33 protein-coding genes and 2 pseudogenes (1 of these 35 only partly in view) are annotated in these 41,033 nt (G+C 64.5%); 25 read left to right on the top strand and 10 right to left on the bottom strand.

Annotation, left to right across the window (positions count from 1 at the left end):
• The 3 genes from chrA to C167_RS0115640 all read right to left on the bottom strand — a co-directional run.
• A protein-coding gene (chrA, locus tag C167_RS0115630; RefSeq protein WP_017519219.1) for a chromate efflux transporter crosses the window boundary here: on the bottom strand, positions 1-854 show its 5' portion. Its footprint begins 511 nt before the window's first position; 854 of the gene's 1,365 nt are visible here — the first part of the coding sequence; it begins with the start codon at positions 852-854; the stop codon falls past the left edge of the window.
• Positions 855-1,078: 224 nt separating this feature from the next.
• The gene (locus C167_RS0115635; RefSeq protein ID WP_017519220.1) at positions 1,079-2,371 is read right to left on the bottom strand and encodes a glycosyltransferase; all 1,293 of its coding nucleotides are present in this window, start codon (positions 2,369-2,371) and stop codon (positions 1,079-1,081) included.
• 229 nt (positions 2,372-2,600) lie between these two features.
• Positions 2,601-3,533: a GntR family transcriptional regulator gene (locus C167_RS0115640; RefSeq protein WP_017519221.1), complete on the bottom strand. Its 933-nt coding sequence runs from the start codon at positions 3,531-3,533 to the stop codon at positions 2,601-2,603.
• A gap of 202 nt (positions 3,534-3,735) precedes the next feature.
• Between C167_RS0115640 and C167_RS0115645 the strand changes: the two genes are divergently transcribed.
• The 9 genes from C167_RS0115645 (at position 3,736) to C167_RS0115685 (ending at position 12,363) form a co-directional block, all read left to right on the top strand.
• A complete protein-coding gene (locus C167_RS0115645) occupies positions 3,736-4,785 on the top strand; it encodes a polyamine ABC transporter substrate-binding protein (RefSeq protein WP_017519222.1) in 1,050 nt (349 codons plus the stop codon).
• Between the two features lie 89 nt (positions 4,786-4,874).
• Complete coding sequence (locus C167_RS0115650) at positions 4,875-5,747, top strand: ABC transporter permease (RefSeq protein WP_017519223.1); 873 nt, start codon at positions 4,875-4,877, stop codon at positions 5,745-5,747.
• On the top strand, positions 5,740-6,543 hold the full coding sequence (locus C167_RS0115655) for an ABC transporter permease (protein ID WP_017519224.1): 804 nt from the start codon (positions 5,740-5,742) through the stop codon (positions 6,541-6,543). The genes C167_RS0115650 and C167_RS0115655 overlap by 8 nt, the downstream gene beginning before the upstream one ends.
• Positions 6,536-7,615, top strand: coding sequence for an ABC transporter ATP-binding protein (locus tag C167_RS0115660; protein ID WP_017519225.1), 1,080 nt, complete (start codon positions 6,536-6,538; stop codon positions 7,613-7,615). Before C167_RS0115655 ends, C167_RS0115660 begins: the two co-directional genes overlap by 8 nt.
• Positions 7,616-7,648: 33 nt before the next feature.
• Positions 7,649-8,953, top strand: a complete 1,305-nt coding sequence (locus C167_RS0115665) for a nucleotide disphospho-sugar-binding domain-containing protein (protein WP_017519226.1) — start codon at positions 7,649-7,651, stop codon at positions 8,951-8,953.
• Positions 8,946-9,317, top strand: a complete 372-nt coding sequence (locus C167_RS0115670; protein ID WP_017519227.1) for a cupin domain-containing protein — start codon at positions 8,946-8,948, stop codon at positions 9,315-9,317. The genes C167_RS0115665 and C167_RS0115670 overlap by 8 nt, the downstream gene beginning before the upstream one ends.
• Before the next feature lie 145 nt (positions 9,318-9,462).
• Positions 9,463-9,807, top strand: a complete 345-nt coding sequence (locus tag C167_RS0115675) for a cupin domain-containing protein (protein WP_017519228.1) — start codon at positions 9,463-9,465, stop codon at positions 9,805-9,807.
• A 4-nt stretch (positions 9,808-9,811) separates the two neighbouring features.
• A complete protein-coding gene (locus C167_RS32625; RefSeq protein ID WP_017519229.1) occupies positions 9,812-10,864 on the top strand; it encodes an aminoglycoside phosphotransferase family protein in 1,053 nt (350 codons plus the stop codon).
• Positions 10,861-12,363, top strand: coding sequence for an aldehyde dehydrogenase family protein (locus C167_RS0115685; protein ID WP_017519230.1), 1,503 nt, complete (start codon positions 10,861-10,863; stop codon positions 12,361-12,363). The genes C167_RS32625 and C167_RS0115685 overlap by 4 nt, the downstream gene beginning before the upstream one ends.
• Before the next feature lie 17 nt (positions 12,364-12,380).
• Here C167_RS0115685 and C167_RS0115690 read toward each other — a convergent pair whose 3' ends face one another.
• The 3 genes from C167_RS0115690 to C167_RS0115700 form a co-directional block, all read right to left on the bottom strand.
• A complete protein-coding gene (locus C167_RS0115690; protein WP_017519231.1) occupies positions 12,381-12,977 on the bottom strand; it encodes a GNAT family N-acetyltransferase in 597 nt (198 codons plus the stop codon).
• Positions 12,978-13,367: 390 nt separating this feature from the next.
• Positions 13,368-14,042 carry a polysaccharide lyase family 7 protein gene (locus tag C167_RS0115695; protein WP_017519232.1) on the bottom strand — a complete coding sequence of 225 codons (675 nt, stop codon included), beginning with the start codon at positions 14,040-14,042 and terminating at the stop codon, positions 13,368-13,370.
• Positions 14,043-14,269: 227 nt separating this feature from the next.
• Positions 14,270-15,592: a CapA family protein gene (locus C167_RS0115700; RefSeq protein WP_017519233.1), complete on the bottom strand. Its 1,323-nt coding sequence runs from the start codon at positions 15,590-15,592 to the stop codon at positions 14,270-14,272.
• A gap of 273 nt (positions 15,593-15,865) precedes the next feature.
• On the opposite strand from C167_RS0115700, the gene C167_RS0115705 reads away from it, so the two are divergent.
• From C167_RS0115705 to C167_RS0115730, 6 genes are all read left to right on the top strand, one after another.
• The gene (locus C167_RS0115705; protein ID WP_051167975.1) at positions 15,866-17,719 is read left to right on the top strand and encodes a DUF1302 domain-containing protein; all 1,854 of its coding nucleotides are present in this window, start codon (positions 15,866-15,868) and stop codon (positions 17,717-17,719) included.
• A gap of 26 nt (positions 17,720-17,745) precedes the next feature.
• Positions 17,746-19,104 carry a DUF1329 domain-containing protein gene (locus C167_RS0115710; protein WP_017519236.1) on the top strand — a complete coding sequence of 453 codons (1,359 nt, stop codon included), beginning with the start codon at positions 17,746-17,748 and terminating at the stop codon, positions 19,102-19,104.
• A 389-nt stretch (positions 19,105-19,493) separates the two neighbouring features.
• Positions 19,494-20,399 (top strand): LysR family transcriptional regulator, encoded by a 906-nt coding sequence (locus C167_RS0115715; protein ID WP_017519237.1) that lies wholly within the window; start codon positions 19,494-19,496, stop codon positions 20,397-20,399.
• Between the two features lie 131 nt (positions 20,400-20,530).
• Positions 20,531-21,739: a M20 aminoacylase family protein gene (locus C167_RS0115720; protein WP_017519238.1), complete on the top strand. Its 1,209-nt coding sequence runs from the start codon at positions 20,531-20,533 to the stop codon at positions 21,737-21,739.
• Positions 21,736-23,010 carry an MFS transporter gene (locus tag C167_RS32630; RefSeq protein ID WP_017519239.1) on the top strand — a complete coding sequence of 425 codons (1,275 nt, stop codon included), beginning with the start codon at positions 21,736-21,738 and terminating at the stop codon, positions 23,008-23,010. Before C167_RS0115720 ends, C167_RS32630 begins: the two co-directional genes overlap by 4 nt.
• 58 nt (positions 23,011-23,068) lie before the next feature.
• On the top strand, positions 23,069-24,178 hold the full coding sequence (locus C167_RS0115730) for a M14 family metallopeptidase (protein ID WP_017519240.1): 1,110 nt from the start codon (positions 23,069-23,071) through the stop codon (positions 24,176-24,178).
• Positions 24,179-24,212: 34 nt separating this feature from the next.
• Here the strand turns inward: C167_RS0115730 and C167_RS0115735 are convergent, their stop codons facing one another.
• The 3 genes from C167_RS0115735 to C167_RS0115745 form a co-directional block, all read right to left on the bottom strand.
• A complete protein-coding gene (locus C167_RS0115735; RefSeq protein WP_024762799.1) occupies positions 24,213-24,392 on the bottom strand; it encodes a hypothetical protein in 180 nt (59 codons plus the stop codon).
• A gap of 165 nt (positions 24,393-24,557) precedes the next feature.
• On the bottom strand, positions 24,558-25,004 hold the full coding sequence (locus tag C167_RS0115740; RefSeq protein ID WP_017519242.1) for a hypothetical protein: 447 nt from the start codon (positions 25,002-25,004) through the stop codon (positions 24,558-24,560).
• Between the two features lie 566 nt (positions 25,005-25,570).
• On the bottom strand, positions 25,571-25,903 hold the full coding sequence (locus C167_RS0115745) for a hypothetical protein (protein WP_017519243.1): 333 nt from the start codon (positions 25,901-25,903) through the stop codon (positions 25,571-25,573).
• Between the two features lie 129 nt (positions 25,904-26,032).
• Between C167_RS0115745 and C167_RS0115750 the strand changes: the two genes are divergently transcribed.
• Positions 26,033-26,806, top strand: coding sequence for an ABC transporter ATP-binding protein (locus tag C167_RS0115750; protein ID WP_017519244.1), 774 nt, complete (start codon positions 26,033-26,035; stop codon positions 26,804-26,806).
• A 108-nt stretch (positions 26,807-26,914) separates the two neighbouring features.
• Here the strand turns inward: C167_RS0115750 and C167_RS0115755 are convergent, their stop codons facing one another.
• Positions 26,915-28,114: an MFS transporter gene (locus C167_RS0115755; RefSeq protein WP_017519245.1), complete on the bottom strand. Its 1,200-nt coding sequence runs from the start codon at positions 28,112-28,114 to the stop codon at positions 26,915-26,917.
• Between the two features lie 575 nt (positions 28,115-28,689).
• Here C167_RS0115755 and tssB point away from each other — a divergent pair.
• The 9 genes and pseudogenes from tssB to C167_RS35125 all read left to right on the top strand — a co-directional run.
• Positions 28,690-29,196: a type VI secretion system contractile sheath small subunit gene (gene tssB / locus C167_RS0115760; RefSeq protein ID WP_026079091.1), complete on the top strand. Its 507-nt coding sequence runs from the start codon at positions 28,690-28,692 to the stop codon at positions 29,194-29,196.
• Between the two features lie 11 nt (positions 29,197-29,207).
• Positions 29,208-30,746, top strand: coding sequence for a type VI secretion system contractile sheath large subunit (gene tssC, locus C167_RS0115765; RefSeq protein ID WP_017519247.1), 1,539 nt, complete (start codon positions 29,208-29,210; stop codon positions 30,744-30,746).
• 21 nt (positions 30,747-30,767) lie between these two features.
• On the top strand, positions 30,768-32,123 hold the full coding sequence (tssK, locus tag C167_RS0115770; RefSeq protein WP_026079092.1) for a type VI secretion system baseplate subunit TssK: 1,356 nt from the start codon (positions 30,768-30,770) through the stop codon (positions 32,121-32,123).
• Positions 32,120-32,791, top strand: a complete 672-nt coding sequence (tssL, locus tag C167_RS0115775; RefSeq protein WP_017519249.1) for a type VI secretion system protein TssL, short form — start codon at positions 32,120-32,122, stop codon at positions 32,789-32,791. Before tssK ends, tssL begins: the two co-directional genes overlap by 4 nt.
• A 2-nt stretch (positions 32,792-32,793) precedes the next feature.
• Entirely contained in the window at positions 32,794-34,554 is a 1,761-nt protein-coding gene (locus C167_RS0115780; protein ID WP_026079093.1) for an OmpA family protein, read from the top strand.
• Positions 34,555-34,567: 13 nt separating this feature from the next.
• Positions 34,568-35,059 (top strand): Hcp family type VI secretion system effector, encoded by a 492-nt coding sequence (locus C167_RS0115785; protein ID WP_017519252.1) that lies wholly within the window; start codon positions 34,568-34,570, stop codon positions 35,057-35,059.
• Positions 35,060-35,207: 148 nt separating this feature from the next.
• Positions 35,208-37,862 carry a type VI secretion system ATPase TssH gene (gene tssH, locus C167_RS0115790; protein ID WP_017519253.1) on the top strand — a complete coding sequence of 885 codons (2,655 nt, stop codon included), beginning with the start codon at positions 35,208-35,210 and terminating at the stop codon, positions 37,860-37,862.
• A pseudogene (locus tag C167_RS33760) lies at positions 37,852-40,005 on the top strand (type VI secretion system Vgr family protein); the annotation flags it as partial. The gene tssH and the pseudogene C167_RS33760, both read left to right, overlap by 11 nt.
• A 52-nt stretch (positions 40,006-40,057) precedes the next feature.
• A pseudogene (locus C167_RS35125) lies at positions 40,058-41,033 on the top strand (ImcF-related family protein); the annotation flags it as partial.

Raw genomic sequence — 41,033 nt, forward strand, 5'->3', positions numbered from 1 at the left:
ACGTAGGGCAGCACTGCATAGGCCCCGCCGAAGGTCAGTAGCGCGGCCTTGGTGAAGAACCAGCCCATCTGGGTCAGCGTGCCGTTCCAACCGAAAGAAGCGGTGAGCAGGGCCATGGGCAGAACCCATAGGGCGGCGCCGATCACCGCCAGCCGCAGCAGGCGTTGCCAGCGGAAGCGCGCATGCGCGGGCGTGGGCGTATCGTCGTCGATCACCGCCGGGCCATAACGGGTCCTGGCGGCGTCGTGTCCGCCGCCGATGACGAACTGGCCCGGCAGCCAGCGTCCGCCCAGGTAACCCAGCACGGCCGCCATCAGCACGATCAGCGGGAAGGGCACGTTGAGCGCGAAGATGGCCACGAAGGACGCCCCGGCTATGGCCCATAGCCAACCATTCTTCAGGGCCCGCGAGCCGATGCGATGGGCCGCGTGGAGCACGATGGCCGTCACCGCCGGCTTGATGCCGTAGAAGATGCCGGCAACCACCGGCACTTCGCCGAAGGCGATATAGACCCACGACAGGGCGATCAGGATGAACAGCGAGGGCAGCACGAACAGGGCCCCGGCGATGACTCCGCCCCAGGTCCGGTGCATCAGCCAGCCGATGTAGGTGGCCAGTTGCTGGGCTTCGGGGCCGGGCAGCAACATGCAGTAGTTGAGCGCGTGAAGAAAGCGTCGCTCGCTGATCCAGCGGCGGCGCTCCACCAACTCCTGGTGCATGATCGCGATCTGACCCGCGGGCCCGCCGAAGCTGATCAAGCCCAGTTTCAGCCAGAACAGGAAGGCCTCGAACAGGCCGACGGGACCGGGGGCTTGCGCCGTTTCCTCGCCGCCCTGCAGGGTCGATTCAGTCATGCATTTTCTCGTCGTTCGCGAAGGCGGCCGCTCGTCACCTGAGGCTTCGGCGGGTTGGACGACGCCGAAGTCGAGGGGGCGCAGTCGCTGGGGTATCCAGGCACTCTACAATTTTTGTCGTGCCGTGCAAATTGAAGGCGTTGCTGTCCTGCGTCCGCCATGAGGCGGCGAGGGCGGAGCGGCGGTGCATCCGCATGTGCACGGAACGAGCGGGATCGAAAGGCTCAGGCCTGGTCCGAACAGATGCCCAGAATTGCCCTTGCCGCCGCTTCGGTGCCGCGCGAGGCCTGCATCTGTTCGCGCGCGGCGCTCAGGCGTTGCGCCATGGCCTTGTCAGCGAGCAGTTCGGCAAGGGCGGCGGGCAGGACTGCCAGCGGGTCCTCGAAGCGCGGCAGGTAGCGCGCTACGCCCACTTCCTCGGCGCGCCGGGCGTTGTCGTGGCCGTCCCAGCAGTAGGGGATGATCACCGACGGCAGGCCGAAATACAGCGCCTCGCAGAAGCTGTTGTTGCCGCCGTGGTGGATGAACAGCTGGCACTCGCGCAGCACCGCTGGCTGCGGGTACCAGCTGTCGAGGTAGACGTTGTCCGGTACCGTGTCGTAGTGCTCGCGGTAGGCGCCGACGTTGATCAGGAAGCGGTAGGGCAGCTGCGCCACCGCGTCGATCAGCCGGCGCATCATCGCCACGTCGGCGGCGCCGAGGCTGCCGAAGCTGACGTAGATCAGCGGTGCGTCATCATGCCGGGGGAACTGCGGCGGGACGTACGGCGCCTCGCTGCGCACGCAGCCGTCCAGGTACAGGTAGCGCTCGGCGGGCAGCGGTTTTTCGCGCGCGTAGCGCACCGGCGTCGGCGACAGCAGCAGGTTGAGCCAGGGCGAATCCTCGAGGAACTGGCCGGCGGGCAAGGCGGGGTGGCCGCACTCGGCGAGGAAGCGGGCGAAGCGCTCGTGTGCCGCTTTCGTTGCTTGCAGGTAATGCTCGCGGTACGTCGCGCAGGCTGTTGCATCGCTGCTGCTGGCGCCGGACAGGTAGGGCGGCACGGCAGCGTCGGGCAGCTCGGTTTCCGCGCACGAGACCATGCGCACCCAGGGGCAGCCGGCGGCTGAGATGGCCGGGAAGCTGACCACGTTGTCCAGCACGATGGCGTCGGGCTTGAGCCGGGCGAGCAACTGCTGCAGCGGTTTTTCCGACTCGATGGCGGTGTCGATGATGGCTTCCCAGGCCGGCGCCACGTAACTGTCGATCTGCACCAGGGGCGGCTGGTCGAAATAGGGCACGTTGCGCTCGATGAAGCGCTCCCAGTAGTGCTGGTGGTCGGCGGCGGACAGCGGCGAGTCCAGTTGCAACGGGTACTCGGCGAAACCGTACTCGGCGAAGATGCCCTGGAAATGCGCATGGCAGATGAACACCGGGCGCGCGCCAAGGTCGCGCAGGGCCTGGGCGATGCCGATGCAGTTCAGCGCGGCGCCGAAGCTGGCCTCGGGGAAGAAGGCGATGGTTCTTGTTTTTTGCGTCATGGGCACATCCGGGTGTTGCTCAGAGCCTGTTTACGATCTGCTGCGCGTCGGCATAACTGCGTTAAAAACAGGCTCGGATTGCTCATTTACAGCTCGTAAACTCCGCATCCTCGCCTGTTTTTGCCTTGTTTTGCTCTAGCTCGCGAGATCGTAAACAGGCTCTCACGGGCACTGCGTGAAACTGATACTGCATTTTTTCGTTAAAAAAAACACCGTGAGTGAAAAATACTTAGCGGCGCGCTCCGGCGAGCGACTGCGGAATCCCGCGGTTGGCGGTCTGCGGACGCTGCGCGAAGGACAGTCGCAGGTGCAGGCGCATCAGGTCGGCGGCGATTTCCAGCTGGCCGCGCTCGATCTGCTCGATGATCCGCAGGTGTTCGCGCAGGGCTTCCTGCAGGCGGTGCACGCTGACCATCGGCAGCAGGTTGGGCAGGCGGCGCAGGCGCTGGTGCTGCAACAGGGCGTCGCCGACGAAGCGGTTGCCGCAGCCCTGGGCGATCAACTCGTGGAAGCCGATGTCCAGCTCGCGGAACTGCGCCACGTCGAAGCGCTCGATGGGCGCACCGAGCAGGTCCTGCATGGCGCCGCGCAGCAGCGCGAGACGGGCAAGGTCGGGGTCGAAACCGGGCGCCAGCAGCGCCTCTGGCTCCAGGATCAGGCGGTAGCGCAGGCTGTCTTCCAGCGCCGCGAGGTTGTTCAGCAGCGGACGGAATGACCAGCTCTGCCCGGCGCCGCGCTCCAGCACCTGGTCTTCGCTGAGCTGCGCCAGCACCTTCTGCGCGGCGGCACGGCCAATGTCATAGCGGCGCATCAGCTCGCTGGCACTGAGGCTGTTGCCCAACCGCCCGGCCATGCGGTCGCGCAGCACCGAGGCGGCCAGCGCCTGTTCTTCGGCCTGGGGCAGGGCGGGGCCCAGCACCTGGGCGGAAGGATCGGCCGCCAGGCGATAGCCCTTGCCCGGCTCATGGGCCACCAGTTGCTGTTCCAGCAGCAGGTCCAGCCCTGCGCGGATCAGCGTGCGCGACACACCGAAGGTGCGCGCCAGCTGCTGCTCGGACAGCCCGTCGCCATCTCCCAGCCCGCTGTCCTGGGCGTGCTCGATGATCCGCCGGGCCAGTTCCAGGTGGTTGGTGCGTGGTTTTTTCTCGGTGTCCTTGCTCAAGCGGCTTCTCTCCAGCAGGCCCGTCATAGAGGGCGACCCCTTATGCCATAGCGAGGATGGTCCAACAAGAATGTGAGAAATGGTTGTAGGAAATTGTTGACTTCGCCAGTCATTCGGTTTTTATTTTGAAAAAAAGACATGTAGTACGCTTTTCGTTCCGCTGCCGTCGACACACAAAAACAACCATCGTCAGGTGCGCAAGATGAAGCTGAAGACCATGCTCTACGCAGGGGCGACCCTCGCGCTCACGCTGTCCGCCACTACGGCCAGCGCCAAGGATCTGGTGATCTCCATCTGGGACGGCTACATGGCCCCGGACAACCTGGAGAAGTTCCAGAAGGCCACCGGCCTCGAAGCCGACAAATCCCTGCACGCCACCAACGAAGAGATCATGGGCAAGCTCATGGCCTCCGGCGGCGAAGGCTATGACGTGGTGTTCGTTTCCTCGCCCTTCGCCGAGATCCTGCACAAGCAGGGCCTGCTCGCCGAGATCGATCCGGCCAAGGTGCCGAACCTGAAGAATCTCTACCCCGAAGCGCAGAAGCTCGAGTACGACGTCGGCAACCATTTCTCCGTGCCGTACACCTGGGGCACCACCGGCATCTGCTACCGCTCGGACAAAGTCAGCCCGGCGCCTTCGAGCTGGAGCGACCTGCTCAAGCCTTCCGATGCCTTGAAAGGCAAGACCACCATGCTGGCCACCGACCGCTGGCTGCTGGGCGCGGGCTTCCTGGCCAACGGCTGGTCGGTGAACGATGGCAACCCGGACCAGATCAACGCGGTGCGCGACCAACTGATCGCCACCAAGAAGCGCCTGCTGTCCTTCGACGACACCACCTTCTACTCCAAGCTGGCCTCGGGCGAGGCGCTGATGGCCCACGCCTGGGACGGCTGGTGCAACTACGGCACCCAGGCCAACGAGTCGATCAAGTTCGTGGTGCCCAAGGAGGGCTCCGACCTCTGGGTGGACACCATGGTCGTGCTGAAGAGCTCGAAGAACCCCGACGCCGCCTACCGCTTCATCAACTACATGCTCGAACCGGCCAATCATGCCTGGGTCGCGGAGAACATCCTCTACAAGGTGCCCAACCAGGCGGCGATGGCCACCCTGAAGCCGGACCTGCTGGCCAAGTACCCGAACCTCACCACCACGCCGGCCGAACTGGTCAAGCAACAGCAGTTGCGTGATGTGGGTGGCTCGACGCAGAAGGCGTACACCCGCGCCGTAACGGAAATCATGGCCGCTCAGTAAGGCCGATGGGGTGTCGCACTGGCGCCCCGCAATTCTCTCCGGAATAACCCTGAAGCACCCCGCCTGGCGTGGGGTTGGGGGAACTACGCATGACCGCTTTATCCGCCGACCGCAAATTGTCGGCCTGGCTGCTCGCGCCCGGTCTGGGCTGGCTGGCCCTGTTCCTGCTGCTGCCGTGCTTGCTGGTGCTCGTCTACAGCTTCCTCGAACGCGGTGCCTATGGCGGCATCGACTACGTGTTCACCTGGGAAAACTATCGCCGCGCGGTGGACCCGCTGTACCTCGACATCCTCCTGCGCTCGGCAAAGATCGCCGGCCTTGCCATGCTGTTCGCGGTGCTCATCGGCTACCCGGCGGCCTACGCCATCACCCGCACCACGCCACGCCGGCAGGCGGTGTACCTGTTCCTGGTGATGCTGCCGTTCTGGAGCAACTACCTGATCCGCACCTACGCCTGGATCGTGCTGCTCAACCGCGAGGGCCTGCTCAACCGCCTGTTCAGCCTGCTGGGCTACAGCGGGGAGCCGTTCAGCCTGCTCTACACCGATGCCACCGTGGTGCTGGGGCTGGTCTACAACTACATCCCCTTCGTCATCCTCGCCATCTACAGCTCGCTGTCGCGCATCGACAACGAACTCTGGGAAGCCTCGCGGGACCTCGGCGCCTCCGGCTGGACCACCTTCCGCCGGGTGATCCTGCCGCTGTCGGTGCCGGGCGTGGCGGCCGGCGCGGTGTTCGTCTTCGTACTGTCGATCGGCAACTTCATCACCGCCGACCTGCTCGGCGGCAAGCAGGTGCAGATGGTCGGCAACCTGATCTACGCGCAGTTCCTCACCGCGCGGGACTGGCCGTTCGGCGCGGCGCTGAGCTTCTTCCTGATCGGCATCATGATGCTGCTGCTGTTCATCCAGGCCCTGGTCTCGCGCCGGGCCCAGGGCGCGGAGGGCGAGCGCCATGCGTAACCCGTCCGGACTCGCCCTGGGCACGCACCTCTGGCTGGTGTACGCCTTCCTCTATGTGCCGATCCTGGTGCTGATCCTGCTGTCGTTCAACGCCAGCGGCCTGCCCACCGCGTGGGGCGGCGCCTCGCTGAAGTGGTACGCCAAGCTGCTGGCCAATGCCTCGATCCAGCACGCGGCGCTGAACACCCTGATCGTCGCACTGACCTCCACCTTCATCGCCTGCGTGCTCGGCACCTTGCTAGCGCTGGGCGTGGAAATGCGCGCACGCAACAGCGGCAAGAAAGGCAGCAATATCGCCGACACCCTGCTGATGGCGCCGATGATCATCCCCGACATCGTCCTGGCCATCGCGCTGCTGAGCTTCTTCAACCTGCTGAAGATGAGCCTGGGGCTGCACTCGATCATCCTCAGCCACGTGGTGTTCAACATCGCCTTCGTCTGCGCGGTGGTTCGCACGCGGCTCAAGCACTTCGACTACTCGATCCTCGAAGCCAGCATCGACCTGGGCGCCGGCTGGTTCACCACCGCGCGCCGCGTACTGCTGCCGGCGATCTTCCCCGGCGTGCTGGCCGGCGGACTGCTGGCATTCACCCTGTCGGTGGACGAATTCATCATCGCCTTCTTCAACGCAGGCTCCGGCAGCGCCTCCACCACCTTGCCGATGCAGATCTACTCGATGATCCGCTTCGGCGTGACCCCGGAAATCAACGCCCTCGCCACCCTGGTGATGCTGGTCAGCTTCACCGCGCTGTTCGCCTCCCAACGTCTGAACAAGGTGCCCAAAGCCCATGACTAAGTCATCCGACCTGCTCGTGCTGGAGCAGGTGAGCAAATCCTACGGCGAGGGCCTGACGGCGGTGGACCAGGTGTCCCTGGCGATCCGCGAAAACGAGTTCTTCGCGCTGCTGGGCCCCTCCGGCTGCGGCAAGACCACCCTGATGCGCATGATCGCCGGCTTCGAGACGCCATCCTCCGGTGCCATCTATCTCAATGGCCAGGACATCTCGCCGCTGCCGCCGAACAAGCGACCGCTGAACCTGATGTTCCAGTCCTATGCGCTGTTCCCCAACATGACCGTGCGCGGCAACATTGCCTACGGCCTGGAAATGGAGAAGCTACCGGCCGGTGAAATCCGCCAGCGTGTGGATGCGGTGCTCGAGACCGCGCAACTCGGCCAGCTCGCCAACCGCCGCCCGGACCAGCTTTCCGGTGGCCAGCGTCAGCGCGTCGCCCTGGCACGCGCGCTGGTCAAGCGCCCGCGTGTGCTGCTGCTGGACGAACCCCTCGGTGCGCTGGACAAGAAGCTGCGCGAGAAGATGCAGCTGGAACTCAAGCGTCTGCAGCACGAGAGCGGCATCACGTTCATCATGGTCACCCACGACCAGGAAGAAGCCCTGGTCATGTCCGACCGCATGGCCGTGCTGCGCGACGGCAAGGTCTGCCAGTGCGGCAGCCCCAGCGAACTCTACGAGAACCCGGGCAGCCGCTTCGTCGCCGACTTCATCGGCGTCAGCAACCTGATCGAGGGCCGCCGCGTGGGCACAAATCGCCTGCAGGCGGGCGACCAAGTGCTGAACATCGAGACCACCGCCGAGTCGAGCCCGGAGAGCGTGACCCTGGCGCTGCGCCCGGAGCGCCTGCGCGTGCTCACCGATGCCACGCCGGCCACCGACAACCAGATCCAGGGCCAGGTGGCGGAAGTTGCCTACCACGGCCTGGACACCAACCTGCACGTGAATACGGCGCTGTCCAGCAAGCCGCTGATCGTCCGCGTGCCGTCGTCTGACTACGACTTCTTGCGCCTCGCCGCCGGCATGCCGGTGCGCCTGGGCTGGGATGCGCGGCACGGCCGCGTGCTGACTCACTGATTGCTTCAAGAACAAGATCGACAGGAGAGCACCATGAGTAGTGAACGCAAGGTCATCGCATTCTTCCCCGAGGCCGCCTATGGCCCGGCCCTCAATTCCGTCGGCATCGCCCAGGCCTGCGAGGCGCTGGGGCACAAGGCGGTGTTCCTCACCGACCCGGGGATGACCGGGGTGTACGCCGCCTATGGCTTCGAGGAGCATTACGTGAACATGTCCGAGCCGATGCCGGCCGAGGAGATGGCGCGCTACTGGACCGACTTCATCAACGGCCACATCCCCAACTTCCGCAAGGCGCCCATCGACCAGCTCGACAACTATGTGAAGGAGTGCTGGGAGGCCATCGTCTCCACCGCCAAGTGGGCGCAGAAGGAGCTGCCGGCGATCCTCGACAAGATCAAGCCGGACCTGATCTGCGTGGACAACGTGATTCTCTTCCCGGCCATCAAGCACTACGGCAAGCCCTGGGTGCGGATCATCTCCTGCTCGGAGAACGAGGTGCACGACCCGGACATCCCGCCGTACCTGTCGGGCATGAGCGTGGACGACAAGGACGGCCACGCGCGCTTCCAGAAGCGCTTCGAGGAAGTGATCGCGCCGATCCATGCCGACTTCAATGACTTCCTCGCCCAGTGCGGCGAGCGGCCGTATCCGCTGGGCGTGTTCTTCGAAGAGTCGCCCTACATGAACCTGCTGCTGTACCCGGACCCGGTGAAGTTCCAGCGCCGCCACCCGCTGCCGGCGCGGCAGTTCCACTACCTGCAGGGTTGCGTGCGCACCGACAAGCCGTATGAGATTCCGCAGTTCAAGGCACACAACGACAAGCCGCTGCTGTACGTCAGCTTCGGCAGCCTGGGCTCGGGCGACGTCGAGCTACTCAAGCGCCTGGTCAACACCATCGGCAAGCTGCCGTACCGCGCGCTGTTCAACGTCGGCGAGCACGTGGAGAAGTACACCGACCTGCCGGACAACGTGATCGTCTCCAACTGGTATCCGCAGCCCTCGGTGATCGCTCAGGTCGACGGGGTGATCCACCATGGCGGCAACAACAGCTTCACCGAGTGCCTGTTCTTCGGTAAGCCGGCCATCGTCATGCCCTACGTCTGGGACGGCCACGACAACGCCATGCGCGCCCAGGAAAGCGGCCACGGCCTGCGCATGGACCGCTACGACTGGAGCGAGGAAGACCTGGCGCGCAACATCGCCCAGCTGCTGGGCGATGAGCTGATGCAGGAGCGCCTGGCGCGCACCAGCGACTACATGCGCTCGCGCAAGGGGCCGGAAGACGCCGCGCGCATCCTCGACCAACTGATGGGCGGCAAGGCGGTGAACCATGCCTGAGTCCTTCTTTAATGGAGCGTCCAGCGCGCCGCACATTCGCGGTGCCCGCACGTACGACGACCTGGTGGACTGGGGCGTGCAGTCCGATGCGCTGGAAGGCGTGTCGCATTCCAGCGGCCGCCTGTTGTTCAAGGGACCGAACAACAGCCCCGAGACCGGCCTGTGGGTCTGCACCCCTGGCCGCTGGCGGCTGTCGATCCCGCGCGACGAGTTGTGCCACTTCGTATCCGGCCGCGCCACCTACCGCTCCGACGCGGGCGAGGTGGTCGAGGTCGAGCCCGACACCCTGGTGCTGTTCCCGGCTGGCTGGACTGGCGAATGCACCGTGCACACCACCATTCGCAACCTCTACATGTTGGCCTGACCTGGAGGACTCGTAGGGCGCATAACGCCCCAAGCGTTATCCGCCGTCGATCCTGCGCCGAACCCCTCGGCGGATAACCGCAAGCGGTTATTCGCCCTACGCCTTATCCGGCCGCCCGTGTGGGTGGCCATTGTTGGAGAAAGACATGAAGACCCCCGTTATCCACCGCCCGCTGCAAGTCACCGAACTCAAGGACTGGGGCGTGATCCCGACCATGCTGGAGGGCGAGTCCCACGTTAGTGGCGTGGTGCTGCACAAGGGGCCCGAAGGCCAGTCCGAATGCGGCATCTGGCACTGCACGCCAGGCAAGTGGTTCTGCCACGTGACCAGCGACGAGTTCTGCCACTTCCTCGAAGGCCGCTGCACCTACGTCCACGAGTCCGGCGAGGTGATCGAGATCGAGCCGGACACCGCGGCCTTCTTTCCCAAGGATTGGAAGGGCGTGTGCACCGTGCACGAGACCATCAAGAAGGTCTACATGATCCGGTGATGCCATGAACCTGCCCTGCGAAACCACCCGCGCTGCCGCCCGCGAGACTTTCCTCGCGAGCGGCGGCCTGGCCGGCGCGGCCATCACTGCGCTACCGGCGGATGCCTCGGCGAGGCGCTACTTCCGCGTCGATGGCAGGGGCCTGCTGCTGATGGACTCGCCACCCGGCGCCGAGCCGCTGGCACCCTACCTGCGGGTGGCGCAATTGCTGCGCGACTGCGGGCTGTCGGCGCCCGGCGTGCTGGCGGCCGACCGCGAGCTGGGCCTGGCGCTGATCGAGGACTTCGGCGACGCCACCTACACTCGGTTGCTCGCCGCCGGCCACAGTGAGATGGAGCTATACCGTCTCGCCGTGGACTCCCTGGTACGCCTGCACCGTGCCGGCCCGCAAGCGGCCGAAGGCGTGCCGGCCTACGACGGGCAGAAGCTGGCGGACGAGGCGGCGTTGTTCATCGACTGGTACGCGCCATTGCTGGTGGGCGAAAAGGCTGCCGCGCTGGTTCGCGAGCGCTACCTGGCAGAGTTCGCGGTGCTCTGGCGCGACGTCTCGATGCGCCGCGAAGTGCTGGTGCTGCGCGACTACCACGTTGACAACCTGATGCTGCTGGAGGGCAGGGCAGGGGTGGCGGCGTGCGGCCTGCTGGACTTCCAGGACGCACTGTTCGGCGCGCCGGCCTACGACCTCATGTCCCTGCTTGAAGACGCGCGCCGCGATATTCCCGAAACGCTGCGCGTGACCCTGCTCACCCATTACCTCAGCCAGCGCCCGGAAGTGGACGGCCGGCGCTTCATGGCCGATCTCCAGGTGCTCGCCGCGCAGCGCCACGCCAAGGTGCTGGGCATCTTCGTGCGCCTGGCCAAACGCGATGGCAAGCACGGTTACCTCAAACACCTGCCGCGCGTGCTGCGCCTGTTCCAGCGCGCGCTCGACAACGAGCACCTGCGTTCGCTGGCGGCACTGCTCGATTCCCATCTGCCGAACTGGCGGCAGCCGCTGGAGAGCGACGTGATCGCCCAGCGTCTGGCCTCATCCGAGTCCCTGCGGAGTATTCCATGACCGGCTTTCACGTTGATCTGCCCCTGCGTTTCATCGGCCCGCATTACCAGGGCGTGGCGACGCAGCGCGTGCGCGACATCATCAACCCCGCCGACCTGACCATGGTCGGCCGCATTGCCCTGTGCGATGCGCAGGACGTAGACGCTGCCATCGACGCGGCCAATGCCGCCCAGCGCGAGTGGAAACGCGTGGACGCGAAGTCCCGCGCGGCGATCCTTCATCAACTGGCGAATACCATCGAGACCGACCAGGCCACCCAGCGCGAAGTGGCACGGCTGATGACCCTGGAAATGGGCAAACCCTTCCCCGAGGCCATGGGCGAGCTGGCCAACTGCGCGCCGATCTTCCGCTACTACGCCGAAATGGCCCGCGACGAGGCCGGCAAGGTGGCCGGGACCACGCAGCTCGGTTCGTTCCAGCATGTGCGCTACGAACCCTATGGCGTGAGCGTGCACATCATGCCGTTCAACTTCCCCATCCTGCTGATGTGCTGGACCCTGGCGGCCTCGCTGGCCGCCGGCAACGCCTGCATCGTCAAGCCGGCGGAAAGCACCACCTTGTGCACGCTGAAATTCATGGAGCACTTCAAGGTGCTGCCGACGGGCATGGTCAGTTGCGTGCCGGGCGATGCCAGCACCGCGCAGCGACTGGTGCAGTCCGAGCGTACCCACGCCGTGGCCTTCACCGGCAGCGTGGCAGCGGGCAAGGCGGTGGCCGTAGCCTGCGCCGAGCGGATGAAGCCGGCGGTGATCGAGGCCGGCGGCAGCGACCCGATGATCATCTCCCGCCACGCGCCGCTGGAAGTGGCGGCGGCCGGCGCGGTGACCGCGGCCTTCCATCTGACGGGGCAGATCTGCACCTCGGCGGAGCGCTTCTTCGTGGTTGACGAGATTCACGATGAGTTCGTCGCGCGCTTCGCCGAGCGCACCCGCGCACTGCGCATCGGCCATGGGCTGGAACGCTCGGAGATCGGCCCGCTGGTCAGCGAAGCGGCCCGCGCCAAGGTGATTCGCCTGGTGGACGACGCCGTGGCCAAGGGCGCCACGCTGGTCTGCGGCGGGCGTATTCCGCCGCAATTCCCGGTGGGCTGGTACTTTGAGCCGACCATCCTCACCGACGTCACCCCGGCCATGGCGATCTTCCACGAGGAGTGCTTCGGTCCGGTGGCGGCAATCTGCAAGGTAAAGGATTTCGACGAGGCCGTGCGGCTGGCCAACGATTCACCCTTCGGCCTGGGCGCCTCGCTGTTCTCCACCGACCTGGCCGAGGCCATGGAAGCGGCGGACCGCCTGGAAGCGGGTATGGTCTGGGTGAACAACCCGCTGATCGATAACGATGCGCTGCCGTTCGGTGGCTGGAAAATGTCCGGCATGGGCCGCGAACTGGGCCGCCAGGGCCTGGATGCGTTCCGCCGCTCGAAGATGGTGATCATCGACCACCAGCCGCAGATTCATTCCTGGTGGTATCCCTATAGCGACGAAGTGTTCTACCCGGGCTGATCTGATCCTCAATGAGATCAGGCCGTGGCGCGGCCGAGCCTTTGCAGCAGCCGCGCCTTCACCTCGGGCCATTCGCTGTCGATGATGCTGAAGCGCACCGAGTTGCGCTTGCGGCCATCGGGCATGATGCGTTCATGCCGGACGATGCCTTCCTGCACTGCGCCCAGGCGCAGGATGGCGGCGCGGGACTTCTCGTTCAGCTCGTCGGTGGTGAACTGCACGCGCACGCAGTCGAGTGCCTCGAAGGCGTAGGTGAGCAGCAGGAGCTTGGCCTCGGTGTTGATCGGCGTGCGCTGCGCCGATAGCGCAAGCCAGGTGTGGCCGATCTCCAGCTTGCGGTTGGCGCGGTCGACCTTCCAGAAGCGGGTGCTGCCGACGATTTTGCCTGTGCGCCGGTCGAGGATGGCAAAGGGCAGGACAGTGCCGTCCTCCTGGCCCTTTTCGGCCTTGGCGATGTAGCTGTCGACGGTATCCGGGCCGGGCACCACGGTGACCTTGAGGTTCCACAGCTCGCCGTCGGCGGCGGCATCGAGGAGGGCCTGAGCGTGTTCGGCGCGCAGGGGCAGGAGTTCGACGTGCTGGCCGGTCAGGTGCGGGCAGGTGAGGGCGGGCATGCTCTTGGGCTCTGGTGGAGTGCGATCACAGGCTACCGGATGCCGTCGTATTTCTGTAGGAGCGGGCCATGAGCGCGATCGCGCGCATCAGCAGGTGGTGTTTGCCGGAGGGATGGATAGCATCGCTTGGATTTCGCGCACAAGGTCCTCTACTACTGGGATAGTCCTGTGCTGGGCCCAGCCCTCTCCCCCCGCCCTGGCTACGCGCCCCGCTCCGAAGGGAGAAGGAGCTGTCCGTGCCGGCTGATGCCATGGATTCCTCCTGCACCGACCGGTCCCCTCTCCCTTCAGGGAGAGGGTTAGGGAGAGGGAAGTGCAAGGCACTTACTACCTGCGTAGGAGCGGACTTCGTCCGCGATCGGGTCGGACGTGCGCCGGGGTTACCTGTTCTCACGCATGCCTGATCTGCAGGTCCTTGATCACGCACACGGAAGCATCGGTGGCGAGCGTCGTCGCACTGAAGTCGATCTGGTTGTAGACCCCGCCATGGAAATCGAAGATCCGTGCCGCCCAACTGGCATCCAGGGTCATGGGCGCCACGTTGGAGGTGCGTCCGTTGCAGCTGGCCTGGACCGTCAGCGTCAGGTTGGACGTGGCGCGGACCAGAATGTCGAAATCCGCCCCCAGGGGCACGCTGTCCAGCACCGTGCTGTTCACCGGCGTCTCCTGGTTGAAGCTCTGGCGAAAGCCCATGGTCAGCTTGCCTTTCTGCCAGAACACCTTGAGCAATGGGCTGTCATCGTCCTTCACATGCATCTGTGCGATCACCACCTTTTGCGCCGAGTTGACCTGGGTGACGGCCATCCGCTGGCGGTTGACGTGCTCGGTGGCGCTGCTCAGCGCCCAGTAGATGGGCTCCTTCCACTCGCAGCGGGTGCGGTGCACGCTCTTGCTGGCTGCGCCCAGGGTCGGTGCGGTGAGGCGCAGGCTGCCGTCGGGCAAGCGCGTCACCAGTTCGGGGTATTGCTCCAGCGCTTGCGGGCCGGGCAGCTCGATGGCCAGGGTGTCGGTGGGCGTCTTGCCAACGGGCAGGGCGATGTTCAGGTTGTCGATGTTCACGGTCATACCAGGCACTCCTGCTGCGGTGGGGGTGCTGGTTTTGACCGGGCAGGGTTTCACCGCCATCGAAATTTCGGCTGAGCGGTCATGGTCGCCGCACTTGCAGGGAGCATCGTTGCAGGAGCGAGGGGACGCCCAGTCTTGCTCGCGAACAGTTTTCCCCGCACCAGCGCTGCCAGGCGGTTCGCGAGCAAGCTCGCTCCTACAAAGGTGTGGCAGCGCTTGGCGCCTGATCAGAGGCGGACGCGCGCCACCGGGCCGTCCATGGACAGTTGCGTCCCGTAGGGCTCGGAGAGCGCGGCGAAGCGCTGCAGGATCGCCTGTGCATGCTCGCCCTCGGCCAGGCGCGGGCGGCCACGGCGGTGCACCGCTTCGCCCAGGCCCAGGCTCACCGGGTGCAGTTCGATTCCGGTGAGGCGGCGGCCGTCGAACTGGCAGACCGGCACCAGGCTCTCCCAGAAGCGCGCATCGGAGGGGAAGCTGCGGGTGTCGTTCTGGGTGCGCTGCAGGAACACCTTCGACGGCGTCTGGTTGCGGTCCACGCGAAATTGCTCATAGCTGTCCACCGGCAGGCGTTCCACCAGCTCGTTCTGGCCGATGAAGTTGCCCAGGCTGTAGAAGATCGGTTTGCCGTTGTAGATCTCCATGCCGCGCAGCAGGTGCGGGCCGTGGCCGACCACGATGTCGACGCCGGCATCGATCATGCGCCGCGCCACCGGCTGGATGAATTCGGCGGCCACTTCCAGGTTCCATTCCCCGGTCGCATCGTGGCCCAGCTCATGGGCATGGATGCTCAGCACCACCACGTCGGACAGCGTCCGCGCTTCCTCGACCCAGCGCAGGATGTCGTCCATGTCCTTCTTGCGCGGCAGGGTGCGCAGGCGCGAGGACTCGCCCTGGCGGAACAGCAGCGGGGTGAAGGGGCCGAACACCGCCAGCGACGGGTCGGGGATCGGATGGGCGAAGCCCAGGTCGACCGCGCCCTGGTAGAGGCGGTCCAAGCCGAGGCTGGCGATGATGCCGCGCATGGCTTCCATCTGTGCGCCGTCGAGCTGGTGCACGGTGTCGTAGCGCAGCGGATTCAGGCCGGGGCGGCCGGGCATGTCGCGGGTCTGCTCGCTGGCTTCCTGACCCTTGCCGAAGGTGGAGGTGCAGGCCAGCAGCGAGACGGTGCCCGCGGGCTTGGTGCAGTACACCGGGCGGCGGGCTTCCTCGAGGTTGCGGCCGGTGCCGGCGTACAGCAGTTCGCGTTTGTCCAGTTGGGCGTGGGCAGCATGCAGGCCGGAGATGCCGTAGTCGAGGCTGTGGTTGTTGGCCGTGGAGAACAGGTCGAAGCCGCCGTCCACCAGTTCGTCGAGCACCCAGGACGGCGCGCCGAAGTGCGAGCCGCCGCTTTCCAGCACGGCGTCGCCCTGGAAGTCGTTGGGCAGCACTTCCAGGTTGGTGAAGCTGACGTCGGCGCCGCGCAGCAGGTCGAACAGCGGGCGCAGGGTTTCGTCTTCGCGGCTGTTCAGGCGGCGCTGCAGGATGCTGTCGCCGGTCAACGCAATCTTCATGGTCCACCTCATCGTTGGGGAGTCGCTGATGGCGGCGGACTTTAGGGCAATGCGCGGCGGCGGTCGGCTGAATCCTGGGTATTGCAATAGCCGTCGGTTATCACCCACGGGCAGTACCCCGGTGGCGCTTCCATTCTGGCTATGGGCATCACTTTTTTTCAGAAGTCAGCGTTGTGACAGCGCTCTTACCATGCCACCGCCTCCCGGCCCTCGAGCCGCGGAGCAGGGGTGGCACGGCTTGCCGTGACCAGCACGATCCAGGCGGAGAGCAGCATGAGAAAAACAATAACCGGCGCCGCAGGCTTCAGGCCGCACGCGCTGGCGCTGGCGACCAGCATGGCCCTTGGCGGGGCATCTTCGGCTCAGGCAGTGAGCTTCAACGTGGGGGAAATCGAGGGTCGCTTCGACTCGACCCTGTCCATCGGCGCGAGCTGGGCAATGGACAGCCCGGACAAGAAGTTCATCGGCACCCGCAACGGCGGCACGGCGTCCAGCCAGACCTCCGATGACGGCCGACTGAACTTCAAGAAGGGCGAGACCTTCTCCAAGATCTTCAAGGGGCTGCATGACCTGGAGCTGAAATATGGCGACAGCGGCCTGTTCCTGCGTGGCAAGTACTGGTACGACTTCGAACTGAAGGACGAGCACCGCCCCCTCTACGACATCGACGACAGCGGTCGCGATACCGCTGCCCAGTCCTCCGGTGCCGAGCTGCTCGATGCGTTCCTCTACCACAATTACAACATCCGCGACCTGCCGGGCACCGTGCGCCTGGGGCGCCAGGTGGTGAGCTGGGGCGAGAGCACCTTCATCCAGAACGGCATCAACTCGATCAACCCGGCGGACGTTGCCGCGCTGCGCCGCCCCGGTTCCGAGGTGAAGGAAGCGCTGATCCCGGTGAGCATGCTGTATTTCAACCAGGGGCTCACCGATACCCTGTCCATGGAAGCCTTCTACCAGCTGGAGTGGGAGAAGACCGTGCCGGACAACTGCGGCACCTTCTTCGGCAGCGACGTGGCCGCCAAGGGCTGCGACATCAACATGGCGGTGAACGGCAGCGACTTCGACCGCGACATCGACGGCACCGGCATCAAGGGCGGCTACGGCTACGTGCCACGCACCAAGGACCACGACGCCCGCGACGGCGGCCAGTTCGGCGTGGCGCTGCGCTGGATGGTTAACGACACCGAGTTCTCCGCCTACGCGATGAACTACCACAGCCGCACGCCGACCAGTAACTGGGTGGTGGGCAAGGGCGCGCTTGCCGACCCGGTGGGCGGCCTGATCGGGCAGGGCGGTGTGAGCACCGCGCGCTGGTACCTGGACTACCCCGAGGACATCCGCCTCTACGGCCTGGGCTTCAACACCACCTGGGGCAGCACCGCGGTGCAGGGCGAGATCAGCTACCGGCCGAACATGCCCCTGGGCATCAACTCCAGCGACGTTTCCGGCGCCGCTACGCTCGGCTCCGCAGCGACCAGCCCGCTGGTCAACGGCGGCCTGCCGATCTTCTCCAGCGGCTGGGCGGATTCGAGCTACGGCTCGCTGATCCAGGGCTACAAGCGCATGCCCTATACCCAGGCGCAGATGACCTTCACCAACACTTTCGACCAGATTCCGGTGATCGCCGCCGAACGCCTGACCCTGGTCGGCGAGATCGGCTTCGGCCATATCGGCGACCTGGGTTCCACCGATGGCTCGGACCTGCGCTTCGGCCGCAGCAGCGTGTACGGCAACGGCGAGCTGGCCAGCGCTGGCAGCTCGGCGCTGCTGGGGCTGTCGGGCAACGCAATCTGCCAGAAGGTGGTCAACACCGCCAACCCTGGCCAGTGCGACGACAAGGGCTTCTACACCCAGAACTCCTGGGGTTACCGGGTACGCGCGGGGCTGGAATACAACGACCTGATCGGCGGTGTCTCGCTGCGCCCGAACCTGGCCTTCTCCCACGACGTGGAAGGCTACGGCCCGACCTTCAACGAGGGCGACAAGTCGGTCAGCGTCGGCGTCGATGCCGAGTACCTGAGCCGCTACACCGCCAGTATCAGTTACACCGATTACTTCGGCGGCGATTACAACGTCAACACCGACCGCGACTTCCTCGCCGTCAGCCTGGGCGTCAGCTTCTGATGCCTATCCGTCCCAGAGGTACAAGCATGAACAACACGCAATGGTTGCAGGCGGGCTGCCTGACGCTCAGCCTGCTCGCCGGGCAGGTCATGGCCGCGGTCGGTGCCGACCAGGCCGCGCGCCTGGGCAATGAACTCACGCCCATCGGCGCGGAAAAGGCAGGCAACGCCGACGGCAGCATCCCGGCCTGGACCGGTGGCCTGGCGCCGAACGCCGGCAAGGTCGATGCCGGTGGTTTCCTCGCCGATCCGTACGCGGCCGACAAACCGCTGTTCACCATCACCGCGCAGAATGCCAGCCAGTACCAGGACAAGCTGACGCCGGGCCAGCTGGCAATGTTCCAGCGCTTCCCCGAGACGTACCGCATCCCCGTCTACCCGAGCCACCGCAGCGCCAGCTACCCGCAGGCGGTGATCGACGCGGCGAAGAAGAATGCCACCGCCACCTCGCTGGCCGAGGGCGGCAACGGGCTGAACAATTTCAGCATGACCGTGCCGTTCCCGATCCCGCAGAACGGCCTGGAAGTCATCTGGAACCATGTCACCCGCTACCGTGGCAACGCGATGCTGCGCACCACCGCGCAAATGAACCCCCAAGCCAACGGTGCCTACACCATCAGCTACATGAAGGAGCAGTTCGCCTTCCCGTTCGGGCTCAAGGACTACGACCCGGCGAAAATGGACAACATCCTCTACTACTTCCGCCAGGAGATTCTTTCGCCGCCGCGCCGGGCGGGCAGCGTGATGCTCGTGCTGGAGACCATCGACCAGGTCAAGGAACCGCGCATGGCATGGATGTACAACGCCGGCCAGCGCCGCGTGCGCCGCGCCCCGCAGGTGGGCTACGACAGCCCCGGCGCGGAAGGCATGCGTACCTACGACGACTTCGACATGTTCAACGGCGCGCCGGATCGCTACGACTGGAAACTGGTGGGCAAGCAGGAGCTGTACATCCCGTACAACAGCTTCGCGCTCGACTCGCCAACGTTGAAATACGACGACATCGTCAAGCCTGGCCACCTGAATCCGGATCACACCCGCTACGAGCTGCACCGGGTGTGGCACGTAGTGGCGACCCTGAAGCCGGGCCAGCGCCACATCTACAGCAAGCGTGACCTGTACATCGACGAGGACAGCTGGCAGATCGCCGAGGCCGACGCCTACGACGGTCGCGGCAACCTCTGGCGCGTGTCCGAGGGCCATGCACGGCCGTTCTACGACCAGCAGTTCACCTGGCTGACGGCGGAGACGCACTATGACGTGCTGTCCGGCCGCTACACGGTATCCGGCCTGCGCAACGAGGAGAAGAGCAGCTACGACTTCGCCGTGCAGTCGAGCAGCAATGACTTCACCCCCAACGCCTTGCGCGCCACGGGCATCCGCTGACGGCGGGCTCTATTGGCACTCCCCGGCGCTCCTTGTGTTCATTCAGCGGCCTTCGGGCCGCTTTTTTCGCCTTTTACACCTTCTCTCCAGCCATGGCTGCGCGCCCCGCTCCGAAGGGAGTGGGAGCCATTCGGCGTGCTCTGATGCTCCGAGCTGACCAGCCGGCTTTGAAGTCGGCCCAGGCTGAGGACAGCTCCCTCTCCCTTCAGGGAGAGGGTTAGGGAGAGGGCGGGCCAGCGTTCTTCCAGATCATTCGCGAGCTCGCTCCCACAAAATAACGTTCGATGCGACCGGACAGTCCGCTCCCGTTTACCAACCGTTACTCACGCCGGCCCCGATTTTGCTTTATGGTCCGAGCTGTTACCGATCCCCGAGCCGACGACCACTCCATGAAGTTGCATCAACTGCGCGCCATCGTCGCGATCTGCGAGAGCGGAAGCATCCAGGAAGCTTCACGCCTGCTGCACATCTCCCAGCCCGCCCTGTCCAAGAGCATCAAGGAGCTGGAGGCCGAGTTGGGCGTGCCGCTGCTGGTGCGCTCCAACCGTGGCATCACCGCGACCGAATACGGCGAGCGCCTGGTGCGCCGTGCCCGTCTGGTGGTGGAAGAAGTGCGCCGCGCGCGGGACGAGATCGAGACACTGAAGGGCGCCATGGATGGACGAGTGGCCATCGGCGTGTCACCGGTAACGCCCAGCCAGCAATTCGCCGCCAGCCTGCTGCGTTACCGCAAGCGCTACCCCAAGGTGCAGTTGCAGATCAGTGAGCTGCGCCCGGCCAAGTTGCTCGAAGGTCTGCGCGAAGGCCAGCTGGACCTCGTGCTGACCTCGCAGCCGGCCTCGCGCAACGTCGACGGCTTTCACTGGCAGGAGCTCTACGCCCAGCCCACCACACTGGCGGTGCGCAAGGGCCACCCGCTGCGCCACGCGCGCTCGTTGCACGAGTTGCTCGATGAGGAATGGCTGGTGCCCGATTCGCTGGATGTCTCCCTCGCCGGGCAGATGTTCGAGCAGTACCAGGTACGCCACCCCGAGCGCGTCATCGAGTGCGCCTCGGTGGTGCTCTACGCGGAACTGGCAGCCAATACCGATGCGGTGAGCTTCTGGTCGCGGCGAGTGTTCGACCTGCCGATCATCTCCGGAACCCTCGATGCGCTGGACATCGCCGAAACCGTGCCGGGCACCGACATCTCGCTGGTCTGCCGCCCGCCGGAACTGATGACGCGAGAGGCGCAGACCCTGGTGGATGAGCTGGTCTACGCCTTCAAGGGCCCGCACCTGCGCAAGGCCGACTGATCCGGGAGCAGTCCCACATGGCGAGCAGGCGTCGATAACCAGCCTTGATAAGCATGCGCGAAGGTCATTATTCAGCGTATCGCGCGTGGGGCATCCTGCCGGCCACAACAGAACAATGAGCAGGATGCGGCATGAGTCAGCAGCCCCTTTCGCAGCACCCGACAGTCGAAAGACTATTCGCTTCCCAGGAAGCTTTCGCCCGGATTCGCCGGGACCTTCACCAGCATCCCGAGCTGGGCTTCGAGGAAGCTCGCACCGCCTCCATCGTCGCCGGTTACCTGCGCGAGTGGGGTTATGAAGTCCATGAAGGTGTGGGCGGCACCGGTGTGGTCGGCGTCCTGCGCCAGGGCAGCAGCGCGCGCAGCATCGGCATCCGCGCCGACATGGATGCACTGCCCATCGACGAAGCCAGCGGCGTGCCCTACGCCAGCCAGCACGCCGGCCGCATGCACGCCTGCGGGCACGACGGCCACACCGCCATCCTGCTCTGCGCCGCCCGCGACCTGGCTGAGCAGCGCAACTTCGACGGCACGCTCAACCTGATCTTCCAGCCTGCCGAGGAAACCCTGGGCGGCGCCGTGGCGATGATGGACGACGGCTTGTTCGAGCGCTTCCCCTGCGATGCGGTGTACGCGCTGCACAACGCGCCGGGCCTGCCGGTGGGCTGCTTCCTGACTCGCGAAGGCGCGCTGACCGCATCGTCGGACCGCGTATCGATCCGCCTGACCGGGGTCGGCGGCCATGGTGCCATGCCACACCTGACCCGTGACCCGATAGTTGCTGCCGCCGAACTGGTGCTGGCGCTGCAGAGCATCGTCGCGCGCAACGTGCCGTCTACCGAAGTGGGGGTGGTGACCGTGGGCATGCTCAAGGCGGGGGAGGCGGCCAACGTCATTCCCGACCATGCCGACCTGCGCCTGAGCGTGCGTGCTACCAAGCCTGAGGTGCGTGAGCTGCTCAAGCGGCGTATCGGCGAAATCAGCCGTGGCGTCGCCGCTGCGCACGGCATGGAGCTGCAGTACGAATACGAGGAACTGGTGCCGGTGCTGGTCAATACGCCGGAAGAAACCCGCCTCGCACGTCAGGTGCTGAGCGAGCTGGTCGGCCCGCAGCGGCTGCTCTCCGAGATCCCCTCGGGCTTCCTTGGCAGCGAGGATTTCGCCTGGATGCTGGAGCGCCGCCCTGGCTGTTACATCGCCCTGGGCAACGGCAACAGCGGCCCCAGCGGCTGCATGGTCCACAACCCCGGCTACGACTTCAACGACGGCGCCATTCCCTTCGGCGCCGCGCTCTGGGTGCGACTGGTGGAGACTTCGCTGTCGAAAGGAGGGCAGGCATGAAACAGCGCACCGTAGTCCTCATTCTGCTGATGCTGGTGATGGTCATCAGCGTGCTGGACAAGACCATCTTCGCCTTCGCTGGCGCGCAGATCATTGACGAGCTGAAGCTCTCGCCGACCGAGTTCGGCTTCATCGGCAGTGCGTTCTTCTTCCTCTACTCGATCTCCGGCGTGCTGGTGGGCTTCCTCGCCAACCGCTTCCCGACACGCTGGATTCTCGCCGGCATGTCAGTGGTGTGGATGGCCTCGCAACTGCTGGTAGCGCTGTCCAGCGGCTTCGCCGCACTCGTCGCCGGGCGCCTGTTGCTGGGAGCCGGCACCGGACCGGGCACGGCGGTGACGCAACACGCCTGCTTCAAGTGGTTCGGCCCGAAGGAGCGCGTGCTGCCCTCGGCGCTGATCCAGGTATCGATCATGCTCGGCGCGGTGCTCGGCGCGCTGAGCCTGCCGCTGGCGATCCAGCACTTCGGCTGGCGCACGGCGTATTTCCTGCTGGCGGTACTCGGGCTGGGCTGGCTCGTCGTATGGCTGATCCTTGGCCGCGAAGGGCATCAGACCGAGGAGGAGGGGCCAGGTTCGTCGCTGCGCCTGCCATACAGCCGCCTGCTGCTCAACCGCAGTTTCGTCTGGATCACCCTCATGGGCTTCCTCAGCTACCTGCCCACCGCGCTGGTGTACAGCTGGGTGCCGGTCTACCTGCAGAAAGGCCAGGGCATGACGCCCATGCAGTCGGGCTATACCGTGATGGTGGTAACGGTTGGGGTGATCCTCGCCAACCTCCTGCTGTCCACGCTGTCGCAACGGGCAATGAAACGTGGCGCCTCGGTGCAGCGCGCCATGGTGCTGCCGCCGATGGCCTGCGCGGCGGTCGCTGGTGTTGCCTTCTGCGCGCTGACCCTGCTGCACGGCGAGCGCCTGGCGATCCTGGTGCTCTACGCCCTGGGTGCGATCCTGGTAAACGTCCTGCCCACCTTCTGCAACACCCTGGTCGCCTACATCGCCCCGAGTGCGCAACGCGGCTCGATGCTGGCGATCCATATCGGCGGCATGACCAGCGCCGGCATGCTTGCGCCCTGGATTGTCGGCCAACTGGTCGAGTTGCGCGGCGGCGACATCGCCCATGGCTTCGAGACGGCGCTCGGCCTGTTCGGCGTGCTCACCGTGGTCGGCGCCGTACTCGGCTGCCGGATCATTGCCCCCGAGCGAACCCGCCAGGCCCTGCAGGGCGAGTACAGCGAAGCCCCGCTGCCCGGCGCTGTCGGCCACGCCTGATATCCCCCGAAGGGCCCGCACTGCGGGCCCCGCAAAAACCTGATCATCCGGAGTGGTGATGAACCCGTCTGCCTGCTTTTCCCAGAGCTACGCCGAAGCGCGTGGCAAGTTCCTCGCTGCCTGCCTGTCCGCCGGGCTGGCCGTCGAATCCCACCGTCATCCATTGACCGGCCGGGATGGCGAACCGCTCGCCCTGGACGTGGCACGCAGTGGACCGCGCGATGCGCAGAACCTGCTGATCATCAGTAGCGGCTGCCACGGCGTGGAAGGCTTCTGCGGTTCGGCGGTGCAGGTCGCGCTGCTCAGTGACCCCGATTGGCTGGAGCAATGTGCCCAGGCGGATTGCGCGGTGCTCTACCTGCATGCGGCAAATCCCTACGGTTTTTCCTGGTGGCGGCGCTGGACCCATGAGAACGTCGACCTCAACCGCAACTTCATCGATTTCTCCCAGCCGCGCCAGCGCAACCAGGCCTACGGGGCGCTCGACCCGATCCTTGTTCCGCGCCGCTGGCCCTCCCTTGCCAGCCACTTGCGCCTGCTGCGCTACGCCATGCGCCACGGCCGTAAACAGCTGCAGGCGGCGATTGCCAGCGGTCAGGACAGTCATCCCAAGGGCCTGTTCTATATCGGTGATCAACCGACCTGGAGCAACCGGGCGGTGCGCCAGGTGTTGCGCCAGCATGGCCGGAACTGTTCGCGGATCGGCTGGATCGACCTGCATACCGGCCTTGGCCCCAAGGGCCACGGAGAACGCATCTACGTGGGCGCGAACGATGCACAATCGCTGGCGCGCACCCGCCGCTGGTGGGGCGATGAAGTAACGTCGTCGTACAAGGGCGAGTCGGTGTCGGTCCCGCTCAAGGGGCTGATGGTCCTTGCCGCGGCCAGCGAATGCCCGCAGGCGGAGTTGACCGCCATTACGCTGGAGTACGGCACGCTGTCCGGGCTGCGGGTGCTCAAGGCGCTACGCGCGGACCAGTGGCTGGCAAACAACCCAGGGGTATCGAAGCAGAAAGTCCTGCGTATCCGCCGCCAGTTGCGCGACGCCTTCTACGTGGATGAGGACGGCTGGAAACGTCGGGTGCTGGAGCAGGCCGGGGAAGCTGCGCGACAAGCCCTCGCCGGGTTGGGCGAGGCTCAGGCGGCGCCGGCTCGCGCATCCAGGTAGCAGATCGTGTTGCGCGGCTGCCCGATGAGCCGGATCAGCGGCCGGGCAGCATCGGCGTCAGGTGGAGGATGTTCAGCAGGTGCGGAACGCGCAGCGGGTAGCAGGCCTGCAGGCGCACGCGCGCCTCGGAGAGGGTCATCTGGCGGGAAAACGAGCGCAGCACGGTCTTGCCCAGGCAGTGACCGTCCTGAAAATGCACGAGGAATTCATTCATGGCGAAGCGACAACGAGGAAACACGCACGAGATGGCGCACAGGGCGCGAATAATAGCGACTTCGATGCGTTCATCGTTGCCATAAGTCATCCTTTGCAGGAACTGTCCGACGGAACGCTCGTTCCGCCACCGGCCGTACCGACGACCGGCGGCGTCGGAAAAAGCCTATAGCCCGGAAGCATGCTCGTAAGAGTAGTCCAGGCGCAGCACGTTGTAGTCCAGTCGCATGCCGAAGGCGTGCATGAAGAAGGCTTCCAGCTGCAGCTCCAGCGAGCGCGAGGTCAGCGTCGCCAGACGTGCGCCCTGGCGGCGCGTGCGGCGGTTCACTGCGGTGAACTCTTCGTGGACTATGCCCTGGGAGGACGGGTCGGCAATCAGACGATAGCAACTGTCCGGCAGGTCATCGCGCTGGGTAGCGCTAAGGCTGAGCTCGGGGTGGCCGTCAGCGTTGGTGATCAGCTCCACGCTGCAGCGCAGGCCTCTGTCGCGGGCGAAGCGCGAGGCCTCTTCAAAGGCGGGCAGGGCCTTTTGCAGGACCTGGATCTCGAAGGCGAGGAGGAATTGCTCGTCGAATTCGACGTCCTGGGTATTCCGGGGTGCCTGGTTCAACATCGCCGGCATCTCCTGTGTCGATGAAACGAGATAACTTTCGAAAGCGACCGTCGGGATCGCCAAAGCTTCGTCATCGCGACATTGCGGAGACAACGCACACAGTCAACCGGCAATGCCATTTGCCTGAACGAAAGGCCATCACACTGAAGCGCCGTCAGCCTGTCAATGATCATTCCGGCATAACGTGCGTCGATTTAAATAGCCAAGCCTCCGTTTTCTGGCAGCAGGCTTGGCAGGCGGCGAGCGGCAAGCCTGGGGCGGGGTGTAATGAACTCTTTACGCTAAGGGCGTCGGCCTAGGGGTTTCAGATGAGTGGAGCCGGGGTAAGCACGGGACGATGTCGCTGTGGCCGCCGACTTCGATGCGGGTGCCTTGCGGCGCCGCCTTGATGGCTCCGGCCGCGCGCTGAGGGATATCGAGGCTGCCGCCGGTGATGTGATCGGAGTTGCTGCAGGGTGTTCCTGCAATTGCTCGACTGAGCCGTTAGTGCTCATGGCGCAAACAGACAGGGAATGTATGACCGTCACTCCGCACACCAGCCGGAATACCTCCGGCTGGTGTGCAGCTCATGTGGTGGTTACGGCCCAGGTGATGGCACCAGCGTTGATCGCCGTGAACGCCAGGGCGATGAGGAAGACCGTGTCGGCGATGTGCATCATTACCCGGCCGCGCCGCGTGCGGTGAGCACGCAGGCTCCAGTAGGAACAGAACGCGGATGTCAGATAGAACATCAGGTTGACCGCGACCAGATCGTCGATGATCAGGTCCTCCTGACGCAGTGTGATGACTACACGGATGATCCCGATGACCGTCAGACAGACGCCGACCATGGTGGCCGAGACGGAGAAGATGTGGACACAGATGTCATCGTCCAGCGAGGGTGTTTCCGGGTCGATCATGGCAGGGTACCCCTGGATGCGAGGCAAGCGGGCGTTACGCTAGCCATTTCATGTTAGGGCGCACTTAAGACAGCGTGGCACAGCTCATGGTAGAACTGACGCCCCGCTGTCCGTCGATGAATGACCCGCATGATCGAATTCAACAACGTCACCGCCTACCAGCAGCAGACCCGCGTGCTGGATGGTTTTTCCCTGCACATTGGCGAAGGCGAGAAAGTCGCCATCCTCGGCCCCAACGGCGCTGGCAAGAGCACTCTGCTCAAGCTGATCAGCCGTGAACTCTATCCGGTGGACCGGCCCGACAGCTCGTTGAACCTGTTCGGCCTGCAGAACGTCACCCTTTGGGATCTGCGCAGCCGCATCGGCTTCGTGTCACAGGACCTGCAGGAGGACTACACGCCCTTCACCCGGGCGCTGGATGTGGTGATCTCCGGTTTCTTCGGCGCCATCGGCAGCCATGGCCATCTGCAACCCACCCCGGAACAGGTCGCGAAGGCGCGCGAACTGCTCGCTACCGTTGAAATGGACGATTATGCGGATTGCATGTTCCAGCGTTTGTCCACCGGGCAGAAACGCCGCCTGCTACTGGCCCGGGCGCTGATTCACGAGCCCCGCGCGCTGATCCTCGACGAGCCGGCCAACGGCCTAGACATGGGCGCCAGCCTGCAGATGCTCAAGCTGCTGCGGCGGTTCTGCGGCCCTGACCACGCGATGATCATCACTACCCACCATCTCGACGAGATCATTCCTGAGATCGAGCGCGTGGTGCTGATCGCCAACGGCAAGGTGGTGGCGGACGGACCCAAGGCCGAGATTCTCACCAGCGAGCATCTGTCGGCGCTGTACCACGCACCGCTGAAAGTGACCGAGCAGGAAGGTTGGTATCGCTGCTGGCACGCCTGATCCACAGCTCGCAAGCCTGGCCTTCTCCTGCCGCAGCCGTCCCCCTGAACGTGCGCCTACGCGGAGTTCTATCTGGCGATAGCTGCCAGCAGCGCTGGGTTCGCCAGTTCACATGCCGTTCAGCCTCTTGCGCGGTAGCACTGCCCAGGCGACTGCGAGCAGTAGCAATGCGGCGACCAGCAGATAAGGGGCGCGGCTGTCGACCTGATGCAGCAGGGTGCCCAGCAGCGGGCCGCTGATCATGCCCATGCCGTGCACTGCCACCAGGCTGCCGGCCGCGGCGCCTTGCTCGTCGGCTTCCACCGCGTTGGCATTGAGCGCCGAAACGGCGGGGAAGACCCAACCCATGCCGGCGGCAGCAACGAAGCAGGAGGCGTAGAGCATCCACGGAACCATGGCGAAGCACACTGTGGCGAAGCCCAGCGCAGAGACGCTGCCACCTACGACAATCAGGCGCAGCGGTGCCCAGTTCAGCTTGCGTACCAGCATCTGCGCGCAGATCAGCGCCACACCCACCGAGGTCAGCGCGATGCCAGCGACGCGGGCCGCATCGGCCGGGGGTAACCGCAGGCGGTCAAGGGCGAAGAAGCCCACGGTCATTTGCGCCACTGTCACGCAAACCATGGCGATGAAGCCCAGGGTCAGCGAGCGGCGCAGGCGCCTGTCGCTGATCGCCAGCGCTGGCCCCTTGCGTTCGTTCGCGCGTTCGTGATGTGGCAGCCACTTCCACAGCATGCACAGCGCCAGTAGCGGTAGCAGGCAGGTGAGCAGCAGTGGCAGGGCCAACCCAAGCATGGCCAGCAGCCCGGCGAAACTTGGCCCGACCACCATGCCCACGGCACTGGCCGCCCCCAGCCCGGCCATGGCTGCAGCGCGCTTTTCCGCACTCACGTGGTCTGCCACCAGCGCCGCCGAACAGGCCGGCACGGCGGCATAGAAGCCGCCTGCCAGTCCGCGAAGCGCGACTATGCCGATGAAGGCAGGCAGCGGCGGCATCGACGTATTGAGCGCCAGCGCCATGAACGCGCAGAGCAAGGCGTAGGTCACTGCAAAGCCGGCCAGACCGCTGAGCAGCACGCGACGGCGGCCGAGGCGGTCACTGGCGATGCCCCAGACCCGCGCCATCAGCATCCAGGCAATGCCACCGACGGTCACCGTCATTCCCGCCTGCCAGGGAGCCAGGCCCAGGGTGCGAGCCACCGGACCGATCAGCGCGACGAATGACATCACCGCCACCGTGCAGACGAAGGTCTCGAACATCAACGGGCGCAGGTCGAGGATGGGCGCCTGGGGGGGCATCGCAGTCATGCTTTGGCGTGTTCCTTAGGGACGACGGGACATTCTTTCCTTACAAGGACGAACGGCGGCAACAGAACACCAGCAATTCCTTGACTTCGTCTCGACCCTGCTCTGCCCGGCAGCGTAGCGAACGATCCGCGGGTCGCAGGTAAGAACGATGGAGGGGTGATCGAGAGGTGGCGGTCGAGAATCCTTCAAAAAAGCACAGGGCCGCCTGTTGATTGGAAAATGAACAGTGTTGATTTTTCTTGCGGCAACTTGTTTCTCTGAAGTTTGAAATTTGAGTTATTTAAGTCGAATTCTGACTGAAGTGTGTAGGGCGTTTCCTGAATTTAGTCAGACCTATTGGTTGGGGTTGAATTACGAAAAGTACGTGGCAGGCTTGAGCGGTTTTCGCCACGAACGATTGCCTGTATGAATTTCGAAAAACCAGGTACGTCAGAAAACTCATATACAAACATCGGGTTAGATGGATCAGGCAGTTGGCGTAAATAATATTTCCAACTCGTCGCATGCTTTGGGCGCGTTTCAGTGCGTTCGCGGTATGTGCTTGCATTAACAAAGGGATTGTAAGGCAGGTAATCATGGGGTCCGATAGTTTTCAGAATGAAGTTCCAAAAGCTCGCGTCAATATAAAACTGGACCTGCACACGGGTGGGGCCCAGAAGAAAGTCGAGTTGCCGCTGAAACTGCTGATGATGGGCGACTACAGCAATGGGCGCGAGAACCGGCCGTTGTCGGAACGCAGCAAGGTCAACATCAACAAGAACAACTTCAATAGCGTACTGAGCGAATTCCACCCCAGCCTGAAACTGGCGGTACCCAATACGCTGGTGGAAGACGGTGCCGATACCAGTGTCGAGCTCACCTTCCGCAATATGAAGGACTTCGAACCGGAGCAGGTAGCCCGCCAACTTCCGGAGCTGCGTGCGCTGCTGGCCATGCGCAACCTCCTGCGCGATCTCAAGTCGAACCTCCTGGACAACGTCACTTTCCGGCGCGAGCTGGAGCGCATCCTCAAGAACGATGTACTCAGCGATGAATTGCGTGCCGAGCTGGCCGCATTGGCTCCGCACGACGCAGCACACTAAGGAGAGACGACATGTCCGTGGAAACCAATACCGCCCCCGGCGCCGGAAATACCGTACTGACTCGTGAGGGACAGGGCGTCTATGCCGCACTGTTCGACAAGATCAACCTCAACCCGGTTTCGTCGCTGACCGGCATCGAGGTCTACCAGAGCACCGACGCGCTTTCGGATGTCTCCGCCGATGAGCGCGTCACCGCTGCCGTCAGCGTTTTCCTCGATCTGCTCAAACGCTCCTCGCAGAAGGTTGAGCGCCTCGACAAGACGCTGCTGGACGAACCTATCGCCCAACTGGACGAGCAGATCAGCCGCCAGCTGGATGCGATCATGCATCACCCTGATTTCCAACGAGTCGAATCCACCTGGCGCGGCGTGAAGTCGCTGATCGACCAGACCGACTTCCGGCGGAACGTACGCATCGAACTGCTGGACATCAGCAAGGACCACCTGGTGCAGGATTTCGAGGACGCTCCCGAGATCGCCCAGAGTGGCCTGTACACCCAGACCTATACCCAGGAATACGACACGCCGGGCGGCGAGCCCATCGCAGCGGCTATTTCCAATTATGAGTTCGATCGCGGACCGCGGGACATTTCCCTGCTGCGCAATATCTCAAAGGTGGCCGCGGCAGCCCACATGCCCTTCATCGGTGCTGTCGGGCCGGCTTTCTTCGGCAAGGAAACGATGGAGGAGGTGGCCGCGATCAAGGATATCGGTAACTACTTCGACCGTGCCGAATACCTGAAGTGGAAGTCCTTCCGCGACTCCGACGACGCCCGCTACATCGGCCTGACCATGCCGCGGGTGCTGGGTCGCCTGCCGTATGGGCCTGACACCGTGCCGGTACGCAGCTTCAACTACATCGAAAGCGTCAAGGGCCCGGACCACGAGAAGTACCTCTGGACCAATGCCTCCTTCGCCTTCGCCGCCAACATGGTGAAGAGCTTCATCAACAACGGCTGGTGCGTTCAGATCCGCGGTCCGCAGGCGGGCGGGGCGGTCACCGACCTGCCGATCCATTTGTATGACCTGGGCACCGGCAACCAGGTGAAGATCCCGTCGGAAGTGATGATTCCGGAAACCCGCGAATTCGAATTCGCCAATCTGGGCTTCATTCCACTCTCGTACTACAAGAACCGCGATTACGCCTGTTTCTTCTCTGCCAACTCGGCGCAGAAACCCGCGTTGTACGAGACAGCCGATGCGACTGCGAACAGCCGCATCAATGCGCGTCTGCCCTACATCTTCCTGCTTTCGCGCATCGCTCATTACCTCAAGCTGATCCAGCGCGAAAACATCGGAACCACCAAGGATCGCCGTGTCCTGGAGTTGGAACTGAACAACTGGATCCGTGGCCTGGTCACCGAGATGACGGACCCCAGTGACGACCTTCAGGCCTCGCACCCGCTGCGCGATGCCAAGGTGACGGTGGAGGACATCGAGGACAACCCTGGCTTCTTCCGCGTGAAGCTCTATGCCATCCCGCATTTCCAGGTGGAAGGCATGGACGTCAACCTGTCTCTGGTCTCGCAGATGCCCAAGGCGAAAGCCTAAGCATCGTCACGGAAGCCATTCATGAAGATCGACCGCCCCTTATGGGCTGCGGGGGCTTTGCTTTCCCCGCAGCAATTCCAGCAACAGGCACGCTGGGAGGCCTGGACCAACGAATGCGTTGCGAGAATGTCGTGGGTCCACCCCTGGGGGGTTCTGGCTGCGCAGTTCGACCAGGACGCACTACGGCTGGGCAAGCTTAAAGCTGTCCTGCTGCGGGTGCGGCTTCCGGATGGAACCCTGATCGACAGCGACAAAGCCGACCGACTGCCGCCGGCCATGGATCTCGGCCGGCTGGCAGACGAGTCGGTTGCCGTTGCCACCGTGTTACTGGCCTTGCCGCTGGAGCAGGCCAATGGCGGCAATTGCCTGATGAACGAAGGCAAACCGTCTCAGCCCATCCGTTATCGCCAGGACTGGCGGGACGTCCAGGACCTGTACGGGGATGACACCCAGTCCATGGCGGTACTCGAGAACGTCCTGTCGCTGCGTCTGGACAGTGACGAGAACGCCGAATACCTGACTTGTCCGGTAGCTCGTGTCATACGTGACGGGCAGGGAGTCTGGACACTGGATGTCAAGTTCATCCCGCCATTGCTGAGCTTTGATGCGCAGCCGCAACTGGTCGAGCAACTGGACAATCTCATGACTCAGCTGGCCGCCAAGCGCAGCCGTCTGATGGGCATGCGCCGAGAAAGCAATCAACGCATGGCTGACTTTGCCGTCGCCGACGTGTCTCTGTTCTGGCTGCTCAATGCCCTGAACAGTTATCAGCCTGTTCTGGCGGACCTGCTGGCACATCCAGGCCGGCACCCGGAGCTGGTCTACCAGGAGTTGATCAAGCTGGCAGGCGGCCTGCTGACCTTCTCACTCGAGCACGACATCGCTGCCATTCCAGGGTACCGCCATGAGCAGCTGGAAATGGTCTTCCCGCCACTGTTCCGTCTGATTTCCACATTGCTGGAAGCCAGTTTGCCGTCGCGTGTCATCGCCCTGGATCTTGAAAAGCCAAGTTCGCACCGCTGGCAAGTGGCGCTGCATGACGGACGATTGCGCGAGGTCGACGGTGCGGACTTCTACCTGTCTGTGCGCTCCAGCCTGCCGGCCGCGCAAATACAGAGCCAATTCCCCCGGCTGTGCAAGGCAGGGGCCCCGGACGACGTCGATCATCTGATCAACGTGGCGCTCGACGGTGTTCCGCTGCTGCCGCTGAGCCACGTCCCTGCAGCCGTTCCGGTACGCCTGGGCAACCAGTACTTCGCGCTCGACCTGGGCCACGCCAAGGGGCGGGCAATGTTGTCCTCGGGGTTCTGCGCGTTCTATGTCCCGGGCACGCTCGGGGATGTTCAACTTGACCTGTTCGCGGTGCTGCGCTCATGACGAAGATGCTCGGCAAGGCCAGCGGCGTCGATATCGACGCGCTGCTCCAGGATACCTACCTGCTGGTGGTGGAGTTGCAGCAGGGCGCCATGACGCTGGACGGCGATGCACTCTGGAAGCATTGCACAACGCAGATCGAAGACTGCCGCAACGGCCTCATCGAGGCCGGAATGAGCCAGCGCGGGATCAACCAGATCTGCTATGCGCAATGCGCGTTGCTTGACGAGATGGTGATGCGCAGGGCCAGCCGTCCATCGTATGACGTCTGGTCCGCCAGACCCCTGCAGGCGCATTTCTTCAATCGTCACCAGGCCGGCGAACAGCTCTACGAGGACATGCGCGAAGCCCTGGCCGAACCTGCGCCGGATCTGCGGGTGCTGACCTGCTACCAGCGCGTGTTGATGCTGGGATTCCTGGGGCGCTACCCGCAGCAGGATGACCCCGAGCGCGAGCGCCTGCTGAGTGCACTTAACGAACAGGTGAAGCCTTTTGGGGCGGCTGCAAAGGCTCCGCTGCTAATCCGCGCGAGCGGCGGCGGATGGCGTCGCTGGCTCGGCGAGCCCTGGCTGCACATCGCGGCGGCTGCGGTGCTGTTGGTGGGCTTGTGGTTGGTATTGCAGCGCCTGCTGGTCGATACCGTCGCCACCCTGCTACCCGGCCAGGTGTAAGCATGCCCGTGCAGTTCAAATGGACGCGTGCCTTGTGGCTATGGGCCGGGGTGCTGGGGCTGGTGCTCACTCTGGCGATCCTGCCGTTATCGCCCTTGCAGCGGAGCCTTGCGGCATCGTTCGTCATCCTGTCGGCTGGGCTTGGCTGGTTCTTCGCAGGGCGTCTCGCTTCACGCCAGCGGCAGACGGTGGTGCTGGCCAAGGATTCCGTGTTGCCTGCCGCTGAATTTCGCCAGCCCGTCGTCGTTGTCTGCGGAGATGGATTGCCGGCCTTGTTCGGCGACGCGCCGGCCAGTCAACTTGTCGTGCGGGTATCGGATCAGGGCTGCTACCTGCGTGCCGCAGGGCAGGATCGTCTGCCTGTAGTCATCGACTACCTGCTGGCGAACAGACCGCATTGGGCTGGACAGATCAGCGCCTTCTACATCGTCAATCCCGCTGAACAACTGGATCAATCCTTGTTGGCGGGACGCATCCAATCATTCCGCCATCAGGTTTCCCGTGTTCGCCATGCTGGGGTGCCGCTGCCGATTCTGCTGGGAAGCTACCTGCCCGCGGCGCGAAACCAGAGCTCCTGGTTCTCCAGCGAGTCGGACCATGAAGAGCTGGCGGTTCTCGAGGGCACCAGGAGCGCTTCGCTGGATCACTGGCAACAGAGCGCCGCAGATACGCCTTCGCGTGCTCTGCGTATGCGCTTGTGCGTAGAAGCCGAAAGCCTGGCCAGCTGGCTGGCGAGCGCGGTGTTGCCGCACTTGTCGTCAAGAGATATCCGGGCTGTCGCTTGTCCTCCTGTCGCCTGCGCGCTTGCATTGGTTCCCGGTGCGTCGGCGGCTCCTACCGGCAATCTCTGGTCAACCTGGCTGCATGAGCGGACCTCACTGGACGCGAATTCGCTGGCTGATCCCGGCGGCAATGCCACGCTGCCATTCCCTGATCCATTCCTGGCATTGTTGCCTCGACATCCAGGCCTTGCACCAAGGCGGCGGGCCATGCTGTGGGCGCTGTGGTTGTTCGTGCTCGCTGGTGTCGTTGCGCTGTGCAGTTCCGCTTGGCAGAACGTGCTGTTACTGCGCCAGGTGAGCGATGACCTGCGCCGCTACCAGGCAATCCCCGCGCCTGCCACGCCGAGCCAGCCTGAACACGGTCTGCGGGAACAGGCGGTCGCCGTTCTTCGCAAGGATGCCGCCAGGCTGGATCGCTTCTATCGCGAAGGCGAACCGCTGTCTATCGGGCTCGGTTTGTATACCGCCGAACGGATTCGTCCTCCGTTGCTGGCTGCAATCGCGGCCTATCGGCCACCGCTTGCCATCGTCCAGCCTGCCACGAAGATCCCCGATCCCGTCCGGCTTGACAGCCTCTCGCTGTTCACCAGCGGCAGCGCCGAGCTCAAACCGGGCTCGACCAAGGTACTGATCAACGCGCTTGTGGGAATCAAGGCGCAACCGGGCTGGCTGATCGTCATCGCCGGGCACACCGATTCCACCGGCGACGACGCCCGCAACCTGGCGCTGTCGCGCAACCGCGCCAGCGCCGTCCGCGATTGGATGCAGAAGATGGGCGACCTGCCTGACAGCTGTTTCGCGGTGCAAGGCCATGGCGCCTCGCAACCCATCGCCAGCAATGACACACCGGCGGGCCGAGCGGCCAACCGCCGGGTCGATATCCGTCTGGTGCCGGAAACGGGAGCTTGTGTGGTCCCGGCGCAGGCACCGGAAGGACAACCCCAGTCGCCCCATTACCAGGCGACGCTCTCCTCCCAATAGAAGGAACTTCCCCATGGCAATTCCCGTTTACCTGTGGCTGAAAGACGACGGCGGCGCGGACATCAAGGGTTCGGTCAACGTCCAGAGCCGCGAAGGCAGTGTCGAAGTCGTGGCCCAGGATCACAGCCTGTATATCCCCACCGACAACAACACCGGCAAGCTCACCGGCACCCGCATTCATACACCGTTCAAGTTCACCAAGGAAATCGATGCGTCCAGCCCGTATTTCTACAAGGCAGTGAGCTCCGGCCAGACCCTCAAGAGCGCCGAGTTCAAGTGGTACCGCATCGATGACGCCGGTCAGGAGGTCGAGTACTTCAACACCCTTCTGGAGAACGTCAAGGTGGTGAAAGTCGCGCCGAAAATGCACGACATCAAGGACCCCTCCAAGGAGAAGCACAACCACCTCGAAGAGGTGGAGCTGCGCTACGAGAAGATCACCTGGACCTACAAGGACGGCAACATCATCCACGCCGATGCCTGGAACGAGCGCCAGACCGCCTGACGCCGACCGGTCGGCAGTCGGGTTGGCCCGACTGCCGTGATCGGGCCTGCCGCCGGGGTTCCGGCGGCAGGCCACTTCCCAAGACACCACCAGTGACGGGTCTCCTCCGGTTTCCGGCAGCGCTACCGTCACGAGCAAGGAACGCATCATGGGACAGCAGCCCGCCCACCTGCTTCGCCGCCTCAACCCTTACTGCGCCCAGGCACTGAGCGCTGCAGCCTCCCTGTGCCAGACACGCGCCCATCCAGCGATTGGCATCGAACATTGGCTGCTCAAGCTGCTGGAGGAGGGCGAGGGCGACCTGACCCTGATCGCGCGACGCTACGAATGGGACCTGGACAGTATTTGGCAAGGCCTGCTGGACCATCTCGACAGCCTGCCGCGCCAGGTACGCGGCAAACCGCAACTGAGCGAAAAGCTCCAACAACTCATCAAGAGCGCCTGGCTGCGCGCCTCGCTGAATGACGACAACCAGAGCCTGCGTTCGATCCATCTGCTCGGAGCCCTGATCGAGACCCCGACATTATTGGAATGCGAAGCCGCGTGGCCCCTGCTCAGCCTCGGCGAAGTGCAGCTGGAACGCCTGTTGCCGTGGCTTGACGAGCAGTCGGAGGAGCGGCCGCAACAGCAGCGAGAGGCAGCCCTGGCCGTGGCTCCGCGCACTGAACTGACCGCGCCCAGGGACAAGCCGGATGCGCTGCTCGCCGTCCTCGAAAAGTTCACCCAGGACATCACCGCCAAGGCGCGGGAAGGGCGCATCGACCCGGTCTACGGCCGGGATAACGAAATCCGCCAGGTGATCGATATTCTCGGTCGTCGACGCAAGAACAACCCGATACTGGTCGGCGAGCCCGGTGTGGGCAAGACCGCGCTGGTCGAGGGGCTGGCCTTGCGCATCGCCGAAGGCAACGTACCGGACAGCCTCAAACCCGTCAGCGTGCGCACCCTCGACCTCGGCCTGCTGCAGGCTGGCGCTGGCGTTAAGGGCGAGTTCGAACAGCGCCTGAAGAACGTCATCGACGCCGTCCAGCAGTCGCCGACGCCGATCCTGCTGTTCATCGATGAAGCCCACACCCTGATCGGCGCCGGCAACCAGGCCGGCGGCGCCGATGCCGCAAACCTGCTCAAGCCCGCCCTGGCCCGTGGCGAGTTGCGCACCATCGCCGCGACCACCTGGTCCGAGTACAAGCAGTACTTCGAGCGTGATGCCGCCCTGGAACGGCGCTTCCAGATGGTCAAGGTCGACGAGCCCGACGACGCCGGCACCTGCCTGATGCTGCGTGGCTTGAAGGCCCGCTATGCCAGCTACCACGGCGTGCATATCCAGGATGAAGCGGTGCAGGCCGCCGTCACCCTGTCGCGCCGATTCCTCACCGGGCGGCATCTGCCCGACAAGGCCGTCGACCTGCTCGACACCGCCAGCGCGCGGGTGCGCATGGGCCTGGATTGCGAACCCCAGGTGCTGGTCCAGGTCAAGGCTGAACGTGCTGCCCTGGAGCTGGAGCGCCAGGCCCTCGAGCAGGACGCGCAACTGGCCGGCACCTGCGCCGGTGAGCGCCTGGAAGCGATCGCCGTGAGCGAAGCCGACCTGCGGCAACGCCAGGAAGGTCTCGAACGGCAATATCAGCGCGAGAGCGAGCTGACCCGGCAACTGCTTCGGGCCCGCCAGGCCGAGTCGCCTGATCCCGGCGATATTGAATCGCTCAAGGCGCAACTGGCCGACGCCCAGCAGGAACAGCCCCTGCTGACGCTGGACGTGGAAGCTCGCAGCGTCGCTGAAGTCATTGCCGACTGGACCGGCGTTCCCCTCGGCAGCCTGTTGAAGGACGAGCAAGCCAGCCTGCTGGACCTGGAAAAGCGGCTGGGCGAGCGGGTGATAGGGCAGGACAGCGCCCTGTCCGCCCTGGCCCAGCGCCTGCGTGCCGCCAAGACCGGCCTGACCCCCGAAAACGCGCCACTGGGCGTGTTCCTGCTGGTGGGCACCAGCGGCGTGGGCAAGACCGAGACGGCCCTGGCCCTGGCCGACTGCCTGTTCGCCGGCGAGAAATCGCTGATCACCCTCAACCTCTCCGAGTACCAGGAAGCCCATACCGTCAGCCAGCTCAAGGGCTCACCTCCGGGCTACGTCGGCTATGGGCAGGGCGGCGTGCTCACCGAAGCGGTCCGCCAACGTCCTTACAGCGTTGTGCTGCTCGATGAAGTAGAGAAGGCCCACCGCGACGTCCTCAACCTGTTCTATCAGGTCTTCGACCGCGGCTTCATGCGCGACGGCGAAGGGCGCGAGATCGACTTCCGCAACACCGTCATCCTGATGACTTCCAACCTGGGCAGCGATTGGTTGCAGCAGATGGTCGAAGAACGTCCCGACGTTCCCGACAGCGACTTGCAGGAACTCCTGCGCCCGGTATTGCGCGATCACTTCCAGCCCGCGTTGCTGGCGCGCTTCCAGACCCTGATCTACCGGCCGCTGGATGCCGACGCCCTCAAGCGCATCGTTGCCATCAAGCTGGGCCAGGTCGCCAGGCGCCTGCAACGTCACTACGGCATCACCTGCCAGATCGACGATGTATTGGCGGATGCCCTGGTCGCCGCCTGCCTGCTGCCCGACAGTGGCGCTCGAAACATCGACAGCCTGCTCAACCAGCAGATCCTCCCGGTGCTCAGTCAGCAGCTTCTGCAGCGCCAGGCTCAGCAGCTCTCCAGTCGTGGGCTGCGCCTGGGCTACGACGAGGAGGAGGGCGTCGTCATCGCCTTCGACGACGACGCCAACCCAGCAAAAGAGGAAGTGACCGATGCTCAATGAACTGCGCACCTTCTTCGACCACAGTCGCCATTCTCTCGGCGTACAGGGGCTTGATATACCTCTCGATGTACTGGCGTTCAGCGGTGACGAAGCGCTGAGCGAGCCTTTCGTCTACCGCATCGAATTCACCAGCACCGATCGCGACCTCACGGCAGACCGCTTCCTGTGCCGGGACGCCAGCTTCAGCCTGCGCGCGCCGCCTGAACAACTCGGCATTCCCGGCTATACGCCGCCCCTGGCGGCGCCGCTGCGCACGCTGCACGGCACGATTACCCATTTCGGTCTGTTGTCCGTCTCGCGGGACGAAGCCCGTTACGAAGTGACGTTCGCGCCGCGGCTGCAATTGCTGGATCGCGCGCGCCAGTTTCGCCTCTACCAGAACCAGAGCGTGCCGGAGATCATCGAGCAGGTGCTGCGGCGTAACGACTTCCAAGGGCAGGACTTCCTCTTCGAACTGACCCGCGAGTACCCGCAACGCGAACAGGTGATGCAGTACGGCGAGGACGACCTGGCCTTCATCCAGCGCCTGGCTGCCGAGGTCGGCATCTGGTACTGCTTCAGCATGGACGCGCGGTTGCGCATCGAAGTCGTCGAGTTCCACGATGATCAGCGCCATTACGCTGTCGCACCGCACTTGCCGCTTCGCCCGCTGTCGTCGCTGGAATCCAGCGGGCAGGACGCCGTCTGGGACTTGCAGTTCCGGCACAAGGTGGTCCAGCAGCAGGTCGACAACCGCGCCTACTACTACCGCGATGCTGCAGCACAGCTGGACGCCGGCGTCGATCTGCTCCAGTCGTCTCCCACCACCTACGGCGAGGCCTACCACTACGGCGACCCGCACAGCGTCCTGGGCGATGCCTACGCCCAGGACGAGGACCTGGAAAGCGAGAGCGGCTACTTCTATGCACGCCTGGCCCACGAGCGTTATCTCAACGCCCGTACCCGCCTGACCGGCAGCACCAGCAGCCCGGCCGTCGTGCCCGGACAGGTACTGAAAACCGAGGGCGCATCGCAAGACTTCGCCTCCGGCGCCGTCATTGTCCGGCTGCACACCAGCGCTGCCCGTGATCGCAGCTTCGAAGTGCAGTTCGAGGCGATTCCCTACGCCGAAACCATCTGCTTCCGCCCGGAAGTACCAGCCCGGCCAGTAATCGCCGGCACCATCCCTGCCCGCGTCACCAGTCCGGAACCGCACGACCTGTACGCCCACATCGACAAGGAAGGCCGCTACAAATGCCACTTCCTTTTCGATAGAGACACTTGGCCGGCCGGCCGTGAGAGCCTCTGGCTCCGCTTGGCGCGCCCCTACGCCGGGGACACTTACGGCCTGCACCTGCCGCTGATCCAGGGCACCGAAGTGCGCATTGCCTTCGAAAACGGCGACCCCGACCGGCCCTACATCGCCCACGCCATCCACGACTCGCAGCACCCCGACCACGTCACTCTGCAGAACTACAAGCGCAACGTTCTGCGCACGCCCGCCAACAACAAGCTGCGCATGGATGACTCGCGGGGCAAGGAGCACATTAAGCTCAGCACCGAATACAGCGGCAAGAGCCAGCTCAACCTGGGGCATCTGGTGGATGCGCAGCGGCAGAAGCGCGGCGAAGGGTTCGAGTTGCGCACCGATGGCTGGGGGGCGATCCGAAGCGGCAAGGGCCTATTCATCAGTGCCGACGAGCAGCCCCGCGCACAGGGCGAGGTACTCGCCATGCGAGAGGCGGTGTCTCGCCTTGAACAGGCCGGCGACGAGATGCAGAAGCTGTCCGGCGACGCCGAGACCGCCAAGGCCGAACCGGCCCAGGTCCAGGCACAGATCGACCTGCTCAAGCAGGATCTGCAAGAGCTGAAAACCTCCGTCCTGCTGCTCAGCGCGCCCAATGGCATCGCCTTGACCAGCGGCCAGCACTTGCAGGTTGCCGCACAACGAAATCTGATGCTTAACGCGGGCAGCCACGCTGACATGAGCGTGATGAAGCGCCTGTTCATCGGCGTGGGCGAGGGCGTCAGCCTGTTCGTGCGCAAGCTCGGGCTGAAGCTCATTGCCAACCAGGGCGCCGTGCAGGTCCAGGCGCAGAACGACTGCATGGAGCTGATCGCTCGGAAGGGGTTGGAGATCACCAGCACCGAGGACGAAATCCGTATCACGGCGAGCAAGAAGATCACCCTCAATGCCGGCGGTACCTACATCACCCTTGACCGAGCGTTACTTCCAGGACTTCAGCAACGCCTGGCTCGCCTTCCTCAACAGCATCCGCTGGCGCAAGGCGGACAGCCTGTCGGACTCCATCAGCCAGTTGACCCTGCTCAGCGACGTGCGCCAGTCGCCGCTGATCGCGCTGATGAACACCCTGGCCTACCAGGGCAAGACCGAGGTCAAGGGCGAGGCGCTCTCCGACTCGCTGATGAAGTCGGCGCAGCAGCTCCTCGACAAGGACAAGCAGCCGGTGACCGACCAGAAGGCCTCCGGCCCACAGGGCCCGTTGGACAGCACCTTTGGTCCGCTCCTCGCCTTGCTCGGCAAGGAAAAATTCTCTGCTACAACCGGCGGAGACAATTTGAGCCTGCAGGCCTTCCTCACCCGCGCCACGCGGGTGCGCCTGAAGCTGCAGCAGATCACCACCGCCACCGACCCGCAGGCCATGACCCAGGCGCTGGCACAGACGGTGTTCCAAGGCAAGAGCGTGGACCTCACCGACACACTCGACTACGGCAGCCTGATCGCCGCCAGCCTGGGCGCGGAATGGAGCGGCTTCGGCCAGAACCTCTTCGTGCAGCCGCTCAACCAGGCCTGGGACGGCGTACTGCAGCCCTCGGCGGCCAGCCTGAATCGCCAGTGGCAGCGGGCAATCGTCGGCAACTGGGAACGTTCCTTCGACGGCCGCTATCCCTTCTCCGCCACCGGCAGCGATGCCTCCCTGCCCATGCTGGGCCAGATGATCCGCGCAGGCAGCGGGCGTATCGATCAGTTCCTCAAGACGCAACTGGGCGGTGTGTTGCACAAAGAAGGCAACCGTTGGATGCCCGACAGCGGCAATAGACAGGGCCTGCACTTCAATCCGCAGTTCCTCCAGGCGGTGAACCAGCTCAACGAGCTGGCGGATATCCTCTACACCGATGGCGGTTTGGGGATGAGTTTTCAGTTGCAGGCCAAGCCGGTGCGCAATCTGG

It is taken from the genome of Pseudomonas nitroreducens TX1, assembly GCF_000313755.1.
Classification (GTDB): Bacteria; Pseudomonadota; Gammaproteobacteria; order Pseudomonadales; family Pseudomonadaceae; genus Pseudomonas; species Pseudomonas nitroreducens_A.

Bases quoted from the DNA above. Each gene is read 5' to 3' on its own strand.
- C167_RS32625 (WP_017519229.1), top strand. From the start codon at position 9,812: ATGAACCTGCCCTGCGAAACCACCCGCGCTGCCGCCCGCGAGACTTTC.
- C167_RS0115755 (WP_017519245.1), bottom strand. From the start codon at position 28,114: ATGACTGCGATGCCCCCCCAGGCGCCCATCCTCGACCTGCGCCCGTTG.
- C167_RS0115700 (WP_017519233.1), bottom strand. From the start codon at position 15,592: ATGAAGATTGCGTTGACCGGCGACAGCATCCTGCAGCGCCGCCTGAAC.
- tssL (WP_017519249.1), top strand. From the start codon at position 32,120: ATGACGAAGATGCTCGGCAAGGCCAGCGGCGTCGATATCGACGCGCTG.
- C167_RS0115735 (WP_024762799.1), bottom strand. From the start codon at position 24,392: ATGAATGAATTCCTCGTGCATTTTCAGGACGGTCACTGCCTGGGCAAG.
- tssH (WP_017519253.1), top strand. From the start codon at position 35,208: ATGGGACAGCAGCCCGCCCACCTGCTTCGCCGCCTCAACCCTTACTGC.
- C167_RS0115650 (WP_017519223.1), top strand. From the start codon at position 4,875: ATGACCGCTTTATCCGCCGACCGCAAATTGTCGGCCTGGCTGCTCGCG.
- C167_RS0115695 (WP_017519232.1), bottom strand. From the start codon at position 14,042: ATGACCGTGAACATCGACAACCTGAACATCGCCCTGCCCGTTGGCAAG.
- C167_RS0115655 (WP_017519224.1), top strand. From the start codon at position 5,740: ATGCGTAACCCGTCCGGACTCGCCCTGGGCACGCACCTCTGGCTGGTG.
- C167_RS0115670 (WP_017519227.1), top strand. From the start codon at position 8,946: ATGCCTGAGTCCTTCTTTAATGGAGCGTCCAGCGCGCCGCACATTCGC.
- C167_RS0115780 (WP_026079093.1), top strand. From the start codon at position 32,794: ATGCCCGTGCAGTTCAAATGGACGCGTGCCTTGTGGCTATGGGCCGGG.
- tssK (WP_026079092.1), top strand. From the start codon at position 30,768: ATGAAGATCGACCGCCCCTTATGGGCTGCGGGGGCTTTGCTTTCCCCG.
- C167_RS0115635 (WP_017519220.1), bottom strand. From the start codon at position 2,371: ATGACGCAAAAAACAAGAACCATCGCCTTCTTCCCCGAGGCCAGCTTC.
- C167_RS0115745 (WP_017519243.1), bottom strand. From the start codon at position 25,903: ATGATCGACCCGGAAACACCCTCGCTGGACGATGACATCTGTGTCCAC.
- C167_RS0115715 (WP_017519237.1), top strand. From the start codon at position 19,494: ATGAAGTTGCATCAACTGCGCGCCATCGTCGCGATCTGCGAGAGCGGA.
- C167_RS0115660 (WP_017519225.1), top strand. From the start codon at position 6,536: ATGACTAAGTCATCCGACCTGCTCGTGCTGGAGCAGGTGAGCAAATCC.
- C167_RS0115730 (WP_017519240.1), top strand. From the start codon at position 23,069: ATGAACCCGTCTGCCTGCTTTTCCCAGAGCTACGCCGAAGCGCGTGGC.
- C167_RS0115685 (WP_017519230.1), top strand. From the start codon at position 10,861: ATGACCGGCTTTCACGTTGATCTGCCCCTGCGTTTCATCGGCCCGCAT.
- C167_RS0115740 (WP_017519242.1), bottom strand. From the start codon at position 25,004: ATGTTGAACCAGGCACCCCGGAATACCCAGGACGTCGAATTCGACGAG.
- C167_RS32630 (WP_017519239.1), top strand. From the start codon at position 21,736: ATGAAACAGCGCACCGTAGTCCTCATTCTGCTGATGCTGGTGATGGTC.
- C167_RS0115705 (WP_051167975.1), top strand. From the start codon at position 15,866: ATGAGAAAAACAATAACCGGCGCCGCAGGCTTCAGGCCGCACGCGCTG.
- C167_RS0115710 (WP_017519236.1), top strand. From the start codon at position 17,746: ATGAACAACACGCAATGGTTGCAGGCGGGCTGCCTGACGCTCAGCCTG.
- C167_RS0115750 (WP_017519244.1), top strand. From the start codon at position 26,033: ATGATCGAATTCAACAACGTCACCGCCTACCAGCAGCAGACCCGCGTG.
- tssB (WP_026079091.1), top strand. From the start codon at position 28,690: ATGGGGTCCGATAGTTTTCAGAATGAAGTTCCAAAAGCTCGCGTCAAT.
- C167_RS0115720 (WP_017519238.1), top strand. From the start codon at position 20,531: ATGAGTCAGCAGCCCCTTTCGCAGCACCCGACAGTCGAAAGACTATTC.
- C167_RS0115690 (WP_017519231.1), bottom strand. From the start codon at position 12,977: ATGCCCGCCCTCACCTGCCCGCACCTGACCGGCCAGCACGTCGAACTC.
- tssC (WP_017519247.1), top strand. From the start codon at position 29,208: ATGTCCGTGGAAACCAATACCGCCCCCGGCGCCGGAAATACCGTACTG.
- C167_RS0115675 (WP_017519228.1), top strand. From the start codon at position 9,463: ATGAAGACCCCCGTTATCCACCGCCCGCTGCAAGTCACCGAACTCAAG.
- C167_RS0115665 (WP_017519226.1), top strand. From the start codon at position 7,649: ATGAGTAGTGAACGCAAGGTCATCGCATTCTTCCCCGAGGCCGCCTAT.
- C167_RS0115645 (WP_017519222.1), top strand. From the start codon at position 3,736: ATGAAGCTGAAGACCATGCTCTACGCAGGGGCGACCCTCGCGCTCACG.
- C167_RS0115785 (WP_017519252.1), top strand. From the start codon at position 34,568: ATGGCAATTCCCGTTTACCTGTGGCTGAAAGACGACGGCGGCGCGGAC.